Raw genomic sequence first — 57671 nt, forward strand, 5'->3', positions numbered from 1 at the left:
CTCGCAGCTGTTCATTGCCCAAGGGCATTTTGTCCCGGTAGGTCATCCCTATGCGCGGCCCAATGTGGTGGCCGAAGAGACCTTTGCCGCCGCCGTACAGGTTTTTCCGCTGGTACGGCGCGCCGAGCAGCCGCTTGGGCTGGAGCAGGCACTGGAGCAGGCTATCAACCACCAGGCTGATTACCTGCTGTACACCCGCTTTGCCCGCGCCGAAGACGGCGTCAGTACCCGTGAGGAGTGGGAGGAGTCGGGCGAACTGGCTGATGTCGGGCGTGACCGCGCGGTGTTACAGTTGATTCTGATGGAAACCGGTAACCGCTACATGGTCGACTATGCGGTCATTCAGGCGCGCGGCGGCTTCCTGCAGTTTTACAAGGCCAAGCCCGAAGACCTGTTGCGGCGGCCGCTCGAGGACTATACCCGGCGTCTGCTCGGTCGTTGACAGGAGAGACTCATGGACAATCGCCCACCCCCTCCGCAATCGCTGCTCGACAGCATTCCCCAGACGGGCAGTCTGCATCGCCGTGAACCGGCTCCGGTTCACCTCTGGAACCCACCGCTATCCGGCGAGCTGGACATGCGAATCACCCGCGATGGCACCTGGTACTATCAGGGCGGGCCGATTGAACGCAAGGCGCTGGCGCAGTTGTTCTCCGGCATTCTGCGGCTGGATGAGGACGGCCGCTACTATCTGGTTACGCCGGTCGAACGCTGGGCCATTCAGGTCGATGACGCGCCTTTCGTCGCGACCAACCTGAATATCGAGGGTGAAGGACAGTTGCAACGCTTGCGCTTTACCACCAGCCTGGGTGATGAGTTCGAAGCCGGCACTGAGCATCCGATAACCCTCAAGTGTGATCCTGATAGTGGCGAGCCGGCACCCTATATACTGGTGCGCGCCAATCTGCAGGCGCTGATTCATCGCAACGTGTTCTATCAGTTGGTTGATCTGGCAGTAGCCCATGAGCAGAACGGGCACAGTGCTCTGGGAGTTTGGAGCAACGGTCAGTTTTTTCCGATGGACGGTGGCGCCGAGGCGCGCTGAAGGTCATCCCGCGTCAATTGCGGGCTGGCCGTCAGGGCTGGCCGGCCATTCCCCGAAGTGCTTTCCAAGTCAAGCCCGCCAGGGCAAGAAATCAAAATTTTTTGCAGTTGATATTCACCATATCTAGGTCTAGCATTTCCTCCAACGCACAATACATAGTGTTTTTGCCCTGATGCGCTGGGCGTAGGCCAAAAGCCCGCGACAGACGCTTTCAGTGGCGATGCAGTAGACCTTTCAGGAGAATATGATGAGTCAAACAGCCAAGGTGCAACGTCTGCATAACGTGGTTAACAGCATTCCCATGCAGCCGGCCTCAGAAGACATCTGGGATACCAAATACCGACTCAAGACCAAGGATGGGGCCGCCATCGACAAGACTGTCGATGAAAGCTACCAGCGTGTGGCTCGCGCCCTGGCCGAAGTCGAAGCTCCCGAAGTGCGTGAAGAGTGGTACGAGAAATTCCTCTGGGCTCTGCGCCATGGCGCGATTCCGGCTGGGCGGATTACCTCCAATGCCGGTGCGCTCGAGCACAAGCCGGCAACCTCGACCATCAACTGCACGGTATCGGCGACCATCGGCGACTCGATGGACGACATTCTCTCGAAACTGCATGAGGCAGGCCTGACCCTCAAGGCCGGCTGCGGCATTGGCTATGAATTCTCCACCCTGCGGCCCAAGGGTGCCTATGTCTCCGGCGCGGGGGCCTACACTTCGGGCCCGCTGTCGTTCATGGATATCTACGACAAGATGTGCTTCACCGTGTCTTCGGCTGGTGGCCGGCGCGGTGCCCAGATGGCGACCTTCGATGTTGGTCATCCCGATGTGCTGGATTTCATTCGCGCCAAGCGCGAGAACGGTCGGTTGCGTCAGTTCAATCTGTCGCTGCTGATCACCGAAGAATTCATGCAGGCAGTCGAGGCCGATGCCGATTGGAAGCTGGCCTTTCCGCTGAATCAGGCCGAAGCCGAGGCCGACCGGGTTGATCTGAACGATTCTGAACAGGTGATCTGGCGCGAGTGGCCGAGCAATGAACGTTACATCACCCGTGATGACGGGCTGGTGGCCTGCCGCATCTTCCGCACCATGAAGGCGCGCCGGGTGTGGGACATGATCATGGCCAGCACCTATGACTTCGCCGAGCCGGGTTTCATCCTGATCGATCGGGTTAACCAGATGAACAACAACTGGTTCTGCGAAGAAATCCGCGCCACCAACCCCTGTGGTGAGCAGCCGCTGCCGCCCTATGGCGCCTGCCTGCTGGGCTCGATCAACCTGACCCTGTTCGTGCGTGAACCGTTTACCGACAAGGCACGCTTCGACTGGGACGAGTATCGTCGGGTGGTCGATATCTTCACTCGCATGCTCGACAACGTCGTCGAGATCAACGGCCTGCCGCTGGAGCAACAGCGGGGCGAGATTTTCCGCAAGCGTCGGCACGGCATGGGCTTTTTGGGCCTGGGCTCGACCATGACCATGTTGCGGATGAAGTACGGCTCGCCTGAGTCTCTCCAGTTTACCGAGGAAGTCTCGCGCGAGATGGCCATGCAAGGCTGGCGCACTGGCCTGCAACTGGCCGAGGAGAAAGGCCCGGCGCCGATCATGGACGAGGAGTTCGTGGTAACCGAGGCCATGCTGGCCAAGCGCCCGGAAATGCGCAAGGACGGCATCAAGGCTGGCGACAAGCTCAAGGGCAAGGTGCTCTGGGCCAAATACAGCCGCTACATGCAGCAGGTAGCGGGTGAGGACAAGAAACTGGTCGAGGCACTGGCCAAAAAAGGCTCGCGCTTCACCCACCACAGCTCGATTGCGCCAACCGGCACCATCTCGCTGTCATTGGCCAACAATGCCTCCAACGGCATCGAGCCGAGCTTCGCCCATCACTATTTCCGCAATGTGATTCGTGAAGGCAAGAAGTCCAAGGAAAAGGTCGACGTGTTCAGCTTCGAGCTGTTGGCCTATCGTCACTTCATCGACCCGCAGGCCTTGCCGAGCATGGAAGCTGACAAGCGCAATCTGCCGGACTACTTCATTGCCGCCGATGACGTGAGTCCGATGCAGCATGTTGATGTTCAGGCCGCCGCGCAAAAGTGGATCGATTCGTCGATCTCCAAGACCGCCAACGTGCCGACCGACTACCCCTACGAGGACTTCAAGGACATTTACCTGTATGCCTTCCACAAGGGCCTGAAGGGTTGCACCACCTTCCGCTTCAATCCCGAGGCGTTCCAGGGCGTGCTGGTCAAGGAGCAGGATCTGGCCAATACCACCTACCGCTTCAAGCTTGAAGATGGCAGCGAGGTTGAAGTCAAGGGCAATGAAGAGATCGAGTACGACGGTGAACTGCACAGCGCCGCCAACCTCTATGACGCCCTGAAAGAAGGCTATTACGGCAAGTTCTGAAGCCGTCAGAATCGTACATTTTCAGATTGAAAAGCCCCGTGAGTGCGGGGCGAGGACCGAAAATCATGGCATTGAAGATCAGCAGCAAAATTGTCGACTATGCTGTCGTTAAACCCGACGAGCAGGTCAAGGCGCCGGAGGTCAACAGCCCGGCCATTGAAGAGATGCACGAGAAGCTCAAACGCCCTCAGCACCTGGAGGGCAGCACCTACAAGATCAAGACCCCGGTCTCCGAGCACGCGCTGTATGTGACCATCAACGATGTGGTGCTCAACCCGGGAAGTGATCATGAGCTGCGTCGACCCTTCGAGATCTTCATCAACTCCAAGAACATGGAGCACTACCAGTGGATTTCGGCGCTGACCCTAATTATCTCCGCCGTGTTCCGCAAGGGCGGCGACTGCACCTTCCTGGTTGAAGAGCTGCACAGCGTGTTCGACCCCAAGGGTGGCTACATGAAGCGTGGCGGGCGCTGGATGCCCTCGCTGGTAGCTGAGATTGGCGACGTCATTGAGCAGCACCTGAAGAAAATCGGCCTGATCAAGGATGAGGTCGACGAGCACCAGAAAGCCTATCTGGAGCAAAAGCGTGCCGAGTACGTCGGCCTCAAGCCGCAGGATCAGACCGCTGCCGACTGTGATGACAGTACCGAGTCCTATCCGCCGGGGGCGCAGATGTGCGGCAAGTGCCATACCCAGGCCGTGGTCCAGATGGATGGCTGTATGACCTGTCTCAACTGTGGTGATAGCAAGTGCGGTTAACCGTGTAATCAAACCGTGTGAGGCAGTTTGGCGAAGAGCTCCGTGAGGGGCTCTTCGCGTTTTTGCCGCCAATCCCGGTGGTGGCGCTGACAAACCCCTGTCCGGGCAGGGATAATACCGGCAGATTCAAGGAGAGCCTCATGCCCGTCACTGATACCACCGTACTGCTTGCCGCGATCTGTCTGGCTTTGTTGCTGGGCTGGGCCCTGACCGCCGTGTTGCTGGTGCGCCGAGTCAGGCGGCTGGAGCAGGATTGCTCAGCGTTGACAGGACAACTGGATCAGCAGCGTCAGCAGGCTCAACAGGCGCTGCTGGACAACCACCAGTTGCAATCGCGCTTGGCCACCCTGGAAACCCGCAATGAACACCTGCAGGAATCCCGCGAGCAATTGACGCAGCAGCTGGAGCAGGGTGGGCGGCGGCTGGAACTCAGTGAGCGTGAGCGTCAGGCGGCCCAGGTCGAGGCCCAGCGAAATCAGACCCTGGGGCAGGAACTGCAGCGTCAGCTGGAGGAGCTGCGTGCTGAGCGCACGGCGATGCAACAGCGCCATCAGGCTTTGCAGGACGAACATGAACGGCTCAAGGTCGAGCACTCCACCCTGCAGACCACCCTGGAACAGCGCCAGCGCCATTTTGTCGAGCAGCAGCAACTGCTCAAGGACAGTCGCGAGCAGCTCAAGCTGGAGTTTGAACAGTTGGCCGGCAAGATTTTCGAGACCAAGGGCCAGGCCTTTTCCCAGCACAGCCAGCAGTCGCTCGACAGTCTGCTCAAGCCATTCCGCGAGCAGATCGAGCAGTTCCGCGCCAAGGTCGAAGATATCCATCACAAGGATACCCAGCAGCAGGCGGCACTGGCCCAGGAGCTGCAGCATCTCAAGGAACTGAACCGGCAGATCACCCAGGAAGCCCATGACCTGAGTACCGCGCTGCGGGGGCAGAAAAAGACGCAGGGCAACTGGGGCGAGCTGATTCTTGAGAATGTGTTGGAGCGCTCGGGGCTGCGTGCAGGCAAGGACTTCCAGCGTGAGGTCAGCATCAACACCAGTGAAGGCAAGCGCATGCGCCCCGACGTGCTGGTTTACCTGCCCCAGGACAAGCACCTGATCATCGACGCCAAGGTCTCGCTCAACGCTTACACCCGCTATATCAATAGTGAAGACGAGCAGGAGCGGGCAGTGGCCCTGGCTGAGCACGTGCAGGCGGTGGGCCAACGCATCCGCGAGTTGTCGGACAAGAGCTACTTTGACCTGCCGGGTCTGAATGCGCCGGAAATGGTGTTCATGTTCGTGCCCATCGAGTCGGCGTTTGTTGAGGCACTCAAGGCCGATGAAAGCCTGTTCCAGAAAGCCATTGAGCAGAACGTGCTGGTAGCCACGCCGACCACGCTGTTGACCAGCCTGAATATCGTTCGCCAGCTCTGGCGTTTCGAGGATCAGAACCGGCACACCGCCGAATTGGCTGAGCGGGCGGCCAAGGTTCATGACAAACTACGGACCTTCCTGGTCAGCATGGACGGGGTCGAAAAAGGCCTGGAACGGGCGACCGATGCTTACAAGAAAGCCCGCGAACAACTCGTTACCGGACGCGGAAATCTCGTTAAGCAAGTCAATGATTTCAAAGAGTTAGGCGTTTCAGTTAAAGCAGAACTTGGAGAGGCGTGGACCGAGCATGCAACCCTGGAGCTGGGGGCGCCGGAGGAGTCCTGAGACTCACCCCGGCAATAGCGGCTACAGATGATAGTCGCCGTTGGCTTCGGGCTGATAAAGGATGTCGATGATCTTCAGTTTCAGCGGCCGGCCACTGGGGCCGCGCCAGTCAATACTCTGGCCGACCTTGAGCCCGAGCAGGGCGATGCCTACCGGCGCCAGTACCGAGATAGTGCCGGGCTTGCCGGCTTGTTCCGGATACACCAGAGTCAGAACGAATTCACGGCCGCTGGCTTCATCAATGAAGCGCACGGTCGAATTCATGGTCACCACATCCGCCGCAACGTGGTCATGACTGACAACCTTGGCGCGAAGAATCTCACCTTCCAGGGCTTCGAGCAGGTTGATTGGGGCGTCCAGGCTGGCCAGCACTTTATCGAGGCGCTGAATGTCCAGACGGGTCATGGTGATCTCAGGTGATTTGTTCATGGCGAACGGCACTACTCCTTGACGGACGAAAATGAAAAAGAATCAAAAAATTAAATAAAGACAAAACAGGAAAGAACGTGAAACCGGCAGGGCGCCGACAACTAAGACCATACCAGAACCGCGGTTACTTGCAAGCCTGGCCGATAGTCGAATCGCCAAGTGGCTGTTTTTGCGGTTCGCCGTTTGCTGCTGGGCCGTTTAGACTGTGGGATGGGCAGGCATAGGGAGTCGTTGCATGCAGGTGCTGAAACAGGCCGCGCTTTTCGTTCGTACCAATCTCTGGATCATCCCCCTGGGGCTGTTGCTGGGCTGGGCTCTGATCCGCTATCTCGATCCGGCTCCGCCGCGTGTTCTGGTGATGAGTACCGGCAGTGAAACCGGTGGCTACCACCGCTTTGGTCTGGCCCTGCAGGAGCGTCTGGCCGAGCAGGGTCTGACTCTTGAACTACGCTCAAGCCGGGGATCGCTGGACAATCTGCAGCACTTGCTCGACCCGGACTCGTCAGTCTCTATTGCCCTGGTGCAAAGCGGTACCAGCCTGTTGCTCACGCCGGCCGAGCAGCGCCGCCTGGTTGGGCTGGCAGCGCTTTATCACGAGCCGTTATGGCTATTTCAGCGCAAAGGGCTGGAAATCACCCACCTGGATGATTTGCGCTCGCTGAAGGTGTCGGTCGGCAGTGAAGGCAGTGGGACCTGGGCTGTGGTGCGCAGTCTGTTCCAGGCCCGTGACGATGAGTCGCGATTGCTGGAGCTGAATGGCGGGGCCTGGCAGGCCCTGGCTGGCCGGGCTTCGCTCGACGCTCTGCGTGAAGGGACTCTGGATGCCGCCTTTTTCGTTTTGCCGGCCAGCAATGCGCTGATTGCCGAAATGGTCGCCAATCCCGAGCTGGAGCTGGTCAGCTTGCGCCAGACTGAAGCCTTCAGCGCCCGCCTGCCATTTCTCGATACCCTGCAACTGCCTGAGGGGTTGCTGGATATCGGGGCCAATGTGCCTGCCGAGCCGATCAGCCTGTTGTCACCGGTGGCGACGCTGGTCGCCAATGAGCGCTTTCATCCGGCCCTGACATCCCTGGTACTGGAGGCGGCCCGAGAGGTGCTGCGCGAAGGCAACCTGCTCGACAAGCCCGGCGCCTTCCCGGCGGCCCAGCCTTTGGAACTGACGCTTAGCCCCGAGGCAGACTTCTATCATCGCCAGGGCGTACCGTTCCTGCAGCGCTACCTGCCGTTCTGGGTGGCTTCGATCGTCGACCGCTATGTGGTGCTGGTGATTCCGTTCATCGCCATCATGCTGCCGCTGCTGCGCAGCATGGGGCCGCTATACCGTTGGCGAATCCGTTCCCGGGTCTATCGCTGGTATGAGCAATTGCGACGGATTGACCGCTTGCTGCACAGTGGAGCCATTGCCGGCGAGCTGGAGCGGGAGATCCAGGCATTGCACCAGCTTGAAGATGAGCTGAGCCGGGTGGATGTGCCGCTGTCCTACGCCCATGAGCTGTACAGCCTGCATCTGCACGTACGCTACATGATCAAGCGGCTGGAAGGCTTGAGAACACAGGCCGGCTGAACCATTGGGGCGGAGTCCAAGCTGTTACAAGCCATTGCCTGCGACTTTGCACATAGTGCCAGGGCCCCTAACATGCGGTCTTGGACAGACAACGAGGTGAACATGAGGGATGCTCTGGACCGGGCGCTGGCATCGGTCGATGAAGTACTGCTGGGCAAACAGCAGGCGGTGAAGCTGGCGCTAGCCTGTATTCTGGCCAAAGGGCATCTGCTGATCGAAGACCTGCCGGGCATGGGCAAGACCACCCTGTCGCAAGCTCTGGCTCGGGTACTAGGCATGAGCTACCAGCGGATTCAGTTCACCAGTGACCTGCTGCCCGGGGATATTCTCGGTACCTCGGTCTTCGACCGCAACAGCGCCCAGTTCGTATTCCACCCGGGGCCGATTTTCTCTGAACTGATTCTGGCCGATGAGATCAACCGGGCCACGCCGAAAAGCCAGAGCGCCCTGCTCGAAGCCATGGAAGAGGGGCAGGTGACTGTCGATGGAGCGACCCGGCCATTGCCGGATCCGTTCTTCGTAATTGCCACCCAGAACCCGGTAACCCAGGGCGGCACCTTTCCCTTGCCCGAATCTCAGCTGGATCGTTTTCTGATGCGCCTGTCCTTGGGCTATCCCTCGCAGGCGGCTGAGCGTTCATTGCTGCAGGGGGCTGAGCGGCGGGTAAGGCTGGAGCGGATGGAGCCAACCCTGGGGCGTGAGCAGTTACGTCAGTTGCAGGCGGCGGTGCCTGGAGTCAAGGCCAGTGAGGCGATCATCGACTATATCCTGCGTCTGGTGGCCCAGACCCGGGAAAGCCCGGTCTGTGCCTGGGGGTTGTCACCGCGCGCCAGTCTGGGCCTGTTGGCGGCCTCACGAGCCTGGGCAATGCTCGAACACCGTGATTATGTAATTCCCGAGGATGTGCAGGCGGTCCTGCCGTCGGTTGTCAGTCACCGCCTGCGGGCCAATGATGATCCAGCCGGCCATGGCGGCGGCGGGCTGGCGCAATGGTTGCTGAACGAGGTCAACGCGGTGTGATTGCCCGGCTCAGCGGTCAAACCAGCCGCCTGTTCCAGCGCTGGATCGGTAAGCGCATTCCGGCGGCTCGGGAGATCCGGCTCAATCATCGGCGCATCTTCATCGTGCCGACCCGGGCAGGACTGGCGCTGCTGGTATTGCTGGTGATCATGCTGTTGGGAGCGATCAATTATCAGAATAGCCTGGTCTATGCGCTGACCTTCCTGCTGGTAAGCCTGTTCTGGGTTGGGCTACATCATACTTACCGCAACCTGGCCGGGCTGGAGCTACGGGCGACCGGCAGTCGACCGGTATTTGTTGGCGAGTCGGCGCCGCTGTCGCTGACCCTGGCTGCTGTGCAGCACGAACATCAGGCACTGACCCTGTACTGGCCACGCACTCAACCTCAACGTCTGGATGTGGAAGCCGGGCAGGAGACGACGGTTACCCTGTATCACCCGGTGCATCAGCGTGGCTGGTTTCGCCCCGGGCGCTTGCGGGTTGAAACGCGCTATCCGTTGGGCTGGTTTGTTGCCTGGAGCCTGGTCGATCTGAACTGGCAGGTGCTGGTGTACCCCAAACCTTTGGTCGCTGCGTTGCCGCGCCAGGGCGCTGGTGGCGATGGCGATGGCGCTCTGCTCAATGCTGAAGGGGTCGACGACTTTCAAGGGCTGCGGGCCTATCAACCCGGCGATTCACGCAGGCGCCTCGACTGGCGGGCCTGGTCACGAGGGCAGGGGCTGCACAGCAAGGTGTTTGCCGAACCCAGCCAGAACAGTCTATGGCTGGTACTCGACAGCGCGCCGGGCCAGGATCTTGAACAGCGCCTGGGTTATCTGACCGGCTGGGTACTGGAGCTGGAACGGCGTGGCCAGCCCTATGGCCTGCAACTTGGCAGCCAGCGTCTGGGCCCAGCGTTGGGCGAAGCACACCGCGATGCCTGCCTGAAGACCCTGGCGTTGTATGGGGTGGCAGCATGACGGCAGCATTGATTCCCCGCAACAGTCTGGCCTGGCTGCTGACGGCCCAGGTTGTTGTGCTGTTGCCGCACCTGCCACGTCTGCCGTTCTGGGTGGCGGTACTCTGGATGGCCTGCGCCTTATGGCGAGTACAGATCCAGCGCATGCGCTGGCGTTATCCCGGCAGTGTGGTCAAGGTGCTGGCGCTGGGGCTGATTGCGCTAGGGGTATTCACCACCCAGGGCAGCCTGCTGGGCCTGGATGCTGCGGTGATGCTGCTGCTCTTGCTGTTCATGCTCAAGCTGCTGGAGATGCGCAATCCGCGTGATGCCCTAGTGGTGATCTACCTGGGCTTCTTCATCATCGCTACGGCGTTTCTGTTCGATCAGGGCATCCTGCTGACGCTGTATCAGTGCCTGAGCCTGCTGGTACTGGTGGCTGCGCTGGTCGGGCTACAACAGACACCAGGGCGCAATGATCCGATCCGGGCTCTGCGCAGCTCGGGGTTGCTGCTGCTGCAGGCGTTGCCGTTGATGCTGGTGCTGTTTGTGCTGTTTCCCCGGCTCGGGCCGCTGTGGGCGGTCAATACCCCGGGCAAGAGCGCCACCATCGGGCTGGCCGAGAGCATGGCGCCGGCTGATATCGCCAATCTGGCTCGCTCGCCCGAGCTGGCTTTTCGCGCCAGTTTCGAGGCTGACATTCCCGCGCACAGCGAGCTTTACTGGCGAGCCCTGACTCTCAGCCATTTCGATGGCCGGCGCTGGAGCCATTCCAGTTTTGCCTCGATTGGCATGCCGCGACCCTGGGAGCCACGGGGGGAGGCGGTGCGTTATCAGGTGGTGACCCGCGCCAGTCAACAGCCCTGGGTATTCAGCCTGCGCGGCGCCTCATCCGATGATGACAGCCTGGTGCTGACCCGCGACTTCATGCTCCAGGCCAAACGCCCAATCACCCAGACCCTGGCCTATCAGGCTACTTCGTGGCCGGAAAGCCGGCTTGATCCGCATGATCTTGATCCCTTGCAGCAGCGGATCTACACCGCCTTGCCGGAACAGGGTGATCCGCGCAGCCGGGCCTGGGCCGAAGAGTTGCGTACGCGTTATCCACGCGATGCTGAGCTGGTTCAGGCGTTGTTGCAGCACTTCAATCGTGAACCCTTCCATTACACCCTGCGACCGCCGACGCTGGGCCGGCACAGCAACGATGAGTTTTTGTTCGACAGCCGGCGCGGGTTTTGCGCCCACTATGCCGGAGCCATGACCTTTGTCCTGCGGGCAGCCGGCATTCCGGCCAGAGTGGTAGCCGGCTATCAGGGTGGTGAAATCAATCCGCGTGGCAACTATGTGCTGGTGCATCAGTTCGATGCCCATGCCTGGGTTGAGGTCTGGCTGGACGGGGAAGGCTGGGTCTCGGTCGATCCGACCTTCCAGGTTGCACCAGAGCGCATCGAACGTGGGCTGCAGGATGCCTTGCAGGGTGAGGGCAGCTTTCTTGAAGGCAGCCTGATGGCCCCAGCCCGTTACCGCAACATCGGCTGGATCAACAACCTGCGTCTGGCCTGGGACGACCTCAACTATCAATGGCAACTGCGGGTGCTGGGTTATCAGGCCGAGCGGCAACTGGAGTTCCTGCAACGTTGGCTGGGTACCACAGACTGGCAACGGGTCGGCCTGGTCCTGCTGATTGCTGCCGCACTGGTCATGTTGCCGTTGGTGGTATGGAGCCTGCGTCCGCGGCGCAGGCACCCTGACCCGCGTCGGCAAGCCTGGGAGCAGCTTGATCGCAAGCTGCGGCGCCTGGGGTTGCAGGCGGTGCGTGGCGAGGGGCCGCGAGCCTGGCAGCAACGCCTGGAGCTGCACCTGCCGGCGCAGCGAGAGCCATTGGCAGCCTTTTTCGATGAATATGTTCGGCTGACCTATGCCGAGGACGGCATACCTGACCGTGACACCTGTGCGGGGTTACGCCGGCATCTGGCTGTACTGACGCGCGCGTTACCGCTCAGAGCGGGAAAAATTTCGAGACCGGCGCAGCACTTGCCCGGTCAGTCCACCCACTTATAATGAGCAAGTGCCCGCAGCAGCGGGCTGAACTCTGGCGGAGACTGCATGCATCCTTTCAACGCGATTCGTCCCCCGCGTCTGGCGGTTGGCTTGGGCATGGTCGGCATGATTCCCTTTGTCACCGGAGCACTGGGGCTGTGGGTAACCCCAGAAGTCTGGCGTGAGCGAGTCATGGAGGAACTGCTGGGCTATGCCGCAGTGATTCTTGCCTTCATGGGAGCGATTCACTGGGGGCTGGCCATGCGCGCCGAGGAATCCAGCGAGAAGGCGCCATTTCAGCTGGGCTTGTCGGTCATCCCACCGTTGCTGGGTTGGGTGGCGTTGAGTTTGCCGATCGGCCTGGCCATCCCGGTATTCTTTTTCGCCTATGCGGCGCTGTACTACGCCGATATCTGGGCGGTGAATCATGGCCTTGCGCCGGTCTGGTATCCAGCCCTGCGCAAGCCATTGAGTATTGTGGTGATTCTGTCGTTGCTGGTGGCCTGGGCGGCCACCCTGATAACCCATTGACAGGGTTTGTCTGGCGCTCAGCTTTTCTTGACGAATTCGGACTTCAGCTTCATCGCGCCGATGCCGTCGATGCGGCAGTCGATGTCGTGATCGCCTTCAACCAGTCGGATATTCTTGACCTTGGTGCCGACCTTGACCACCAGGGAAGAGCCTTTCACCTTCAGATCCTTGATCACGGTGACGCTGTCGCCGTCCTGTAGCGGATTGCCATTGGCGTCGGTAATGACCCGGGCCTGCTCTGCGGCAGCGGACTCGGCAGCGGTCCACTCATGGGCGCATTCGGGGCAAACAAATTGAATGCCGTCTTCGTAGGTATATTCCGAGCCGCAGGATGGGCAAGGAGGAAGCTGACTCATCGGGTGTCCTTGGTCTGATCCATTGGGCCGGGGATGATGCCCGATTAGCTGGGGGGTGTCCATGCGGCCATTTTACGCAGCCACGGGCACAATCGCTGCTCGCGGCTGGCTTAAATCACCGCCCCAGGGCTCAGTGCCAGGCGTCAACCAATGGGCTGACATTGGCGTCGCTGACTTCCGCGCGGGCCTTGAACCAGTCGGCCACGGCTTCACGATCGGCATCGGTGGCCGAGCCGCGTCCGGCCTTGCAGATAAAGCCGCCATTGATCCAGCCGCCGAACTCCAGTCCGCGTGGGATGACCACTTCATCAAGGAAGGCGTCAACCAGCGCATCGGCCTGACTCTCGTCCAGCGGCTGTTTGAGCTCAACACTGAAATCGAACCCCATTTCCTGGAATTCATCGACGCGCAGTTTCTTTCTGAGGCGGCGGCTACGTTGGGTAGTCATGGAAACCTGTTGCTCCGTTGCTGATTAAGGGGACACTTTAGCCGGATCGCCCAGGATTGGCATGCAATTTCGTGTCTGCGCGATCTGCGGGCGCTGGCTTGACAGTCTGTCAAGCCGGTGCTTTGTTGATGTCAGTAGTCGGGGTTGATTCCGGAGCGCCAAGGAGGCCTTTATGCTGAAGCCGGATCGTGCGTCTTTGCTGTTTGTCTGTCTGTTTGCCTGCCTTCTCCCGCTCCCCAGTGCCGCTGCCAAAGCACCAGCGGTGTTGATCGAAAACGTCTACCTGTTCGATGGCAAGTCGGACCGTCGTTCGGCGCAGCCGGTCCATGTACTTGTACGTGATGGTCAGATCGCAACGATCGCCACTCGCCCGATCACCCCCGAAGAGGGTGTTCAGGTTGTTGACGGGGAACAGCGCACACTGATGCCCGGTCTTATCGATGCCCATTGGCACTCGGTACTGGTCAGCCCGACAACCGTTGAAGCGCTGACGGCAGATATCGCCTATATCCATCTATTGGCCGGCCAGGTAGCCGAAGCTACGCTGATGCGTGGTTTCACCTCGGTGCGAGATATGGGCGGGCCGTCCTTTGGTCTGCGCCGGGCCATTGAGGAAGGGCTGATCAGCGGCCCACGAATTTTTCCTTCTGGTGCTATGGTGTCGCAAACTGGCGGGCATGGAGATTTCCGCCTGCCCTACGAGGTGCCGCGCGCAGGCAACTCGCCGCTGAATTATTCGGATCAGGTACGGGTTACAGCTATTGCCGACGGCAGTGACGAGGTACTGCGCAAGGTGCGCGAGCAACTGATGATGGGTGCAACCCAGATCAAACTGATGGCTGGCGGCGGAGTTAGCTCGTTATATGATCCAATCGATGTGACCCAGTACACCCCGGACGAGTTGCGTGCAGCGGTGCTGGCGGCAGAAAACTGGGGCACCTATGTTGCCGTGCATGCCTACACTTCGCGGGCCGTGCAGATGGCTCTTGAGGCCGGGGTGAAAAGTATCGAACACGGCCAGTTGCTGGATGAGGAAACGGTGCGGATGATCGCCAGCAAGAACGCCTGGTGGAGTTTGCAGCCGTTTCTCGACAACGAGCTGGCCAACCCTCAGACCGGCGCCTCCCGGGTCAAGCAGTTGATGGTCAGTACCGGCACCGAGCGAGCCTTTGATCTAGCGAAGAAACACAAGGTCAAGGTAGCGTTCGGCACTGACATTCTCGCCAGCGGTGATACCGGAGATAAACAGAACCGGCTGCTGGTCACACTGGAGCGTTGGTACAACCCAGGCGAGGTCCTGCAGATTGCCACCGGCAATAATGGTCAGTTGATTGGCATGGCTGGCGAGCGTTATGGCCTGGCGGGACCGCTTGGCGTGCTGGAAGAAGGGGCCATGGCCGACATGCTATTGGTTGATGGTGACCCGACAGCAGATCTGTCCTTGATCGCCGATCCAGACAAGAACTTTGTGCTGATCATGAAAAACGGCGTGATTTACAAGAACCTGTTGCCATAGTGGGTTGTGACTGGGGCTTGGCTACGCACTGACTCTGGCAGTCAGAAACGATAGTCCAGCCCCAGGCCAAGTCCGTGAATGCGGGCATCGAACTCGAAACCACCGTCCGTGTAGTCCAGCCACATGTGCCTGTAACCACTAGCAAAGCCGTTTGTTCGTTGATTGAGTAGCCGGCACTGACCAGAATATCGGTCATGGAATCCGAGCCAACCCCGAAACCGCCGGTCATTAGCCAGCCCATCAGATAAGCCCGCGAGTCCAGGCGATAGAGCCCCTTGGCACCGATTACCGGGTCATGGAAGCGTTCGGTGCCCGAGCGCTGGCGTTCGATGGCGCTGGCTGGCAAGCTCAGCAGGGCGCCAAGCAGTGCCGTAACGATGGAGTAGCGTTGGCGGTAGCTGGGCATGGGGGCTCCCTGTTGGTCGCTGCTGATGAGCTACTGGTTTTCCTTACCGATAAAACGATAGATCACAGCACCCAGAGCCGCACCAACAATTGGGGCCAGCCAGAACAGCCACAACTGCGCGATGGCCCAGTCGCCAACATAAATGGCGACACCGGTACTGCGCGCCGGGTTGACCGAGGTATTGGTGACTGGAATGCTGATCAGGTGAATCAGGGTCAGGCATAACCCGATCGCAATCGGCGCAAAGCCCTGCGGGGCGCGTTTGTCGGTGGCGCCGAGAATCACCACCAGGAACATCATGGTCATCACTACCTCGGTGATCAGCGCCGAGCCCAGACCGTAACCATCGGGAGAGTGGGCGCCATAGCCGTTGGAGGCAAAGCCTGCAGAAACATCAAAGCCGGCCTTGCCGCTGGCAATCAGGTAAAGAACCCCGCCGGCAACGATACCGCCAACCACCTGGGCGATGATGTAGGGAATCAGTTCTTTTGCCGGGAAGCGGCCGCCAGCCCAGAGGCCAATGGAAACCGCCGGGTTGAGGTGGCAGCCGGATATGTGACCGATGGCATAGGCCATGGTCAGTACGGTGAGACCAAAGGCCAGTGCAACCCCGGCCAGACCGATACCCAACTCGGGAAAGGCCGCGGCCAGAACCGCGCTTCCGCATCCACCCAGTACCAGCCAGAACGTGCCAAAAAACTCCGCGACATACTTGTTCATAAGCGTCTCCTTTGCTTATCAGGAACCCTTCAGTCGCGTGATACATGGACGCCGTCCCCGACAGCATCACATGGTCCTCTATCCAGATATCACTCTGGACTGAAAGCACACATTGAGCATAGTCAGCGGTTATGAAATCAGGTAGTGGCGGGGCAGGGGAAATGCGCTGCCGGGGCAGGCAGATCGCGCCAGCATCAGACTGGCGCGCGATGGGGATCGGGGGGAGTGCTTAGCGCACGCGTTGCCCGGTAGCGATCTCGCTGAGTCGCCCGGCTTCAAACTCCAGGGTGGTCATCAGTCTTCCGCTTCCGGGGTTGTAGGTCCATTCCTCAATCTCGACACAGGTTTGCACATTGACGCTGGTCGCATCCGTGGTGGCGCTGGTGGTCAGAGCCCGGCAATGACTATGCCGTGATTCGGGTTCTCCGCATTTTTGCAGAACGCTGGAACGGTTGTCGCCAAGACTGACCAGACCGCTATTACAGCGGTAGGTGGATTGGGCAAATGATGCGTTGGACCAGAACAGAAAGCCGACGCAGGCCAATACGGAAATACGGTGAGAGAGGTGCATGTCGCTATCCTTTTCGACTGAGGGGCATGGGAGAGTCTAACCCGCAGCAGGCTGCGCCGGAAGAGCATAAAGCAAGGCCGAGCAGTGCTCGGCCTTGTCGATGTTCAGGCCAGTTGGGCCCAGAGGTCGTATTCGTCGGCGTCGGTGACGGTGACCATGACGATATCGCCGGGGCTGAGGGCTTGTTCGGTATCGATATAGACGTTACCGTCGATTTCCGGGGCATCGGCCATGCTGCGACCGATCGGGCCTTCTTCGTCCACCTCGTCGATGATCACCGGGATGATCTTGCCGATCTTCTGTTGCAGTCGCGCGGCGCTGATAGCCTGCTGGTGAGCCATGAACCGCTCCCAACGCTCCTGCTTGATATCGTCCGGCACTGGCTCCAGGCCCAGTTCGTTGGCCGGGGCACCTTCGACCGGCGAATACTGGAAGCAGCCAACCCGGTCGAGCTGGGCTTCGGTCAGCCAGTCGAGCAGGTACTGGAAGTCTTCCTCGGTTTCGCCGGGGAAGCCGACGATGAAGGTCGAGCGAATGGTCAGTTCGGGGCAGATTTCCCGCCAGGACTTGATCCGGGCCAGGGTCTTGTCCTCGAAAGCCGGGCGTTTCATGGCCTTGAGTACCTTGGGGCTGGCGTGCTGGAAGGGGATATCCAGGTAGGGCAGGATCTTGCCTTCGGCCATCAGCGGAATCAGTTCGTCAACGTGCGGGTAGGGATACACATAATGCAGGCGTACCCAGGCGCCAAGTTCACTCAGTGCTTCGCACATTTCGGTCATGCGCGACTTGACCGGGCGGCCATTCCAGAAGCCGGTGCGATACTTGATATCGACCCCGTAGGCGCTGGTGTCCTGGGAAATGACCAGCAGCTCCTTGACCCCGGCCTTGACCAGACGCTCGGCTTCGCCCAGCACTTCGCCAACCGGGCGGCTGACCAGTTTGCCGCGCATCGAGGGGATGATGCAGAAGCTGCAGCTATGGTTGCAGCCTTCGGAAATCTTCAGGTAGGCGTAGTGGCGCGGAGTCAGCTTGACGCCCTGCGGCGGTACCAGATCGATCAGCGGGTTGTGATCGGCCTTGGGCGGGACAACCTCATGAACGGCGTTGACCACCTGTTCGTACTGTTGCGGGCCAGTGACCGCGAGCACGCTGGGGTGAACATCACGAATGGCGTTTTCTTCCACACCCATGCAGCCAGTCACGATCACCCGGCCGTTTTCGGCGATGGCTTCACCGATGGCATCAAGCGATTCGGCCTTGGCGCTGTCGATGAAGCCGCAGGTATTAACCACCACGACATCAGCGTCCTCATAGGTGGGGACCACCTCGTAGCCTTCGGTGCGCAATTGCGTGAGGATGCGCTCGGAGTCTACCAGGGCCTTGGGGCAGCCAAGGGAAACGAACCCGACTTTGGGATTGGACATGCTTTACCTCATGGGGCGGCGGACGGCCAAGGATGAAAAACGGCGTATTCTAGCCGTGCAACGCCCAGCGTTCCAGCCTTCTGGTCTGCCACTCGTCCTGTGCGTCTGCTGCATCAGCCATATGGGTGATGCTATGGTTACCAGACTAATCGGCAGGAGGCTTGAGAATGCGGGTGTGGGGTCAGGGACTACTAGCCGGGCTGGGGGTGTGGAGTAGCATGGCATTGGCGCAGGTGCCCGCAGAGTTGCTGCTGGCTGACGAAGAACGCTTCATCAGCGCCAACGCCGAATTCACGCTATTGCATGAGATGGGGCACCTGCTGATCCACGAGTTGCAGTTGCCTGTGCTCGGGCGCGAAGAGGATGCCGCCGATCACCTGGGGCTGATGGGGTTGTTTCTCTTGCACGGCGAGCACCGGCGCGAGGATTTGTACCTGCAGTTGATCGATGTGGCCGACTACTGGTCTCTGGAATCGAGCTACGCCAAGGAACGGGATCAGGCCATCCAGGCCTGGGACAGCCATGCCATGGATGATCAACGTTTCTACAATATCGCCTGCCTGATCTATGGCAGTGATCCGCAAAACCTGGACTGGGTGCTGGAGGTCACGGGATTGCCGGATGAGCGCTCATTTTACTGCGATGAGGAGTACCGTCAGGTCGAGCATGCGGTGACCTGGCTGAGTGAACACTTTCGGGCCCGTTCAGCGGAGCAGGGGCATCGTATCCAGGTTGAATATGGGCCATTGCCGGTGCAGTTGGAGGGTGGCGAAGCCTTGCTGGCGCGGATTCAGGCCTCGGGAGTGATTGAGCAGGTGGCCAACCGGGCCAGCGACAGTTTTCCACTGCCGCGTCCGGTCAGCTTGCGGCTGGTCACCTGCGGTGCTCCTGATGCTTGGTACAACCGCCTGCAGGGCGAGCTGAATCTGTGTTACGAGCTGATCGAGCACTTCAGGGTGTTGGCGGCTGAGCTGCCAGCGCTGCGTGCCCGTCGGCTCCAGGCGCACGGGCAGTAATCTCAGCGGCCCTGGGGAACGGAGCTTGCGGTTTCGGCAGCCCAATGACTGATCGGCGCCGGGCGGCCGAACAGATAGCCCTGGAACAGCCGGCAGCCAAGCTGTTTCAGGCGCGCCAATTGGGCTTCATTTTCCACGCCCTCGGCAATGATCTCGATTTCCAGGCTTTCGCCCAGGGCGACGATGGTACGGATGATGGCCTCGTCGCTTTTATCGGTCAGCAGATCGCGCACGAATGACTGATCGATCTTGATCTGATCCAGAGGCAGGCGCTTGAGATAGCTCAGCGAGGCGTAACCGGTGCCGAAGTCATCCAGCGAAAAGCGCAACCCCAGATCCTTGAGCCCCTTCATTTTCTTGATGATGCTTTCCAGATCCTCAATCAGCAGGCTTTCGGTTATTTCCAATTTCAAGTGCGCGGGGTTGATGCCGCTGACGCGCAGACTGTTGAGCACATGATTGACGAACTTGGGGTGGCGAAACTGGCGCGGGCTGATGTTGATGGCCAGGGTCAGGTGCCTGAGCCGAGGGTGTGAACTCCATTGCGCCAGCATCTGACAGGCCTGGCTGACCAGCCATTCGCCCAACGGAATGATCAGCCCGCTGGACTCGGCAACCGGGATGAAATCGCTGGGCGCAATGATGCCATCCTGAGGGTGCTCCCAGCGCACCAGAGCCTCCATACCCACCTGGCTGCCATGCTGGTCAACCTGGGGCTGGATGTGCAGGCGTAATTGCTGCTGGCTCAGGGCGTAGCGTAGATCAGCTTCCAGGCGGGCACGCCGGCTGACTTCAGCCTGCATGGTCGGGTTGAAGAAACGCATGGTGTTGCGCCCGCTGCTCTTGGCCTCGTTTACCGCCAGATCGGCGCGCTTGAGCAGTTCATCGGCACTGCCGCTGGCTTCCGATAGCATCACGATACCAAGGCTGGCGCTGGTGACATGGTGGCTATCGTTCAGAGCGAAGGGTTGTGACAGCCGCTCAAGCAGCTTTTGGCCCAGGCGCCGCAGCTGATGGCTGGCTTCGGCGTCATCCGGCAGGCTTTCAACCAGCAACGCGAACTCATCGGCACTCAGGCGGGCCAGAGTGTCGGTGGCGCGTACATGCTGGTTCAGCCGTTCAGAAACCTGACATAGCAGCAGATCACCGTAATCCATGCCCAGCGAGTCATTGAGTACCTTGAAGTTATCCATGTCGATAAAGATCAATGCCCCTTCCAGGCCGGTACGCTTGTGATTTGCCAGGGCATGGCTCAGCCGGTCGATCAGCAAGCGACGGTTGGGCAGGCTGGTCAGCGGGTCGTAATAGGCCAGTTGGTGCATCTGCTCCTGGATCTGGCGCAATTCGGTGATGTCGGTCGAAATGCCGCACAGGGCGTAGATGCGGTCATCCGGGCCATACAGCGGCAGCTTGGCCGAGAGGAACGTGTGTGGCGTTCCCAATGTGGTGAAGGTGGTGACTTCTTCGTCGACCAGTTTGATACCGTCCTTGATCACCTTATGGTCATTGTCGCGGATGTGTTCGGTAGCCTTGGCGTCGAAAAAATCCGCATCGGTCCGGCCAATAATATCTTCCCTTGAAAGGCCAAGCAGGTTGCACAGCTTCTGGTTGGCGTACTGATAGCGCAGTTTTCGATCCTTGATATAAATGCAGGCTTCTACGCTGTCGAGAATGGTGTTCAGGCGCTCTTCGCTGGCCTTGATGTGGCGGGTCTTTTCCTCGACCTGGCGGCGCAACAGAAAATTCAGGCTCAGAGCCAACAGCAGCAGTAGCGCCAGGATGCCAACGGTCCACCAGAACTGTGGAGAAACGGCCAATGCGTGCGCGTCCACTGCAGGAATGGCGCCCCACTCGCGCATGATCTCAAAGAAGGGGGATGGGTCGTTGGCCTTCCATTCGCGCAGATACTGATCAATGCGACTCAGTACCTCGTCTTGACGGCCACCAGTGCTGGCGAAAAACAACTGGGCTGGCTGGAACATGATGGGCGTGGCACGCAAGCCGGCGCGCAGGGCATGCTTATCGCCATAGAAGTGATTGGCCGCAACTACATCGGCATGCTCCTGGGCTACCAGCTCAAAACCCTGCTCAAGGCTACTGGTCGGCAGCCAGATAGGATTGATGCCGAAGTTTTCCGCTTTCTGGATCAGGTGATGGTGCTGAATCGAGCCTTCAAGAACCGCTACACGCTTGCCGTCCAGGTCAAGAAAGGCGTTGATGTCATGTCTGCCGGACTGATAGAGCTGAGACCAGCTGTAAAGGGTTGGAACCTGGTGGAAGTCCATCGTCTGCGCCCGATCTTCGCTGAAGGCAACATCCGGCATGATGTCGAGTTCGCCGTTGCCGAGCAGGTTCAGGCAGTGTTGCCAGGTACAAGGCACCGGGACCAGCGTCCACTGTTCCTGTGCGGCGATTGCGCGCAGCAGATCGCCAAAAATTCCGGATAACTGCTGCTGTTCGTCAAGCAGTAGCTTGGGTGGGTTGTGATAGACCCCTACACGCAGCTCACGGGCTTGCAGCCCGGTAGAGAGTGTCAGGCACAGGCCGAGGATGAGCGCACCAAGCAAAGGTTGGCGGGTCATCTGGGAGGGTTTCCATTCAACAGGTCCATTGTCGCGGCGCGTCCGTTCAGGTCGGCGATGATGACTAGTTATATAGTAGTGATAGCAGAAAAATACTAATCGCGGATTTTATTCCCCTTGCACTGGCGGCAGGAGGGAGAGGGAAACTTGCGGCGGGCCATGCCCGCCGCAGTGCTGCTGATCAGCGTTCCTTGATTTCACGCACTTCGGACTGGGGGATCTGGTTGACCCGACCTTCGTAGTCCTTGTATTCGATCATGCCGGTATCGTCATCGATCTTCGGCTTGTTGTCAGTCTCGATCAGCCGGCCATCATGGGTGGCGATCAGGTGATCCTTGGCGCAACCGGCCAGAACCAGAAAGGCGGCGGCACAGATCAGGGCAACAAGAGACTGTTTCATAGGAATACACCTCCAAAATGTGTATGGATAAAAACTACACACTTGTGACAGGCTGTGTCTTCAAAAGGTTCCCTTTTGATCATGCCGGAGTATGAATGCCAGGCAGTGTTGTGGCTGAGTCAGTGGCAACATATGGCCGCCATCAATCAGCTCCAGAGTGGTCTGTGGCAGGCATTCCAGCACGGTTTGAGTCTGTTCTGCCGGGTCGAGAATCCGGTCTTGCCGGCCGTAAAGAATGGCCAGCGGTACGCTCAGCCCGGCATAAGCCGCTTGTAGCTGTGGCATGCGACTGGCCAGGGCGCCGAGATCTTCGGCCGCCGCCAGAAAGTGACTGGGACGCAAGCTGAGAGTGCCACCGCCACGCTGGGCATAGTCGGCGGGCACCGGTTCCGGGTCGAATACCATTTTCAGAACCTTTTCGCGCTGCAACAGCATTAGCGGGACCGCCACAGTATTGGCGATCAGCCGACGTAGCCAGGGCTGACTGATGTTCAGTGCGGCGAAGACTTTTGGCGTGGATTGCGGCATACAGATCAGCGGGGCAATCAGTGCCAGGCCTCGCGTCAATTGCGGATGGCGCAACGCAGTGGCCAGGGCCACAGCGCCACCTAGCGAATGACCAACCAGCAGCGGTTTGTCGAGCGACAGGGCCTGGCAGAACGCAGCGACTACATCAGCCTGTACATCCAGACCTGCAAACGAGCGCGGGTTGCGTCTGGAATAACCGCTACCCGGGCGGTCCAGGGCGATGACCCGGTGAGTACGAGCCAACTCGTCAAGCAGACTGTAAGTGAAGTGCCGGGACACCCCGCTCAGACCGTGAATCAGTACGATGGCCGGCCCCTGACCGGCTTCGACATAATGCAGTTGATGCCCCATGACCCGAACGAAACGCCCCTCTGGCGGGGAGGCCAGCTGTGCCCGCCAGGCTATGAAGCGGCTGAACAGCCACAGACTGAGCAGTAACAGCAGTAGTGCGAGCAACATCCCCTGCATAATCGACATTCGGGCCACCTTCAGGGCTGGCGTTCTGGCTCGCGAGCGAGCCCCGGCAGCAGACGCCAGTAGTTGGTTGGCATCAGCCGCTCCAGCCAGGCCAGCAGGCGCGCATCATTACCAACCAGTACCCGGGCCTTGTCACGCTCAATACCGCGCAGGATGATCGCGGCAGCCTTGGACGGCGGCATGCGCAGCAGGCGCTGGGCACGTTCCAGATTGCGTGCGGCGTCTTGCTTGGAGATATCATCGGCCAGCCGGGCACTGGTGGCGATAGATGTCGCCACGCCGCCCGGATGCACCACGGTAACCCCCACCGGGCTGCCGCGCAGCTCCAGGCGCAGGGCGTTGGAAAAGCCGCGCACAGCGAACTTGCTGGCGCAATAGGCACTCTGGCCGGCCGGCGTGATCAGCCCGAACAGGCTGGAAATGTTCACCAGCCGCGCCACCGGACGCTGTTTGAGCAGCGGCAGAAAAGCTCGGGTCATGCACACCACGGCATCGAAGTTGATTGCCATCAGCCAGTCAAAATCAGCCTCGCTGACCTGATGAAAGTCACCACCCAGCGCAACCCCGGCATTGTTGATCAACAGATCGATCTGACCATGCTCGGCCATGACCGCCTGGGGCAGGGCAGCGATCTGCTCGCGCTTGGCAACGTCCAGTACATGTTCACTGGCCCGGACCCCGACAGCGCGAGCCTGTTGAGCGGTTTCTGCCAGTGCGGCGGCGTTGATGTCGGCCAGCGCCAGATGGCAGCCGCGCTCGGCCAACGCCAGAGCCAGGGCGCGGCCAATCCCGCTGCCCGCGCCGGTCAGTACCGCAACCTTGTCATTCAATCGCATGAAACGTTTCCTTCTTAATGAAAGTCCAGGGTGCCGTCGTCGATGCGCCCGTATTGAATGGTCAGCTTGTCTTTCAGGTAATTCTGGTAGACCTGCCAGGGCTTGCGGTCACCCTGTTTGGGCAGCAGCCCAGCGGCACGCTGAACATAACCGGAGGTAAAGTCGAGGAATGGGGTTTCCTGCACCTCGGGCGCGCGCCTGGGTACGGCAACGCTAAGGCCCTTGCGGTCCATATAGCGCAGCAGCCGGCAGGTGTAGTTGGCGGTCAGCTCGGCCTTCAGGGTCCAGGACGAATTGGTGTAGCCGAAGGTCAGAATCATGTTCGGCACATCGCTGAGCATCATGCCCTTGTAGGCCATGCATTCCCCGGGCGTGACCGGCTTGCCGTCGACATTCAGTTGCATGTCGCCAAGCATGTTGAGCTTGAGCCCGGTGGCAGTGACGACGATATCGGCAGGCAGCTCCTCACCGCTTTCAAGGCGCACGCCATGCTCGCTGAAGCCGGCGACGGTATCGGTGACTACCGACACCCGGCCGGCGCGCAGATCATGGAACAGATCGCCATCGGGCACCGCGCAAATGCGCTGATCCCAAGGCTTGTAGCTGGGGCTGAAGTGCTTCGGGTCGATATCCGGCCCCATCTGGTCGCGGGCCATGTCCAGCAGCCGGCGCTTGAACATGTCCGGGTGCTTGCGGGCCATATTGAAAAAGAAAATGCCGACCAGCACGTTCTTCCAGCGGGTCAAGGCATGTGCCACCGGCAGCGGCAGCCAGCGCTGCAGGCGCTGGGCGATGCCATCCACCAGCGGGCGTGACACCACATAGCTGGGTGAGCGTTGCAGCATGGTCACATGCGCGGCCTTGTCGGCCAGCGCCGGCACCAGAGTCACGGCGGTAGCGCCACTGCCGATCACCACAATGCGTTTGCCGCTGTAGTCCAGATCCTCTGGCCAGAACTGCGGATGCACGAACTGCCCGGCAAAGCGCTGTTCCTCGGGAAAGCTCGGGCGGTAACCCTCGGCATAACTGTAATAACCGGCGCACACCGCCAGCATGCGTGCCTGCAACTGCTCCTGGCGCACACTGCCATCCGCCGCGCTGATCTCAACCTCCAGCGTCCAGCAGGCGCTGGGGCTGTCCCAGTTGGCGCTGATAACCCGGTGGCCGAAGCGGATAAACCGAGTGATCCCGGCTTCTTCGGCGGTTTCTTCGATATAGCAGCGAATGTCCGGGCCATCGGCAATAGCCTTGCGTTCGGTCCAGGGCTTGAAGCTGTAGCTCAGGGTGTACATATCCGAATCGGAGCGGATACCGGGGTAGCGGAACAGATCCCAGGTGCCGCCAATGGCCTGGCGGGCTTCAAGAATGGCAAAGCGCTTGTCCGGGCACTGATCGGTCAAGGCCCGGGCCGTGCCAATGCCGGACAGGCCGGCACCGATAATCAATACATCGAGTGGTTCCGGGGCGAACTGTACTTGTTGTTGTGTGCTCATGATCCACGTCCGTAGCGATGGGTCTGGTGACAATCTAGATTGTCACTTACACTTTGGCAATCCTGATTGTCAGAATAACCCGGGTGAATATGCAGACTACCAGTCAACGCCGCTATCGTGGCTCCGCCGCCGAAGAGCGCAAAGCCCAGCGCCGCCAGCAACTGATCGACGCCGCGGTAGAGGTCTATGGACGCCTGGGTTACCGGCATGCCGGGGTCAAGCAGGTGTGTGATGCCGCCGGGCTGACCCAACGCTACTTTTATGAATCCTTCAGCCACAGCGACGACCTGCTGATAGCCTGCTACGAACAGACCGCCACCCGCCTGCGCGAACAAATCACCGCCGCCGCCCAGGCCGCCGGCATCAACCAACTGGAACGCGGCCGGCAACTGCTGCGCAGTTACTTCGCCGCGCTCAAAGCCGAACCTTTGACCGCCAACCTGCTGCTGGTGGAAATTCGCGGCATCAGCCCCGCCGTAGATGACGCCATTACCCGCTCACTGCAAGCCATGAGCGACGACATCACCCGGGTCATTGCCCGTCATGACTACATCCCCGACCCGCTGCTGCACGCCGGCGTCATGGGCGGGGTGATCCATATCGCCCTGCACTGGATGGCCAGCGGCTACCGACAGCCGGTGGAGGAGGTGGCGGAAACAGCATTGAAGTTGGGGGCGGTGTTGTTGCCCAGCTAACCGGCAAAGCCTGGCCAACCTCAAAATGGCACTTGGCCTCTACGTGATAAGGGTTTATCTTCAAACCATCATCGACAAGGAGGTCGGCATGGCCCAGCAAGGATACGCAATCGGCAGCAGAACAGCCCACAGCCTGCTATACCCCCTTGATATCGCCTGCGAAACCTCGCACCCGGTGTGCGTTGGGGCATGATTGTGTGCATGAAACAGAGAAGCCAATGAAAGCTGTCGATCCACTTCGCTGTTAGGTTTTAGGAGAAAAAGATGGAAATTTTAACGCTCATCGTTGTTGGTGGCATCTTGGTGTTCTTTGTGCTGATCGTTCTGGGTCATGCGAAAGGTGCTCCTAAGCCTGAATCAATGAGTATCGAGGCTATCCTTGGACGCATACAGTCTGAAGAAGCATGGATAAGAAGGTACAAATCACTACCTTTCAGTAATCAGCAAGGCAGTGGTATCAAAAAACAATACGAGGGGAAAAAGCTATACATCATGGAGCTGCAACTTGAATTCATGAGGCGTGGATTGGTCGCACAGGGAAAGGACATTGAGAAGGAAACAATGGTTCCAATTATGAGGAGAGCGATTGAACTGATGCGGTCTGGGATGGACGAAGATGCGGCGCAAAGTCAAGCATCTGCAGAGTACATCGAGAAAAGAGATGCAGGAAAGTCTCAGCAGGAACCGGAATAACCGTTATGAAGATATACCGCAGCGGATCGACAGCCGACCATGGGGAAACCCATGTTGAGCTGTCTTCACCAATATTTTCGTGGAACAAGAGCGAATCTTGCCTTGTTGTTAAAAAGCCCGGGGTTAAAGATTTTACTGGAAAATCTCGGCATAACTATAAAGTGCTCATTGATATTAATGATCTAAATAAGATCATGAGTTTATTGGCTGAAACTGCTTTGGAAAGCCCAGGACCCATGGAAAAATATCTTGAGCCGTCATTAAAGTCTATTCTGCAATTGAAAGCTGTGGTCAGTGGTGTCAAAACCTAACAATCGCAGTCACAGGGACAATGAACTTCCCGCTGCGCTACAAATTTGCCTGTGCTGCGGGTGTTAGGAGCTACATGGATACTCAACCATCGAATGAAAGTAAAGCCGAGCCCGAGAGCGGGTGTCTTCCCCCCGCTTCTTTGCTGGGGGGGCGTTTTCGCGCTCTTTGGCATCTCGAAGGTCATCGCCGAAGACGACAAGACTCTTGCCTCCTGGGTGTTTGGTATTGGCATAGTCGCATGGTTCTTATCGCCTTTTCTCATCTGGCGCTTAGCGAGAATGTCGCTCAGCATCCTGAGCCTCCACGCTAGGCCTCCGAGCCACCTAAAAATAGGGCTTTTCACAGAGGGTTGAGTTATGAAAAATCTTGTATTTATATCATTTGTTATTAGCTCGATAATCTCCGCTAATGTGTATGCGTGGGGTGCGCTACAATCACAAGAAGTTGATGGGTTTAGTCGCTACTGCACCTATAGTGACGGAAGCGTACTCACAGTGGGTAGTGCAGGCCTATGTCCGATTAGTAATTCAGGTGTTAAGAGTTATGGTTCGCCAACTATTAACATTGAAAAAAGAAGTGTTGGGTTTGGCTCGTTAACACGTCAAAGAGTGAATGGTTTTAGTCGATACTGTACATACTCCAATGGTGCAGTATTAACGGTAGGTAGCACCGACTTATGTCCAATTTCAGATAAATGACTTTAATTGTCTAATCCTGAGGATTAAAGTCCTAACAGATCCACCAAGAACGCAGGTTGTCTTCACTTGCTGCCGGTGGTCTACAGCAAGAAAGGAGGGCGGATACATGTCATTAAAAATATTTCTTGTGGCTTGTGTCGCGGTTCTGATGCCGGGTTTGGCATCCGCTCAAACTTGTTTTGAGTCGTCGATCATTAGTCCGATTCCGTTCATGGGTAACCACGGTGAGATCTTCAAGCTGACCGATGGCTCTCTGTGGGAGGTGCAGTACGAGTATGCATACATGTACGAGTACTACCCCATGGTAATCGTGTGCTCAACGCGAGGGAGAATGATGGTTGGCGGGAAGACATTCAACGTCCGGCAGATCGCAACCGGAGGGCCACCAACTCAATCCCCATCGGCTCCCTCTACTGATGTCATTGAATCGAGAATCGACGGGGAGTTCTCAGGCTGGGAAGGAGAGACCATCTTTAAGTTGGAGAATGGTCAGGTCTGGCAACAGGCGTCTTATGCGTACATGTACTCTTACAAATACCGACCGAAGGTGCTAATTTTCCGCACGCGAGGCGGGTACGAAATGCAGGTTGATGGTGTTAGTAATAGGGTTCGGGTGACACGCCTTAGATAACTGAGGCAGCCTAGGTTTGCCTTGCAGCGGGCGTTGGACTCCCTGGACTTCTCACCGATGCAGTGGACACTCCTAGCCTATGATTAGAGCATAGGAGGAATGCTATGAGTAGCCAACGTTATGTATAACTGGCCCAAGGAGAAATGATGCTTCTTTATATGCTCAGTGTAAGTGTCTCTATATGGGTGATTTTTTTTGGCGGAGCGAAGAGTATCAGTAATACGCTTCTTGGCTATTTTGAATTCGGGCCTGCTGCGAGCAGTTCCAGCTATATCTACATGCTCGCTTGGGTCAATCTTTTTTTCTTTGGTGGGTTATTGATTTCAAAGGTTGTCTAGGATTTTTGGGGCAATGTCCCGTTGATTTGCCATAAAAAATCCGACACCAGTCGCCCGGTATCGGATTTTTCAGAACCCCGCCCGAAGGCGGGGTTGCTTATCGGGTCTGACCCTTACAGCTGAGCGACCGGGATGGACGCTGCAGCTTTCTGGTAGGACTCGATTTCGTTGAAGTTCATGTAGCGATAGATATCGCCAGCCATGCTGTCGATTTCGGCAGCGTAGCTCATGTATTCCTCAACGCTTGGCAGGCGGCCCAGGATGGACGCTACCGAGGCCAGTTCGGCGGAGGCCAGGTACACGTCGGCGCCATCGCCCAGGCGGTTCGGGAAGTTCCGCGTGGAGGTGGAGACAACGGTGGACTTGGCAGCTACGCGGGCCTGGTTACCCATGCACAGCGAGCAGCCCGGCATTTCCATACGAGCGCCGGCCTTGCCGTAGATGCCGTAGTAGCCTTCTTCGGTCAGCTGGTACTGATCCATCTTGGTCGGCGGAGCCAGCCACAGACGGGTCGGGATGGCACCCTTGTTCTTCTCCAGCAGTTTACCGGCGGCGCGGAAGTGACCGATGTTGGTCATGCACGAGCCGATGAAGACTTCGTCGATCTTGTCACCAGCTACCTGCGACAGCAGGCGGGCGTCGTCTGGATCGTTCGGGGCGCACAGTACCGGCTCCTTGACGTCGGCCAGATCGATTTCGATCACGGCGGCGTATTCGGCGTCGGCGTCGGCCTGCATCAGGCTCGGGTTGGCCAGCCAGGCTTCCATGGCTTGGGCGCGACGCTCCAGGGTGCGGGCGTCCTGGTAGCCGTTGGCGATCATCCAGCGCAGCAGGACGATGTTCGACTTCAGGTACTCGGCAACCGACTCTTCGCTCAGCTTGATGGTACAGCCGGCAGCGGAACGCTCGGCGGAGGCGTCAGACAGCTCGAACGCTTGCTCGGCGGTCAGGTGCTCCAGGCCTTCGATCTCGAGGATGCGGCCAGAGAAGATGTTCTTCTTGCCTTTCTTCTCGACGGTCAGCAGGCCTTGCTGGATGGCGTAGTAGGGGATGGCATGAACCAGGTCACGCAGGGTGATGCCGGGTTGCATTTTGCCCTTGAAGCGCACCAGTACCGATTCGGGCATGTCCAGCGGCATAACGCCGGTGGCAGCAGCGAAGGCGACCAGACCGGAACCAGCCGGGAACGAGATGCCCAGCGGGAAGCGGGTGTGCGAGTCACCACCGGTACCGACGGTGTCAGGCAGCAGCATGCGGTTCAGCCAGCTGTGGATGATGCCGTCACCCGGACGCAGCGCGACACCACCACGGGTGTGGATGAAGTCGGGCAGGGTGTGGTGGGTGGTGACGTCGATCGGCTTCGGATAGGCCGCAGTGTGGCAGAAAGACTGCATGACCAGATCGGCGGAGAAGCCCAGGCAGGCCAGGTCTTTCAGCTCGTCACGGGTCATCGGGCCAGTGGTGTCCTGGGAACCGACGGTGGTCATCTTCGGCTCGCAGTAGGTGCCGGGGCGGATGCCTTCGACGCCACAAGCCTTGCCGACCATCTTCTGCGCCAGGGTGAAGCCCTTGGTGCTGGCGGCCGGTACGTCAGGCTTGCGGAACAGGTCAGAGTGACCCAGACCCAGTTCGGCACGGGCCTTCTCGGTCAGACCGCGGCCGATGATCAGCGGAATACGGCCACCGGCGCGTACTTCGTCGAGCAGCACCTGGGTCTTCAGTTCGAAGGTGGTGATGACTTCATCGGTGCCGTGTTTGCAGACCTTGCCTTCGTAGGGGTAGACGTCGATGGCGTCGCCCATGTTCAGGTTGCTGCAATCGAATTCGATCGGCAGAGCGCCGGCATCTTCCATGGTGTTGTAGAAGATCGGGGCGATCTTGGTGCCGAAGCAGAAACCACCGGCACGCTTGTTCGGAACGTAGGGGATGTCGTCGCCGAAGAACCACAGCACCGAGTTGGTGGCGGACTTGCGCGAGGAACCGGTACCAACCACGTCACCTACGTAGGCAACCGGCAGGCCCTTGGCTTTCATGGCTTCGATCTGGTTCAGCGGGCCAATGACGCCAGGCTCGACCGGCTCGATGCCGTCACGGGCCATTTTCAGCATGGCCAGGGCGTGCAGCGGGATGTCCGGGCGCGACCAGGCGTCAGGGGCCGGCGACAGGTCGTCGGTGTTGGTTTCGCCAGGAACCTTGAACACGGTCAGGGAGATCTTTTCGGCGACAGCCGGGCGCTTGGTGAACCACTCGCCATCAGCCCAGGACTGCAGCACGGCTTTGGCGTTGGCGTTGCCAGCCTTGGCCTTGCCGGCTACGTCGTGGAAGGCATCAAACATCAGCAGGGTGTGCTTGAGCTGTTCGGCGGCGACAGCGGCCAGTTCGGCGTTGTCGAGCAGTTCGACCATGGTGGCGATGTTGTAGCCGCCCTGCATGGTGCCCAGCAGTTCAACGGCACGCTCTTTGGTCAGCAGCGGGGAGGTGGCTTCACCCTTGGCGACTGCAGACAGGAAACCAGCCTTGACGTAGGCGGCTTCGTCAACCCCCGGGGGGACGCGGTTGGTCAGCAGATCAAGCAGGAATTCTTCTTCACCGGCCGGCGGGTTTTTCAATAGTTCTATGAGACCGGCGGTTTGTTCGGCGTTCAGCGGCTGAGGCACAACGCCTTGGGCGGCGCGTTCTTCAACGTGTTTGCGATAGGCTTCAAGCACAGTAATTACCCTCATCAGTCTGTTCCGCTTGTGACGGAACGGTCATCCTCACGGACCAGGGAAGCACTGAATAATCGCCTTCAGCCTAAGTAAACTATTCAGTGCTCCCCAACATGCCGGGAAGGCTGGGGTACAAACGCAAGCCCGTTTCTGAGTGGACAACCTGGGTAACTGGGTTGGCAGATACGAATCGGGTTGCGGGCAAACGCCTGACACACAGCCCTAACGGCGGGCCGATTCTACAGTAGTTGCCGGGTAAAGTTAAGTTGCAGAGCTGTTTGACCTTCGTATGAGACAATACCGGCGGTCCGATTGCCGGACCGGGTCACTTTTGCGGGAAACCCTGAGAAATGGGCGGGATATCACTTCATGGTTGCTAGTTATACCGACAAGACGCCGTGCGTAGGGCGTTGTTCGACGGTGTTCGGGGACACGGTCTGCCGTGGTTGCAAACGTTTCAGTCATGAAATCATCGACTGGAACCGCTATAGCGCCGAGCAGCGGGCGGCGATCTGGCGGCGGCTGGAGCAGTTGCTTGGGCAGGTGCTGACGGCGCGCCTGGCTTTGGACTCGGTGTTGGCGCTGGAGCAGGCGCTGGAGCGCTGGCGGGTGGTTTGTGACCCAGGTCAGCCGTGGACCAGCAAGGCCTACCAGTTGCTGGTGCGCGCTGGCGACGAGGCGCTGAGTGGATGTGGTTTGAAAGTGTTGCCGAGCAGGCTGGGACTAAGTGCGCGGCAGTTGCGCGATGAAATCGATCATGACTTTCAGGCTTTGTCGCAAGCCTATTACGAGCGACACACAATTTTGCCGGGGATGCCTGGCGCGCCCTTGGGCGGTCAGTGACTCATGGCATGGGGAGGCGGGAGCTGGGCTCCCGCTTCCGGTTCCTTGGTTATTTTTCCAGCAGTTCTTCCAGGTGGGCGATCATGTCATCTGGCTTGAGCACCAGCACGTCGCTTTCCAGTTGGTCGAGAATCACCTCGGCAGTGTTGCCGATCAGGGCGCCGGAGATCCCCTTGCGCGCGACGGTGCCGATGACCGTGACACTGGCGCCGACCTGCTTGGCGACTTTGGGAATCAGGGTGTCGGCTGGGCCTTCGTCGATATGCAGGCGTTCGTTGTCCAGTTCGTACTGGTCGATGTACTTGCGTGCTTCTTCGACATAACGGGCGGCAATGTTTTCGCGCAACTGATAGACCGGGTCGGCAGCCGACAGCATGGGTGCCGGGTGGGCGCTGACCAGATGAAGCTCGCCGTTGATCATCTCGACGATATCGGCTGCGTGGCTGACGATGGTGTCATGCAGTACGTGGTGTTGATCATCATGGTTGCCGAGATCTACGGCAGCCAGTACTGCGCCGCGCATCCAGGACTCGGTGGTCTTGACCATCAGCACCGGGGCAGGGCAGTAGCGCAGGATTTTCCAGTCATCCGGGGTCAGCAGTGCTTTTTTCAGCGGGTTGTCTGGTAGATGTTGCTTGATCACCAGGCCGCAGCCTTGTGCACTGGTGGCTTGAACGATGGTATCGGTCAGGTTGCCGTGCCAGGATTGCGAGGCGGAGGCTTTGAAACCAGCTGCTTCCAGTTCGGTGCAGAACTTGTCGAGCAGCGGCTTGTGATCCTGGCGGTTTTCGCAAACCAGCAGATGCAGCTCCGATTCGATGACTCCGGCAATCAGCTTGGCACGATTCAAAGCCAGTTGTTCGGTCTGGCTTGGGTCGATGATAACCAGAATACGTTTGATGGCCTGCATGGCGTTCTCCCTATGGCGGTTTTGCTGTTCTACTTTCAATGTAGCTGGTTTTTTGGGGCCTGCTGTTGATATGGGTCAAGGTGCTAGAGCGCTGATATATCCGTATAATTTGCGCTCATTGATTGCCAACGCCACGTGACTCCATGACCTTGCCGCAAGAATTGCTCGATTTTCTCCGCTGCTCAACGCCTGATGCCTGGGTTGCCCAAGCGCTGGAGCACCCTGAAGAGCTGCTGATCGATCACGCCAACTGTGAAAAGAAAGCCGCCTCGACAGCACTTAATCTGATGTTTCGTTATACCGACAAGCCCGATTTGCTGCAGAAAATGTCGCGTTTGGCCCGTGAGGAGTTGCGTCATTTCGAGCAGGTGACTGCACTGATGCAGCGACGCGGGGTTGTTTATCGTGGCTTGTCCGCCAGCCAATATGCTCAGCGTTTGCGTCAACATGTGCGTACTACCGAGCCTGGGCGGTTGATTGACACTCTGATTGTCGGGGCGTTTATCGAGGCGCGCTCGTGTGAGCGCTTCGCCAAGCTGGCACCGCATCTGGATGCTGAACTGGGTGATTTTTACCGTTCGCTGCTCAAGTCCGAGGCCCGGCATTACCAGGATTACCTGAAGCTGGCGGGCAAGTATGCCCAAGGTCCGATTGATGAGCGGGTAGCGTTCTTTGCCGAGGTAGAGGCCGAGGCCGTGATGGCCGACGATTCCGAATTTCGCTTCCACAGCGGCGTTGCCGCCCAGGCTTGCTGAGTCCGGGTGTAAGATCGAGACAGTTGTCTATAATGAGTCACTGTTGTGGTGTTTCGAGGCTAGGGAGGGGATGCATGAGGTTTGTCCGAACAGGTTGCCGCGCGTCGCTTGCTGGTTTGTTATTGGCGGCCTTGCTGAGCTCTACCCCAGCCTGGGCAACAGGTACTTGCGAACGAGTGGTCGTTGCCGGCAACCCTCAGTATCCACCGTTGTTATGGGTTGATCCGCAGGATGACAAGCGGCTGATTGGCGCTGGTGTTGAGTTGTTGGAGATGGCCCTGGCCGATGCCGGGGTAAAGGTCGAGGTGCTGAATGTCGGCCCTTGGGCGCGGGCCCAGGATGAGGTGCGCAGTGGGCGGGTGGACATGCTGGCTGGGGCCTTTCTGACTCATGAGCGGTTGGGCTATATGGATTATGTGTATCCGGCCTATATAGAGGTACCCAGCGTGGTTTTTGTCAGACGCGGCAGCGCCTTTCCTTACTCCGGCTGGGACGATCTGCGAGACAAGCGCGGCAGTACTTTGGTCAATAACAGTTATGGCCAGGCTTTCGATACCTACGCCAGGGACCATTTGCGGATCGAAAAGGTGTCTTCGATTGAGCAGTCATTTCGCACTCTGCTGCTGGGGCGGGTCGATTACGTGGTCTATGAGCGCTACCAGGGGCTGGCAGTGGCCGAACAGTTGGGCATTGCCGATCAGCTCGACATCATCGATGGCTCGCTGATCAGCGAGCAGTTGTATTACACCATTTCCCATCGCAGTGCCTGTAACTCTCCGGCGTTGCGCTCGGCCCTGGCCCTGGCCATGCAGGATCTGGTCGGCAGGGGCGAGCCGAGGCGCTTGCTGGAGAAGTATCAGGCTATCTGGTCTGCGCAGTTTGGAGTGTCTTCAGGTCTTGCTGAGGAGCCGGCGGTTTTTGACTGATTAATTGCCTCAGGTGTTTCAAAACAGTTACATCTGAAATTCTTTGGACCGCAACAGTCCTTGCTCTGCTAATCTGTATTGGTGTTTTTCCCGATAACTGTACGGTGTTCTGCTGCCCTGTGCTGGATTAGGGTGTTAGGCCATACGGAGGGAGCGGTTATGAGCAATCTGTTGTACCAGCAAATTGCCCAGCAGTTGGCTGAGGACATTCAAAAGGGTTTCTATCAGCCTGGCGAACGGGTGCCATCGGTGCGCAAGCTCAGCACCCAGAAAGGTGTGAGCCATGCCACGGTACTGCAGGCCTATGCCACCCTTGAGGATCAGGGTCTGATCCGAGCCCGCCCGCAGTCCGGTTATTATGTGCATCAGACTCCGGCACTGACCGCGCCTACGCCACAGATTGCCCGGGTTGAGCATCCCTACGCGGTGACCCGCAGCAGCATCATCAGCGAGATTCTGCGTCAGGCCCGGCGCGATGGCGTCATGCCGTTGGGCGCGGCGGTACCCTCCAGCGACTTTCTGCCATTGCGGGCGCTGCATCAGCAGATGAGCAAGGTCACCCGCTTTCACAGTCAGAAAGCCTTCAGCTATACCTTTAGCCCGGGTTATGAGCCCCTGCGCCGGCAGGTTGCGATTCGGATGCGCGATGCCGGAGCGATGGTCGACCCCGAGGGCGTGGTGATCACCAATGGCTGTGTCGAAGCATTGCAGTTGTGCCTGCGGGCGATTACCAACCCCGGCGACCTGATCGCCACTGAATCACCCAGCTACTATGGCTTGCTGCAGTTGTGCGAGTTGCTTGGGCTCAAGGTGATTGAGATTCCCACCGACCCGGAAACCGGCTTGAGTCTGGAAACGCTGCAGAAAGCCACTGAGAAGTGGCCGATCAAGGCTCTGGTGGTGACCTCGCGGGCCGGTAACCCGATGGGTGCGACCATGCCGGAAAACCGCCAGCGCAAGCTGGTGGCGATGATGGCTCAGTTGAGCATTCCGATCATCGAAGATGATATCTATGGCGAGTTGATGTTTGACCACGGTCGCTCGCGGGCGCTCAAGGCCTTCGACTGTTCGGATACGGTGATGTATTGCTCAAGCTTTTCCAAGACTATTTCGCCGGGCGTGCGCACTGGTTGGGTGGTGGCCGGCAAGCATCAGGACACTATTGAAAAGCTGCAAACCTTTACCACGCTGTCGGCCTGCAGCGTTAGCCAGATGGCGGTTGCTGCCTATCTGGAGAACGGGGGCTATGACCGGCATCTGCGGCATATCCGTCAGGAGTATCGCAAGAACCTGAGCAGCTTCCAGTTGGCGGTTCAGCAGTACTTTCCCGAAGGGACCCAGATTACCCGGCCCAAGGGCGGCTTCATTCTCTGGGTCAGTCTGCCGGGCGGGGTGGATACCCAGGTGCTGTTTACCCGGGCGCTGGAGCAGGGGATCAGTATTGCGCCGGGGGTTGTGTTCAGTAACTCGGACCAGTTCAACCACTGCTTGCGCCTGAACTGCGGTATACCCTGGAATCGCAATGCCGAGCGGGCGGTGATGACCTTGGGAGTGCTGGCTCAGCAGTTGCTGATCGAGCGCCAGACGCTGGAGCCGGCGCTGGCGGGCTAGTGCTCGCGCGCTTGCGGAGCGCTCCTACGGGGTGTGTTTCGGTAGGAGCGGCCTGCGGCCGCGAAGCGGATGGGCGGTGACGGCAAGGCCCTTTCGCGCTCGCAGAGCGCTCCTACGGGCTCAGACTACTGCGGTGGCCTTTTCCTTGTGTTCCTGGCGCTGAATCTGTTGTGACAGCTCAATGATCTGCTCACGCATCCAACGGTTGGCCGGATCCTGATCGGTGCTTTCATGCCAGAAAATGTGGGTTTCGATGGCTGGTACGTCATCGATCGGCAACTGGGCGAAATGCAAGTGGTGGCGTTTGGCGAAACGCTCATGCACGGTCATCACCAGATCGGTGTTGTCCAGCACCAGCGGTGCCATCTGATAATGCTGTGAACGCAGTACCACATTGCGCTGAATACCCATCTTGCCCAGAGCCAGATCGACATGCCCGAGGCCGTTGCGGCGGCTGGAAATGTGGATATGCGACTGGGCCAGGTAATCATCCAGGCTGAGCCGCTCCTTGCTGGCCAGCGGATGGCCCTGACGCATCACGCAGACATAGCGGTCTTCGAACAGTTTGACGTGACGAACCTGGGTATCAGTGTTGAGCGGCGCGTCAATCGCGAAGTCCAGGCGGCCGGCGGCCAGTTCCTTGGTGGTTTCCCGGCGCTTGGCCAGGAAGCTGTCAATCTTGATGCCGGGAGCCAGGCGGCGAATGCGCGCGGCCAGCTGGGGCAGAATGACTGCCTCGTTGGCGTCGGTCATGCTGATGCGATAGGTCTTGGTTGCCTGTTCGGGATTGAAGCTGCGGCTTTCCTGAACCGAAACGCGCAACAGCTGCAACGCCTGACGCACCGGCGTAATGATGTTCTGGGCCATGGGAGTGGGGACCATGCCCTGGGCGGTCCGCACGAACAGCGGGTCATTGAAGGTCTCGCGCAGGCGGGCGAGGGCGTTGCTCACTGCAGGTTGGGTGATGCCGACAATCTGCCCGGCACGGGTCAGGTTGGCCTCGGTATAGATGGCATCAAATACAATGAACAGGTTCAGATCAACTTTGCTGAGGTTCATCGCAACATCCTTCGGTTGATTGGCTCAAGGTCGAGACATGTGCTTTATACTTTTGGCCAAGTATATATCGCTTATGAATGTTTATACACACCAAAAATAGGTTAGATAAATCCCTCAGCCTCAACTAGCATTTTTCTGGTCGCAATCTTCGTTTGATAACCAGAAAAGGCAGGCAATCATGGATTTTGGATATTCTCCCAAGGTGAAAGAGCTGCGCGAGCGCGTCGATGCGTTCATGCAGGAGCATGTGTTCCCGGCTGAGCCGATTTTTCACCAGCAAGTGGCTGAAGGTGATCGCTGGCAGCCTACCGCCATTGTTGAAGAGCTCAAGGTCAAGGCCAAGGCTGAGGGGCTGTGGAACCTGTTCCTGCCTGAGTCGGAACTGGGCGCCGGCCTGACCAACCTCGAATATGCGCCGCTGGCTGAGCTGATGGGTCGTTCGGGCCTGGCTTCGGAAGCCTTCAACTGCAGCGCGCCGGATACCGGCAACATGGAAACTATCGTTCGCTACGGCAGCGAAGAGCACAAGGAAAAATGGCTCAAGCCGCTGCTGGCTGGTGAAATCCGCTCCTGCTTCGGTATGACCGAGCCGGGCGTAGCCTCTTCCGACGCTACCAACATGCAGGCCAATGCCCGCCGCGAAGGTGATGAGTGGGTAATCAACGGTCGCAAGTGGTGGACTTCCGGTGCCTGTGATCCGCGTTGCAAGATCATGATCTTCATGGGTCTGACCAATCCCGATGCGCCGCGTCACCAGCAGCACTCGATGATTCTGGTGCCGATGGATACCCCCGGCGTCAAGGTAATCCGCCCGCTGCCGGTCTTCGGTTACGACGATGCCCCGCATGGTCATGCTGAAGTTGTGCTGGAAAATGTCCGGGTCCCCTACAGCAACGTGCTGCTGGGTGAGGGTCGTGGCTTTGAAATCGCTCAGGGTCGCCTCGGGCCGGGTCGTATTCACCACTGCATGCGTTCGATCGGTGCTGCCGAGCGTGCTCTGGAGCTGATGTGCCGCCGTTCGGTCGAGCGTGAGGCCTTCGGTAAGCGTCTGGCGCAACTGGGTGGCAACATTGACCTGATTGCCGAGTCGCGCATCGAAATCAACCAGGCGCGCCTGCTGACCCTGCAAGCGGCTTATATGATGGATACCGTAGGCAACAAGGTAGCCAAGAGCGAGATCGCTCAGATCAAGGTTGTGGCTCCGAATGTGGCTCTGCGCGTCATCGATCGTGCGATCCAGATGCACGGTGGTGCCGGGGTCTCGGAAGACTTCCCGCTGGCCCACATGTATGCCATGCAGCGTACCCTGCGCCTGGCTGACGGCCCGGATGAGGTGCACCGCGCGGCCATCGGCAAGCATGAGCTGGGCAAGTACATGGCTCGTTAAGCCGGTACCGCTAACAAAAAACGCCTTGTTTGCAAGTCGTTAACAAAAAGCGAGTAACCGGTCTGTCAGGTTCGGACGGCAGACATGAAAAATGGTCCCCAAAATATTGGGGGCCATTTTTTCGTCGAGTCTTCGACTACAGTATCGACTTCAACTCACGGCAAGAGCTCCCCTGTCGTTGCACCTTAATGACCCGAATTCGACGGGGCCTCTGCCCTGAGATATCCAATAGGGCCTCGTCGCCCGGAGCAAGTCCGAGCAGGGCTTGGGCGAGCGGCGCGTTCTCGTTGACGAGTCCCATCTTCACATTGCTTTCGCTGTCGACAATCAGGATGCTGTGGCGGTCTGCTGGGTCGTCGGCGGGGCAATACGTGACGCGGTCTCCGACCTCCACGAACAGGTCATCGCTTCCAGCAGACTCGGCAATCTCCGCCACCAGTTCAGCGACGGCGGCCTGCACGGGTTCGGCGGGAGTCTCCTCACCGAACTCATCTTCCTCCTCCCAATCCGCCGGCTCCTCCATTGCCATGATTTGGCGGCGCTCCTCAAGAAATCCTCTGAGCCGCTCGATTTCCCGACGGGGGTTGTAGAACCAATCCGTCGACCAGATACGATGGATCCGACCCCGCCAGCCGAGCGACTCCAGAATCTCCTGGCGAATTCGGTCTCTATCGCGGACGGAAAAGCCGCTGTGATAGGTCGCTCCGTCGCATTCGATGCCGGCCAGAAACTCTCCCGGCCTATCGGGATTTCGAACCGCCATGTCTATGAAGAACCCGGCCACGCCCAACTGGGGCTTCACCTCGTAGCCCATCGACGTGATCACGTTGGCGACCGATACCTCGAAATCGCTGTCAGGATCTCTCGCTCCCTCGTCGGTCGTGACGAGCACGCCTCGCTTGGCGAAATCCAGATAGTCGCGGAGAGCTTTAGTCCCAAGCGGAGTCTTCTCGTCGACGATGATGTCTTCCGGGCTCAGGGAGGTGAACAGCTCGATTCTGCGTTTCGAGCGGGTGAAAAGCACGTTGAGTCGCCGCCATCCGTCGGGCCGGCTGATCGGCCCGAAGTTCTGCCTGACCTTATCCGTGCCGATCACTTTGCCGAAAGTGGTCGAGATGAAGATCACGTCGCGCTCGTCGCCTTGAACGTTTTCCAAATTCTTGACGAAGAAGGGCCAACCCTCGGCCTCCCAGCGTCTCATGAACTCCGCGCCTTCAGCGAAGGTTTTCAGCTTCTTGTCCAGAAGCTCCTCGATCAGCTCGCGTTGCGTCTGGTTTAGAGTAACCACGCCGAGCGACTCGTCCGGACGTTTAAGCATGTGCTCTAAGACTGCATCGACCAGACGCTGGGCCTCCGAAAGATTCTGCCTGTCCTTGTATATGCCTCCGCGAATGTAGCGGTATTTGACTCCGAGTCCCGGATTCTTCGCGTAGGGTGACGGGAAAACGATCAGGTTCTTGTAGAAATGGTGATTCGAAAAGGCTATTAGGGACTCGTGCTGCGACCGATAGTGCCAGCGGAGATTCCTTACAGGGGTGAAGAGCTGCTGGCAGATGTCCAGAATGCTCTCCATGCCGCTGATCGCGGCCGGGGCCTCGTCGTCCTCGTCACCGGAGTCGACCATGCGGTCGAAGAAGTTGGTCGGAGGAAGCTGCTTCGGATCTCCCACGACGACAAGCTGAGAGCCTCGCGCGATAGCTCCGAGAGCTTCTTCGGGGCGAAGCTGGGACGCCTCGTCCATTACTACCAGGTCGAACTTCAGGGCTCCCTGCTCGAGATACTGGGCGACAGATAGAGGCCCCATCATGAAGCATGGTTTCAGTTCCAAAAGGGCCTTGCCTGCTCGTTTGATTAACTGGCGAATCGGAATATGACGCCGCTGCTTGTTAATTTCTCGACGCAGGAGGTGCATTTCGGTGTAGTCGCCGACCGTCGATCCGCGTTGTCCTTCCGGCACGCGCGTGCGGCGCTCTATCTGGCTGCCGAAGTCCTTCCCGGTCAGCGAGACAATCTCCGCATCCAGTGCTCGGTAATCCGCTCGGATTTTCTCGTGTGCGGATCCGTCGAAGCGAGTCAGCTCGGGGAAAGCTTGATAGACGGATCGACCTATCGACTGAAACACGGCCAGCTCGAAGGCTGACGCCAGCGCGGCCGACGGCAGCCTTTCGGATTCGAGGGCAGAGACAAAGTCGTCCAGACCTTCCACTCGTGCCTGAGTTCTCAGCGTGAGGTATTTCGACCAAGGGAGGATAGAGTCGGGACTTTCCGCCGGCTCCTGCAGCTTAGAGACGATCTCGGAAGGAAGGTCCCGTCCGACAGCGCTGCGGGCCGCTTTCTGCCATTCGTCCCAGGAGAACGAGCCGAAACGCGACAGTTCCTCGAGCGCGACTCTGGCCTGTCTGCAGCCGTCGTCTATGTCACCGTTGAAACGCCGCGCCTGCTCCAGAGAGGAGTGGGCTTCCTCTGAAAGGAGGCTTTTTCTTACCTCCTTTGGTAGTTCCAACGCGCATATGGCTGACCCCCAATCGTGAGTGATGGAGAGACTATTCAGATCGGTTTTCGCGCCTTCGAAGACGTCTCCCAGCATCCGACGCACATCCTCCGACGCGGAGAAGCGATCCAGAATTTCCCTGGCCTCGCTCTCCATTTCCATCGCGGCGAACACTGCGGAGGCTGAGACGCCAGGTCTAGCAACAGAGGAGAAACGCTCCAGCATCTGCTTGGTTGCGGAGGCGTCCGAGCGAGCCGCCTCTGCCAAACCAAGCCAGTTCTCGAATCGATTCCATGCGGGAGGGGCGGATACGAGAGACCAAGCCTCGTCGAGCTCCCGTTTGGCCTTGGCGAAGGCTTCTGCCATTGACAAGGGGGCGTCGAGGACGGCGAAGGAAGAGGCCTGCGAGGCAATCTCGATGGCAAACTCGGCTCGCTCAGAGACGCGAGTCAGAGCGGCATTCCAGGGCCCTCCGGTCATATCCGCCAGCGCGCCGAGTTCGTCTCCTCCGGCAGCCTTCAGCGCCTTTGTCGCTTCCATCAGAGACGTAAGCTCGGGAGCCGCCGCGTCCAGGTCGGCCCTGGCCTCCATCAGACGCAGAGCATCCTTCGGGGACAGAGTCTTCTCGGCACGCTCTCCGAAGAATCCGATGACTTTTTCCATGCTGGCCGATGCCTGAGCGAGCACTTCGAGAGCATGGCCATATCCTTTCGAGAGCGCCTCTCGGAGACCGGAAACATCGGCACCGAATATTTCACGAACGGTCGTTCCAAGATTATCCAGAAGCCGGACGTCGGTTTCGCACGCTTCGGCTTTCGCGGCCAACTCCGCCAGTCGCTCGGCGGGAGCCGTGGTCAAATCGACCCGCTCCGACAATCCCGGGCATCCGGCAAGCATAGTCTTTGAGGATTGATACCAGTCATAGAGCCGAGCGATTTTCGCCGGGTCCGTTTCCAGTCCCCTGAACAATCCGTCGAAGGTCTCGATCAACTCCCGGTTCGACAGAAATGCGTCTCGCTCCTCGATCCAGGAGGCAAGCAGCGCCAACTCCTCCGACCGGTCACGACCGGTCAGCTTTCGCTTTTCCCTCGAGAGGCTCGCGTGAAGCTTTTTAGCTTTACGCCAATCCCCGTCGAAGAAAGCGAGGAATCCGTCTTTTGCGCGAAGGGAGGCTATGGCGGTTTTAATCTCCCCGACGGAGGGGAGGGCATCCAGGTAGAAGCGCGCTTCGAACGACTCCCGTCCGGCTGTCTCCGCAGAGAGCGCGGCTCGGATTTCGCTGATCAGCTCCGCTGTGGCGGGATGCCCGAACGAGGGCCTGCGATATTCGAGCAGTTCCGCTGGTGCCGAGGCGGCGATTTTCGCCAGAATCCCGACCTCCGCCACGGCCTTGGCCGAGGTGTCGAACGGAACTCCGAGACGTTCGGCGGCCTGAGAGCAGCGTTCCAGAGCCAAGGCGCAGGAGGACAGGTTGGCGTCGAGGCGGTTCCTGAGCGCGACGATTTCGTCAACGGGTTTGTGCGCGAGGCTGAACGAGGACAGACGTCTGGCTACCGCCAGAGTCGCCTCGTCGCAACGGATGCCCTTTGCGAGACCGGCAATCCCGTCAGGATCAGCGAGACGGGCGACCGAGTCCGGCGTGGCGTCGAAAGGCAGTCCTCTCCGCGTGGCAATAGTCTCCACGCGGGAGAGCGCGTCGGAGATGGAGGCGGATACCTCCATGACGGCGGCCGCTCTCTCCGCTACGGATCGGATAGGGAACGGCCCAAGTCCGGATGCTGTTTCGTCGGCCATTCCCGCTAGAAACGTCTCCAAAGCAGCCATTCCCGCGGAGCCATATTCCGGCCCCGAGGCCTTGGCTGCTGCTTCGAACGCGACGACGGCTTTCTCCAGTCTTACGGCTGCCTCGCGAGCCAAGTCGATACCAGCCGATAGAAGCGAGGGCGTCAGGCGGTGGTTTTCTACAATGTTGCGAGCCTCGATCGCCTCCTCGGCGGATAGCCTGCAGCCGTCCGCAAGCGATTCTGCAGCCGACTCGAAGAGCTCTCTGGTTTTGCCTACCCCGGCGGCGACGTCGGAGAGAAGTCGCGAGCTGCTCAGGCCGTTCGGGTCAGATTCGGGATCGAAGAGTTTGGGTAGCAACGAAGGATTCAACCTGTCTGGAACGGACGGCGCCGAATCGAGAGCGATCCTGACTTTCTCCGCTTCGGTGGCCGACGGTTGCTCTGCCAGTCCGAAAAGGGCCGCGACCTTGTCGGCGGCGACATCCGCTACGCGGGCATGTTCGAGCGCTTGATGAATCGTCCGCGCGATGGTCTCGTCGTCGGATGGAGACAGAGGTTCGGGCAGGAACCCCCACCAAGGATGCTCCGAAGTGTATCCTCCGATGGCGTTGTGCGCTTCCGCCAGCGCCGCGAGCCTGGATCGGCGGGCCGCGACGTCGTCATGGGTCCATTTGGATGCGTCGGGAACCCCGATGGCGTTCACCTCCGCCGACAGAGTTCCGAGCTCCTGTCTGCGCCGCTCAGCAGCCCAGAATACCTCGTTGATCGTCAGCCCCATTGCGTTGCCAATGCGGCTCCCCATTAGTTCGGCATAACGAGCGAGTTCGGCCTTCTGTCGCCGGAGCGTGGCCAATTTCGCCTGGAACTGGGCAGGGGGAGGAAAACTCTCCTCGATGCGCGCGTTTATATCCTCAAGGAACTTTTTTTTCTGCGTCTTGTGCGAATGGAGCTCAAGACAGAAATGACCGAGGCCGGCATGGTTGAGCCTGTGTCGAACCACCTCAAGGGCCGCCAGCTTCTCCGAGACGAACAAGACCTTCTTTCCGTTCGAGAGGGCGGCCGCGACGATATTGGTGATCGTCTGTGATTTGCCGGTGCCGGGCGGGCCGTTGATGACCAGATTCTTGCCGGCGAGCACGTCGATAATCGCGCTGTGCTGCGACGAGTCTGCGTCGTATATGAGAGGCTTTGACGCCTCGGGGAGGTCGTCGATTCTATAGTCCTTGGCATGCAGACCTCCGTCTCCGCTTCCTCCGCCCGACCCGCCGGAGAACACCGAGCGGATTAGCTTGTGTTCCGTCAGGGCCGGGTTCTTCTTACCGTCCAGATCAGACCAGATGGCCAACTTGCCAAAGGAGAGCATGCCGAGGGTGATCTGGCGACGCACCTTCCAGCGACGATTATTCTTCACCGCATCCTCAATGTTTCTGAAATAGGCCTCAGGCTCATCCTCCTCCCCGAACTCGGGAATGGACAGCATGAAGTCCCGTCGCAGTTTTTCCCGCAGCGTATGGTTCTCCGCCAAATCCTCGCCGTTGTGCTGAACCGTGTACTGATAGGTGCGTGTCTCTCGGTCTATGTCGCCGCGAACCAGGATTACGGGCAAGGAGAGGAGCGGGGCCAGCATCGGACGCTCGGAGTCCTCGCTGTCGTAGAATTCCAGAAAGCCGAACACGAGGAACAGCATGTTGGACCCTGTTTCCTCGACTGCCGTCTTGGCCTCGCTGGAGATTTTTCGCAGTTGCCGCTCCAGATCCGCCGGATACAGCAGGGTTTGTATCCCGTGCAGTCGGCGGCCGGACGAACCCTCGGGATTAGGAGGAAACTCGAATGACGTCGATATGCCCGCTCGGGGAGCGTAAAGCCGGGCCTCCGGTCTCTTTCCCTCATAGGAGTCGGGCGACGGCTCGGGCACGTATTTGAATGGAACACCCTTGCCATCTACGTAGAGGCGATCGAACACGAGGTTGATGTTTGGCTCGTTGACAATCTGTATGCACCGCCCCTTCGGGTGCCGATAGTTGAGTAGGCGGTTCCGCCCGGACAAATCCAACAGACGCGTTCTGAGCCGTTCTATCGCCTCGCTGACGGTAATACCTCCGGAAAACAACTCCCCGACGAGGGCGTCCGCATCGTTGGCCTGGTATGTGCCTGACTGTTGCTCGTGTTCCATGATCCGACCTGTTTTTTCTTATGCCATTCGAAGGTTTTCGAATCTTAACCCGCTCGGCATTTTCGGACCATCGAGAGCTTGGAGATAAACCCAGCGGACGGGCTTGAGTAATTGGCCGGTGCAGGTCGGTATGGATTGTATGACGGAGATGCAAAGCCCTATTAGCGGCTTAGGTGTGGAAAATTCGATGGATCATTACATTGGAGGCCTCCGGGCCTGTTGTCACCGTCCCGGGAATAGGAACACATCGGGTTTCTGCAGAAGTTCACGTCGATTCCGTCGATAGGCGGGGCGCTCTCGGAGCGGCCGGTCCTGCCGGAGTTTGTGGGTTTGGCTGCTCATATGGCTCGAAGAGTGCTATATGAAAGCCGAAATAGAGTAAGCCACGGGAAAGTTTTCCGCGGCTTTTTATCGAAGGTCTTCGTGAGTTGTGGCCTCGGTGGCCGCTCTACTCGCTTTTGTTAACGGCTTGGTCTTGTCTGGCTGGTTTTTGTTTCTGGGAGCCTGGTCGAGACAGGCTGAAAGCGTAGGTAGCTTTCAGCGGGCGCGATAGGTGATGCGACCCTTGGTCAGGTCATAGGGGGTCAGTTCAACCCGCACCTTGTCACCGGTCAGGATGCGGATGTAGTTCTTGCGCATCTTGCCTGAAATATGGGCAGTCACGACGTGGCCGTTCTCCAGCTCCACACGGAACATGGTGTTCGGCAAGGTGTCGATGATGGTGCCTTCCATTTCAATACTGTCTTCTTTCGCCATTCAGCAAGGGCCTCTCAGGTATCTGTTTGCAGGCGGGCAAATAGAGGTGCCCGCAAAAAAGGTGAGCAATTGTGCCTTAAAAGCAGCAAAGAGCCAAGTTTAGCCGGGTTTATTTTGCAGGTTGATGGCCTGGCGGCTGTTCAGTTGATCAGGATCCAGCGTTGGTTGACCAGCATTTCCAGCGGCCGATACTCGGTCTTGTAGTTCATTTTCCTGCAGCTCTTGATCCAGTAGCCCAGATACAGTGCTTCCAGTTGGCAGCGTTTGGCCTCTTCGATCTGCCAGAGAATTGCATAGCGTCCCAGGCTGCGTTTGGGCAGTTCGGGGGCGTAGAAGGTGTAGACCGCCGACAGGCCGTTGTTCATGCGGTCGGTGACAGCTACCGCGACGAGGTGGCCATCCAGGCGAAACTCGTAGAACATGCTGAACGACCAGTCACGGACCAGGAACGAGCTGAACTGCTCACGGCTGGGTGGGTACATGTCACCATCGGCATGTCGCGCTTCGATATAGCGCGCGTACAGGTGATAGGCTTCATCGCTGAGATGCGGGCGACAGGACGTGACGGTGATGTCGCGGTTGCGCTTGATGATGCGGCGCTGCTGGCTGCTGGGTTTGAAAGCTGTGACCGGGATTCTGGCAGCGATGCAGGCGTTACAGTGCCGGCAATGCGGACGATAAAGGTGATCGCCGCTGCGGCGAAAGCCCAGTTCGGACAGTTGGCTGTAGGTGATCAGGTCAATGGGTTGTTGGGGGTCGAGAAACAGGGTGGTCGCCTGCTCGTCTGGCAGGTAACTGCAGGTATGCGGTTGAGTCGCATAGAACTTGAGCTGGGCCAGGTCAGTCATGGGAGTGTGTCGCGCTTCAGGCTACTCCGCCAAGTATAGAGCGGCGCCTGCGGGGCTTCAAAGGCCACCTGTCCATGGCCAGTGATTATCTGCCTTTTCAGGGCAGAACTGGCGCAGGAGCTGGAGAAAGTCGGATCGTTCGATCGATTCGGCGCCCAGGCTGAACAGGTGATCGGTAGGCATCTGACAATCGATCAGGGCAAACCCGGCGCGCTGCAACTCACTGGTCATATGAATGAAGCCGGTCTTTGAGGCGTTGCTGCGCAGGCTGAACATCGACTCGCCGAAAAAGACCCGGCCCAGCGCGAGGCCGTAAAGTCCGCCAACCAGTTCATCTTGATCCCAGACTTCGACGGAGTGGGCAATACCCATCCGGTGCAGTTGCCGATAGGCCTGCTGCATCTCGTCGGTGATCCAGGTGCCCTCCGAGTAGGGGCGGGGGGCCGCGCACTGCCTCAATACCTGGTCGAAGCAGCGGTCATAGCTGGTGCTGAAGGTGGTGTGTCGGAGGAACTTGTTCATGCTGCGGGAAATGTGCAGCTTATCGGGAAACAGCACGGTACGCGGGTTGGGGCACCACCAGAGCAAGGGTTGACCATCCTGGTACCAGGGGAAAATACCCAGTCGATAAGCGCGGATCAGCCGTTGTGGCGAGAGGTCGCCGCCCAGCGCCAATAGGCCATTAGGGTCATCCAGCGCCATGTCGGCGGGTGGAAACTCCAGTGTGTGCGGATTAAGCCAGGTCAGGTGGCCCATGTGTGCAATGTCCGGCCTTTCAAACGGTTTATCAAGAAGCGTGTATAAGCTATTGTCCCTTATCAAGATAGTGTCAATGCGTGATGGAACGCAAACGCGCGTGGGTGGTCAATCGTTATAATCCTGACTCCCACTGTTACAATAGCCGATTGAATTGATACGGAAGACTGCGTTTTGAAGGATACCCAAGCACAGAAAGCCCCGATTGCCTGGCGTGAGCAGTTGAGTCTGCGCCTGCGTGAGGGCGCCCTGTTGGCGATGATTGCACTGTGTCTGTACTTGTTCATGGCGCTGTCCACTTACCATACAGCTGACCCGGGCTGGACCCGCAGCGGTGATGTTGTGGATGTGCACAACGCCGGTGGGCGGATGGGCGCCTGGATCGCCGATGTGCTGCTGCTGGTACTCGGGTACCTGGCTTATCTGTTTCCGGTGATTGTCGCGGTCAAGGTCTGGCAGATGTTCCGTCGCCGCCATCAGCCGCTGGTCTGGAATGGCTGGCTGTTTTCCTGGAGGCTGATCGGTTTTGTGCTGACGCTGCTGGCCGGTACGGCCCTGGCGGCTCTGCATGGTGGTGTGCCTGCCGGTTTTCCAGAAGGTGCCGGGGCGGGCGGGGTGCTGGGTCAACTGCTGCGCGAGATCAGTTATCCGGTGCTGAACATGCAAGGCAGCACCTTGCTGTTTCTGACGTTGTTCCTGTTCGGCATCACGGTTTTCACCAATCTGTCCTGGTTCAAGGTTATGGACCTGACCGGGCGCATTACCCTGGATCTGCTCGATCTGCTCAAGCGTGCCTGGCTCAACTGGCGGGCGCGCAAGGCTGACCAGCGTCTGGCTGAAGGCGAGCCGGTGCGTAGTGCGCCGCGCCGTGAGCCGGCGGTGTCGGCTGAGGAGCAAAAGCGCGCCGAACAGGCTCGTTCGCAGCGTCAGGAAGCGTTGGCCAAGCATGTGGCCGCCCAGGAGCATCGCCAGCCGCCGCAGATCGTGCCGCCGGACCCGAAACCGGCCCAGGCCAGTGTGCGGCTGCAGAAGGAGAAGCAGTCCAAGCTTTTCGATGCGGTTGAGCCCGGCTCGTTGCCGCCGATCTCGTTGCTGGACCCGGCCAGCAAAAAGACCAAGGGCTTTTCCCCTGAGTCGCTGGAAGGCATGTCGCGGCTGCTGGAACTCAAACTCAAGGATTTCGGGGTCGAAGCCGAGGTCGAAAAGGTTCAGCCCGGTCCGGTGATCACCCGTTTTGAAATTCAGCCGGCGCCTGGGGTCAAGGTCAGCAAAATTTCCAACCTGGCTAAGGATCTGGCGCGCTCGCTGGCGGTCATAAGTGTGCGGGTGGTTGAAGTGATTCCCGGCAAGACCACGGTAGGTATCGAGATTCCCAACGAAGACCGTGAAATTGTGCGGTTGTCCGAGGTGTTGGAGACCCGCGAGTTCGATGAGGCGCAGTCGCCGGTTACCCTGGCGCTGGGCCACGATATTGGCGGCCACCCGGTGATGGCTGACCTGGCCAAGATGCCGCACCTGCTAGTGGCCGGTACCACGGGTTCAGGTAAGTCGGTTGGGGTCAACGCCATGCTGCTGTCGATCCTGTTCAAGGCCGGCCCGGATGAAGTGCGGCTGATCATGATCGACCCGAAGATGCTCGAACTGTCGATCTACGAAGGTATCCCGCATCTGTTGGCGCCGGTGGTGACCGACATGAAAGAAGCGGCCAATGCGCTGCGTTGGTGCGTGGCCGAGATGGAGCGCCGCTACAAGCTGATGGCGGCCATGGGGGTGCGTAACCTGGCTGGCTTCAACCGCAAGGTCAAGGATGCCCAGAAGGCCGGCACGCCGCTGACCGACCCGCTGTACCGGCGCGAGTCGATGGAAGATGAGCCGCCCTTGCTGGAAAGCCTGCCGATCATCGTGGTGGTGATCGACGAGTTCGCTGACATGATGATGATCGTCGGCAAGAAGGTCGAAGAGCTGATCGCGCGGATCGCCCAGAAGGCCCGGGCTGCCGGTATCCACCTGATTCTGGCGACCCAGCGGCCATCGGTGGACGTGATCACCGGTCTGATCAAGGCCAATATCCCGACCCGGATGGCGTTCCAGGTGTCGAGCAAGATCGATTCGCGCACCATTCTCGATCAGGGTGGTGCCGAGCAGTTGCTGGGGCATGGTGACATGCTGTTCATGCCGCCGGGCACCAGCCTGCCGGTGCGTGTGCATGGCGCCTTTGTTTCCGACGATGAAGTGCACCGGCTGGTGGATGAGTGGAAGCAGCGCGGCGAGCCTGACTACATACAGGATATCGTCGATGGTGTGGATGACGGCGGTGGCGGCAGCTACGAGAGTGGCGGCTCCGGTGGTGGCGGTGATGACCTGGAAGACGATCCGCTTTACGACCAGGCCGTGCAGTTCGTCACCGAGAGTCGCCGGGCTTCGATTTCGGCCGTGCAGCGCAAGCTGAAAATCGGTTATAACCGCGCCGCGAGGATGATCGAGGCCATGGAAATGGCTGGCGTGGTGACACCCATGAATACCAACGGCTCGCGCGAGGTGATCGCGCCAGCCCCCTTACGTGATTAACGGAGAACCCTCCTATCATGCTGAAAACACTGTTGCGTCCGCTGCTTGCCGGTGTCTGTCTGGCTGCCATGCCGTTGCTGGCCCAGGCTGACGATCAGGCCAAGGCGGCTGAGCGCCTCAATCAGCTGCTGTCCCAGGCTCAAACCCTGACTGCCAACTTCTCCCAGATGACCCTCAGTAGCAATGGCGCCAGCCTGCAGGAAACTACGGGCAGCATGACGCTCAAGCGTCCGGGGAAGTTTCGCTGGCACACTGATCCGCCGCTGGAGCAGTTGCTGGTGTCCGATGGCCGGCAGGTCTGGCTGTATGACCCGGACCTGATGCAGGTTACCGTTCAGGAAATGGATCAGCGCCTGACCCATACCCCGGCGCTGCTGCTGTCCGGTGATGTCAGCACCCTGCAGGACAATTTCGAGATTGCCTGGACCGAAGGCGGCAGCGTGGTCGATTTCACCCTGACGCCCAAGGCGGCCGACACGCTGTTTGAAACCTTGCGGCTGTCGTTCCGTGATGGGCTGATCAACGATATGCAGATGAGCGATCCCATTGGTCAGCGGACCAATATCCTGTTCACCAATGTCCAGCTCAACCCAGCCATGGATGAAGCCCAGTTCACCTTCGAGATTCCGGAAGGTGTCGATGTGATCAGCGAGTAAGTCGTGGCCGGCCTGTTTCCTGATACGCCGGCTCATCAGCCGTTGGCAGCGCGGATGCGTCCGCGCAGTCTGGATGAGTACGCTGGCCAGAGCCATCTGCTGGGCCCGGGGCGGCCATTGCGGGTGGCATTGGAGCAGGGCGCCCTGCATTCGATGATTTTCTGGGGGCCGCCAGGGGTAGGCAAGACCACCTTGGCCAAACTCCTGGCGACCCTGGCTGATGCCCATTTCGTAACCCTGTCGGCGGTGCTGGCAGGGGTCAAGGATATTCGCGCGGCGGTCGATGAAGCCCGCCAGCATGCGGCCCAGAGTGGACGTCAGACCATTCTGTTCGTCGATGAAGTGCATCGCTTCAACAAGGCTCAGCAGGATGCCTTTCTGCCCTATGTCGAAGACGGCACCGTGCTGTTCATTGGTGCTACTACCGAAAACCCGTCGTTTGAGCTGAACAACGCCTTGCTGTCGCGTGCCAGGGTCTATGTGCTCAAGTCGCTGGATGAGCAGGCGTTGGCTGATTTGCTCAAGCGTGCGCTAAGCGATGCCGAGCGCGGGCTGGGTCAGCACCAGCTGTCGATCAGCGACGAAGCGCAGCAGATTTTGTTGGGAGCCGCCGATGGCGATGCCCGCCGGCTGCTCAACCTGCTGGAGATCGCCGCCGATCTGGTCGAGGATGGCGGCACGATTGGTACCGAGCTGGTCGCTGATCTGCTCAATGACACTCGTCGACGTTTCGACAAGGGTGGCGAGGCTTTTTACGATCAGATTTCCGCACTACACAAATCGGTGCGCGGCTCCAACCCTGACGCGACTCTGTACTGGTTCGCCCGGATGCTCGATGGTGGCTGCGATCCGCTCTATATCGCTCGCCGGGTAGTGCGTATGGCCAGTGAGGATATCGGCAATGCCGACCCACGGGCCCTGACCCTGGCGCTTAATGCTTGGGATGTGCAGGAGCGCCTTGGCAGCCCGGAAGGCGAGCTGGCGGTGGCTCAGGCGCTGGTGTATCTGGCCTGCGCGCCCAAGAGCAATGCGGTGTACAAGGCCTTCAACAACGCTATGAAGGATGTGTCTGAGCAGCCTTCGCATGAGCCACCGCTGCACCTGCGTAATGCGCCGACCAAATTGATGAAGGAGCTGGGTTACAGCGAAGGCTATCGCTACGCCCATGACGAGCCGGAGGCCTATGCCGCCGGTGAAGACTACTTCCCCGAGGCGCTGGAGCCTCGTCAGTACTACCATCCGGTGCCGCGTGGGCTGGAAAGCAAGATCGCCCAGAAGCTTGAGCACCTGCGCAGCCTGGACAAGGCTAGCAGCAGGCAACGCCGTTAAGCCGGCCCCACCGTCGCCCTTAAGCTGCACCCGCCGTCATTGCGAGAAGCGTAGCGCCGAAGCAATCCATTCACAGGCCATGGACCACCACGCAGCTGCGCCGCTGGTGATGACGAAAGAGAACAAACGCCGACTCTCTGTACTGCGTATGCGGTTCGCAGCCTGGGCGGATCGGTATACACTAGCCAGCCTATTCACCCGTAACTGAAAAGATGATGCCTCATGCTTGATCCGAAACTGGTCCGCAGCCAAACGCAACAGATCGCTGAACGCCTTGCCACCCGCGGTTATGCCCTTGATGTCAGTCTGCTGGAGTCGCTGGAATCACGGCGCAAGACCGTCCAGACTCGCACCGAGAGCCTGCAGGCTGAGCGTAACAGTCGTTCCAAGGCGATTGGCCAGGCCAAGGCGCGCGGTGAGGATATCCAGCCGCTGCTGGCGGATGTCGATCGCATGGGGCAGGAGCTGAGCGATGCCAAGCATGAGCTGGATCAGATCCAGGCCGAGCTGGATGCGCTGCTGTTGACCATTCCCAACCTGCCGGACGACAGCGTGCCGGTGGGTGAGGACGAAGAGGCCAACGTTGAAATACGACGCTGGGGCACTCCGCGCGAGTTCGATTTCGAGGTGAGTGATCATGTCGCCATTGGTGAGCGGCATGGCTATCTGGACTTTGAAACAGCGGCAAAGCTGTCCGGCGCCCGGTTCGCCCTGATGCGCGGGCCGATTGCCCGTCTGCATCGGGCTCTGGCCCAGTTCATGCTGGACTTGCATGTCAACGAGCACGGCTATGAAGAAGTCTATACGCCTTATCTGGTACAGGCTGAAGCCTTGCAGGGCACGGGCCAGTTGCCCAAGTTCGAAGAGGATCTGTTCAAGGTGCCGCGTGGTGAAGACCAGCGCGATCTGTACCTGATCCCCACCGCCGAGGTGTCGCTGACCAATATGGTCAGCGGTGAAATCCTCGACGCTGCCAAGCTGCCGCTGCGCCTGACTGCGCATACACCGTGTTTTCGCAGTGAAGCCGGCTCGGCAGGCCGTGATACCCGCGGGATGATTCGCCAGCACCAGTTCGACAAGGTCGAGATGGTGCAGATTGTTCAGCCGGAAACCTCAGCCCAGGCGCTGGAGGAGCTGACCGGCCATGCCGAAGATGTGCTCAAGCGGCTGGAGCTGCCATTCCGGACCCTGGCGCTGTGTACCGGCGACATGGGCTTTGGCGCGACCAAGACCTACGATCTGGAAGTCTGGATTCCCAGCCAGGGCAAATACCGGGAAATTTCTTCCTGCTCCAATTGTGGCGACTTCCAGGCCCGGCGCATGCAGGCGCGCTGGCGTAACCCTGAAACCGGCAAGCCGGAACTGGTCCATACCCTCAATGGCTCTGGGCTGGCGGTTGGGCGGACGCTGGTGGCGATTCTGGAAAACTACCAGCAGGCCGATGGCAGCGTGACCGTTCCCGAGGCGCTGCGTGGTTACATGGGCGGGCTTGAGCGGATTGGTTAGGAAACACTGATGGAATATCTCCCGCTGTTTCACAATCTGCAGGGCCGCCTGGTCCTGGTGGTTGGTGGTGGAGAAATTGCCCTGCGCAAGGCTCGACTGCTGAGCGAGGCCGGCGCACGTTTGCGCGTGGTGGCGCCGCAGATTGAGCCGCAGCTCGAGACCCTGGTTGAGCAGGGCGGTGGCGAGTGTCTGGTGCGGGGGTATCAATCGGCTGATCTGAATGATACCCAACTGGTGATAGCCGCCACTGATGATCAGGCACTGAACGCTCAGGTTTCGGCAGATGCCCAGGCGCGCCAGCTACCGGTCAACGCGGTGGATGCGCCGCAACTGTGTACGGTGATCTTTCCCGCGATTGTCGACCGTTCCCCCTTGATGATCGCGGTGTCCAGCGGCAGTCATGCGCCAGTGCTGGCGCGCCTGACCCGGGCCCGGATCGAAACCCTGTTTCCGCACAGCTACGGCAGGCTGGCGCAATTGGCCAAGCGTTTTCGTGACAAGGTCAAGGCTGCCTTCCCGCAGATCAATCAGCGCCGGGTATTCTGGGAGAACGTATTCCAGGGCGATATTGCTGAGCGGATTTTTGCCGGTCAGGATGAGGCGGCCGAACGTTTGCTGGAGCGTCGCCTGGCCGAGCAGGCCGGGCAGGGCTATCAGGGCGAGGTTTATCTGGTTGGTGCTGGCCCCGGTGATCCCGATTTGCTGACGTTCCGGGCGCTGCGTCTGATGCAGCAGGCGGATGTGGTGCTCTACGACCGCCTGGTGGCTCCGGCGATCATCGACCTGTGCCGGCGTGACGCCGAGCGCATTTATGTCGGCAAGGCCCGGGCCGAGCATGCGGTGCCGCAGGAGCAGATCAACCAGTTGCTGGTCGATCTGGCCAGGCAGGGCAAGCGTGTATTGCGCCTGAAGGGCGGTGACCCGTTCATTTTCGGTCGTGGTGGTGAAGAAATCGAAGAACTGGCGGCCAATGGCGTAGCCTTTCAGGTTGTGCCGGGGATTACCGCCGCCAATGGCTGTTCGGCCTATGCTGGTATTCCGCTGACCCACCGCGACCATGCCCAATCGGTGCGCTTTGTCACCGGCCATCGCAAGGATGGCAGTACCGATTTGCCCTGGAACGATCTGGTTGCCCCGGGACAGACGCTGGTATTTTACATGGGGCTGGTTGGCCTGGCTGATATCTGTGCCGGTCTGATAAGCCATGGGCGTGATGAAAATACCCCGATGGCGCTGGTTCAGCAGGGTACGACCAGCAACCAGAAAGTCTTGATAGGAACACTCAAGACTATGCCTCAACTGGTTGAAAATACAGAAATCAAGCCACCTACATTACTTATCGTTGGTGAAGTGGTGCAACTGCATGACAAGCTCAAGTGGTTCAAGCCGGAGCAGGTGGAATCCGGGGCTGGTGGGGTTCTGTAACCCTGCCGTGCTGTCTGGTTATTGCTGCTAGGCTGCAAGTGACGCTCAGGGACAAGGAATAATCGATGGCACGCAAGCTGGTAGCCAAACGCAGTCGCAAAGCCGGCAAGGCCCCCGGCACCTTGATGCATATCGGCCAGCCCCGTGATGATCTGGCGGCGATCAGGGTGATTGAGTATGACGCCGAAGGGCTCGATGACCGGCGCATCCATGATGCCGGTCAGTACCATGAGCCCAATGGAGGCCGGGTCGCCTGGCTCAATGTCGATGGTGTGCATCAGGCCGACGTGATCGAGGCCCTGGGCAAGGGCTTCAAGCTGCATCCACTGGTCATGGAAGATATCCTCAATACTGACCAGCGACCCAAGGTCGAAGATTACGACGGCTATCTCTACCTGGTGTTGCGAATGCTGCGTTTCGATGAGCAGGAACAGCAGATTCACTCCGAGCAACTCAGCCTGATCCTGGGCCAGCACTTTGTTCTGTCACTCCAGGAGCATCCGGGCGATGTGTTTGATGGGGTCAGGGAGCGTTTGCGCAACGGCCGGCGGATTCGCTTCATGCAAGCCGACTACCTGGGTTATGCCTTGCTTGATGCGGTGGTCGATCACTACTTCGTAGTTCTGGAACAGCTCAGCGAGCATATCGAGCGGCTCGAGGATGAGCTGATCGACAACCCGACCCCGACGACACTGGGTCGTATCCATCACTTCAAGCGGGAAATGCTGCTGCTGCGCAAGTCGATCTGGCCGCTGCGCGAGGTGCTGAGTCGACTGTCACGTGATGAGAGTCCGCTGATCAGCGCCGAAACCCGGTTGTTCCTGCGTGATGTTTACGACCACACCATCCATGTGCTCGATACCATCGACACCCTGCGTGAGCTGCTGGTTGGCATGCTTGATCTCTATCTGTCCAGCACCAGCAACCGGATGAACCAGGTGATGAAGGTGCTGACCATCATCGCCACGCTGTTCATGCCGCTGACGTTTCTGGCAGGTGTCTATGGCATGAATTTCGAGCATATGCCGGAATTGGCCTGGCCATGGGCCTATCCGGCAGTGCTGGTGTTGATGCTGATGATCGCGATTGGTCTGCTGATTGCGTTCCGACGCAGGCACTGGCTCTGATCAGCGCCGCCGACGGCGCCAGCGGGCATGCAGACGCCAGCCGAAAAACAGCAGCACAATGATGGCGCCCAGCAGTAACTTGTCTGCATGGCGGGCGAGCAATTGTTCCCGGGCGTTGCGATTCAATTGATCCCAGGCGTTGTAGTCATCCGGCACCTCAACCAGCCCGTGCTCGGCCACGAAACTGCGATAGGCCTGCATCAGTGCCGCCACCCGCTCAGGTTGCTGCTCTGACAGGTCATGGCGCTCCAGTGGGTCATCACGCAGGTTGAACAGCAGGGTGCCGGGGCGGGCGGCAATGGCGCTTGAACGCGATGTCACTAGTTTGTAGTCACCCTGCCAGATGGCGATGCCACCCGCCAGCTCATAGACAATGACCTCCTCGGGGGCATGGATACGCTCACTCTCACCGCGCAGCAGCGGAACCATGCTGGTGCCCATGATGCGATGCACTGGGCGGCCCTGGTACTCGCCGTCCGGCGCTGGGGTGTTGGTCAGCTCCAACAGGGTTGGGGCGATATCGGTCACATAGCCGAAAGCACCGGTGCGTGAGCCAGGCTCGATGACGCCGGGGTAACGCATGATCATAGGTACCCGCAAGCCGCCGTTGAACGGTGATCCCTTGTAGGAGTAGAACGGCGAGTTGGAGGCGTAGGCCCAGCCAGGGCCGTACTCGCTCCAGCTACCGGGGCGCCCCAGGTCTGTGTAGTCGTGGTCGTAACGCAGGCGATAGAACAGCGGTGCTATCTCGGTCAGCACCGTAGATTCGCCGCCGTTGTCGCTCATGAAGATGACCAGGGTGTTGTCATATTCGCCGCTGGCCTTGAGGTGCTCAATGACCCGGCCGATGCTTTCATCCATGGCTTCGGCCATGGCGGCGAATACTGCCATCTGGCGAGCACGATAGGCGCGCTCGTCATCACTGAGGCTGTCCCAGTCGATGGACGGCGTGTCATAGAAGGTCCCCCAGTCACTGGTGACTACCGATTCTGCGGTGCGGGGCAGTACTCCCATGGCAGTCAGCCGCTCATAGCGGCGCTGGCGAATGACGTCCCAGCCGTCCTGGTAGGTCTCGGCGTATTTTTCTACATAGGCTTCCGGAGCATGATGCGGCGCATGCACGGCCTGGAAGGCAAGATAGGCGAAGAACGGCTTGTCGCTGTCCGCTTCGCTGCTCAGGTATTCGATCAGCTTGTCGGCATAGTAGAACGAGGAATAGAAGTCATCCGGCAGGTTGATCGGTTGGCCATCCTCGAGCCAGGTTGCGGTTCCGGCAGGCAGATAGTGTTTGGCTTCCCAGTTGTCGGCGCCGCTTTCGAGCAGGGCGACCGAGCGCTGGAAACCTCTGGCGCTGGGCAGGCTTTGCGCCCGTTCGCCCAGATGCCATTTCCCGGCCATGTAGGTGCGGTAGCCAGCGTCGCTTAGCAAGGTTGGTAGGGTAACGGCCTGATCGTTGAGCCAGGTTTCGTAGCCGGGCTG

Annotated in this window: 46 protein-coding genes (2 of these 46 cut by a window edge); 26 read left to right on the forward strand and 20 right to left on the reverse strand. The window is 59.2% G+C overall.

Features of this window, described 5'->3' with window-relative positions; all coding sequences use genetic code 11:
• The 5 genes from C2846_RS03025 to C2846_RS03045 all read left to right on the forward strand — a co-directional run.
• Nucleotides 1-442: the 3' portion of a DUF4823 domain-containing protein gene (locus C2846_RS03025; RefSeq protein WP_080050517.1), read on the forward strand. Its footprint begins 155 nt before the window's first position; only the last 442 of its 597 coding nucleotides appear in the window; the start codon falls outside the window, past its left edge; its stop codon occupies nucleotides 440-442.
• A gap of 12 nt (nucleotides 443-454) precedes the next feature.
• Nucleotides 455-1045: a DUF1285 domain-containing protein gene (locus C2846_RS03030; protein ID WP_080050518.1), complete on the forward strand. Its 591-nt coding sequence runs from the start codon at nucleotides 455-457 to the stop codon at nucleotides 1043-1045.
• A 247-nt stretch (nucleotides 1046-1292) separates the two neighbouring features.
• Complete coding sequence (locus C2846_RS03035; RefSeq protein ID WP_080050519.1) at nucleotides 1293-3446, forward strand: adenosylcobalamin-dependent ribonucleoside-diphosphate reductase; 2154 nt, start codon at nucleotides 1293-1295, stop codon at nucleotides 3444-3446.
• Between the two features lie 65 nt (nucleotides 3447-3511).
• Nucleotides 3512-4207, forward strand: coding sequence for a TSCPD domain-containing protein (locus tag C2846_RS03040; RefSeq protein WP_080050520.1), 696 nt, complete (start codon nucleotides 3512-3514; stop codon nucleotides 4205-4207).
• 140 nt (nucleotides 4208-4347) lie between these two features.
• Entirely contained in the window at nucleotides 4348-5913 is a 1566-nt protein-coding gene (locus tag C2846_RS03045) for a DNA recombination protein RmuC (protein WP_119700633.1), read from the forward strand.
• A 21-nt stretch (nucleotides 5914-5934) separates the two neighbouring features.
• On the opposite strand, the gene rnk is transcribed toward C2846_RS03045, so the two are convergent.
• Nucleotides 5935-6342 carry a nucleoside diphosphate kinase regulator gene (gene rnk, locus C2846_RS03050; RefSeq protein WP_080050522.1) on the reverse strand — a complete coding sequence of 136 codons (408 nt, stop codon included), beginning with the start codon at nucleotides 6340-6342 and terminating at the stop codon, nucleotides 5935-5937.
• A gap of 235 nt (nucleotides 6343-6577) precedes the next feature.
• On the opposite strand from rnk, the gene C2846_RS03055 reads away from it, so the two are divergent.
• From C2846_RS03055 to C2846_RS03075, 5 genes are all read left to right on the forward strand, one after another.
• Nucleotides 6578-7906: a TAXI family TRAP transporter solute-binding subunit gene (locus tag C2846_RS03055; RefSeq protein ID WP_119700634.1), complete on the forward strand. Its 1329-nt coding sequence runs from the start codon at nucleotides 6578-6580 to the stop codon at nucleotides 7904-7906.
• Between the two features lie 102 nt (nucleotides 7907-8008).
• On the forward strand, nucleotides 8009-8926 hold the full coding sequence (locus C2846_RS03060) for an AAA family ATPase (protein ID WP_095625516.1): 918 nt from the start codon (nucleotides 8009-8011) through the stop codon (nucleotides 8924-8926).
• Nucleotides 8896-9885, forward strand: a complete 990-nt coding sequence (locus tag C2846_RS03065; protein WP_119700691.1) for a DUF58 domain-containing protein — start codon at nucleotides 8896-8898, stop codon at nucleotides 9883-9885. Before C2846_RS03060 ends, C2846_RS03065 begins: the two co-directional genes overlap by 31 nt.
• Nucleotides 9882-11924, forward strand: coding sequence for a transglutaminase TgpA family protein (locus tag C2846_RS03070; protein ID WP_080050524.1), 2043 nt, complete (start codon nucleotides 9882-9884; stop codon nucleotides 11922-11924). Before C2846_RS03065 ends, C2846_RS03070 begins: the two co-directional genes overlap by 4 nt.
• Nucleotides 11925-11969: 45 nt before the next feature.
• Nucleotides 11970-12434 (forward strand): DUF3429 domain-containing protein, encoded by a 465-nt coding sequence (locus C2846_RS03075; protein ID WP_080050525.1) that lies wholly within the window; start codon nucleotides 11970-11972, stop codon nucleotides 12432-12434.
• Nucleotides 12435-12451: 17 nt separating this feature from the next.
• Here the strand turns inward: C2846_RS03075 and C2846_RS03080 are convergent, their stop codons facing one another.
• The gene (locus C2846_RS03080) at nucleotides 12452-12790 is read right to left on the reverse strand and encodes a zinc ribbon domain-containing protein YjdM (protein ID WP_080050526.1); all 339 of its coding nucleotides are present in this window, start codon (nucleotides 12788-12790) and stop codon (nucleotides 12452-12454) included.
• 130 nt (nucleotides 12791-12920) lie between these two features.
• Entirely contained in the window at nucleotides 12921-13238 is a 318-nt protein-coding gene (locus C2846_RS03085; RefSeq protein WP_080050527.1) for a YggL 50S ribosome-binding family protein, read from the reverse strand.
• Nucleotides 13239-13410: 172 nt separating this feature from the next.
• Between C2846_RS03085 and C2846_RS03090 the strand changes: the two genes are divergently transcribed.
• Nucleotides 13411-14754 (forward strand): metal-dependent hydrolase family protein, encoded by a 1344-nt coding sequence (locus C2846_RS03090; RefSeq protein ID WP_080050528.1) that lies wholly within the window; start codon nucleotides 13411-13413, stop codon nucleotides 14752-14754.
• Here C2846_RS03090 and C2846_RS18540 read toward each other — a convergent pair.
• From C2846_RS18540 to rimO, 4 genes are all read right to left on the reverse strand, one after another.
• The gene (locus C2846_RS18540; RefSeq protein WP_131038199.1) at nucleotides 14714-15160 is read right to left on the reverse strand and encodes a hypothetical protein; all 447 of its coding nucleotides are present in this window, start codon (nucleotides 15158-15160) and stop codon (nucleotides 14714-14716) included. The two genes, C2846_RS03090 and C2846_RS18540, sit on opposite strands and share 41 nt — an antisense overlap.
• A gap of 30 nt (nucleotides 15161-15190) precedes the next feature.
• Nucleotides 15191-15880, reverse strand: coding sequence for an aquaporin Z (gene aqpZ / locus C2846_RS03095; RefSeq protein ID WP_080050529.1), 690 nt, complete (start codon nucleotides 15878-15880; stop codon nucleotides 15191-15193).
• A gap of 229 nt (nucleotides 15881-16109) precedes the next feature.
• The gene (locus tag C2846_RS03100) at nucleotides 16110-16451 is read right to left on the reverse strand and encodes a DUF2845 domain-containing protein (RefSeq protein WP_080050530.1); all 342 of its coding nucleotides are present in this window, start codon (nucleotides 16449-16451) and stop codon (nucleotides 16110-16112) included.
• 104 nt (nucleotides 16452-16555) lie between these two features.
• A complete protein-coding gene (rimO, locus tag C2846_RS03105; protein ID WP_080050531.1) occupies nucleotides 16556-17875 on the reverse strand; it encodes a 30S ribosomal protein S12 methylthiotransferase RimO in 1320 nt (439 codons plus the stop codon).
• 218 nt (nucleotides 17876-18093) lie between these two features.
• Here rimO and C2846_RS03110 point away from each other — a divergent pair, with 218 nt between their 5' ends.
• Nucleotides 18094-18891: a DUF4344 domain-containing metallopeptidase gene (locus C2846_RS03110; RefSeq protein WP_205890086.1), complete on the forward strand. Its 798-nt coding sequence runs from the start codon at nucleotides 18094-18096 to the stop codon at nucleotides 18889-18891.
• A gap of 2 nt (nucleotides 18892-18893) precedes the next feature.
• On the opposite strand, the gene C2846_RS03115 is transcribed toward C2846_RS03110, so the two are convergent.
• The 5 genes from C2846_RS03115 to C2846_RS03135 form a co-directional block, all read right to left on the reverse strand.
• On the reverse strand, nucleotides 18894-21473 hold the full coding sequence (locus tag C2846_RS03115) for an EAL domain-containing protein (RefSeq protein WP_119700636.1): 2580 nt from the start codon (nucleotides 21471-21473) through the stop codon (nucleotides 18894-18896).
• Between the two features lie 181 nt (nucleotides 21474-21654).
• Nucleotides 21655-21873, reverse strand: coding sequence for a YgdI/YgdR family lipoprotein (locus tag C2846_RS03120; RefSeq protein ID WP_080050534.1), 219 nt, complete (start codon nucleotides 21871-21873; stop codon nucleotides 21655-21657).
• Nucleotides 21874-21933: 60 nt separating this feature from the next.
• A complete protein-coding gene (locus C2846_RS03125) occupies nucleotides 21934-22878 on the reverse strand; it encodes an alpha/beta fold hydrolase (protein ID WP_119700637.1) in 945 nt (314 codons plus the stop codon).
• Between the two features lie 11 nt (nucleotides 22879-22889).
• Nucleotides 22890-23714 (reverse strand): SDR family NAD(P)-dependent oxidoreductase, encoded by an 825-nt coding sequence (locus tag C2846_RS03130; RefSeq protein ID WP_119700638.1) that lies wholly within the window; start codon nucleotides 23712-23714, stop codon nucleotides 22890-22892.
• 14 nt (nucleotides 23715-23728) lie between these two features.
• On the reverse strand, nucleotides 23729-25207 hold the full coding sequence (locus tag C2846_RS03135; protein WP_119700639.1) for a flavin-containing monooxygenase: 1479 nt from the start codon (nucleotides 25205-25207) through the stop codon (nucleotides 23729-23731).
• Between the two features lie 89 nt (nucleotides 25208-25296).
• On the opposite strand from C2846_RS03135, the gene C2846_RS03140 reads away from it, so the two are divergent.
• From C2846_RS03140 to C2846_RS18545, 3 genes are all read left to right on the forward strand, one after another.
• On the forward strand, nucleotides 25297-25902 hold the full coding sequence (locus tag C2846_RS03140) for a TetR/AcrR family transcriptional regulator (protein WP_119700640.1): 606 nt from the start codon (nucleotides 25297-25299) through the stop codon (nucleotides 25900-25902).
• A 264-nt stretch (nucleotides 25903-26166) separates the two neighbouring features.
• On the forward strand, nucleotides 26167-26595 hold the full coding sequence (locus C2846_RS03145) for a hypothetical protein (protein ID WP_119700641.1): 429 nt from the start codon (nucleotides 26167-26169) through the stop codon (nucleotides 26593-26595).
• Nucleotides 26596-26600: 5 nt separating this feature from the next.
• Nucleotides 26601-26906, forward strand: a complete 306-nt coding sequence (locus tag C2846_RS18545; protein WP_131038200.1) for a hypothetical protein — start codon at nucleotides 26601-26603, stop codon at nucleotides 26904-26906.
• Between the two features lie 1781 nt (nucleotides 26907-28687).
• Here C2846_RS18545 and acnB read toward each other — a convergent pair.
• The gene (gene acnB, locus C2846_RS03165; protein WP_119700693.1) at nucleotides 28688-31282 is read right to left on the reverse strand and encodes a bifunctional aconitate hydratase 2/2-methylisocitrate dehydratase; all 2595 of its coding nucleotides are present in this window, start codon (nucleotides 31280-31282) and stop codon (nucleotides 28688-28690) included.
• Between the two features lie 369 nt (nucleotides 31283-31651).
• On the opposite strand from acnB, the gene C2846_RS03170 reads away from it, so the two are divergent.
• Nucleotides 31652-32125, forward strand: a complete 474-nt coding sequence (locus C2846_RS03170; RefSeq protein WP_119700644.1) for a DUF1289 domain-containing protein — start codon at nucleotides 31652-31654, stop codon at nucleotides 32123-32125.
• Nucleotides 32126-32174: 49 nt separating this feature from the next.
• On the opposite strand, the gene C2846_RS03175 is transcribed toward C2846_RS03170, so the two are convergent.
• Complete coding sequence (locus tag C2846_RS03175; RefSeq protein ID WP_119700645.1) at nucleotides 32175-33035, reverse strand: universal stress protein; 861 nt, start codon at nucleotides 33033-33035, stop codon at nucleotides 32175-32177.
• A gap of 143 nt (nucleotides 33036-33178) precedes the next feature.
• Between C2846_RS03175 and C2846_RS03180 the strand changes: the two genes are divergently transcribed.
• From C2846_RS03180 to C2846_RS03190, 3 genes are all read left to right on the forward strand, one after another.
• A complete protein-coding gene (locus C2846_RS03180) occupies nucleotides 33179-33790 on the forward strand; it encodes a MiaE family protein (protein WP_080050552.1) in 612 nt (203 codons plus the stop codon).
• Between the two features lie 122 nt (nucleotides 33791-33912).
• Nucleotides 33913-34716 carry a substrate-binding periplasmic protein gene (locus C2846_RS03185; protein ID WP_240638137.1) on the forward strand — a complete coding sequence of 268 codons (804 nt, stop codon included), beginning with the start codon at nucleotides 33913-33915 and terminating at the stop codon, nucleotides 34714-34716.
• 159 nt (nucleotides 34717-34875) lie between these two features.
• Nucleotides 34876-36327 carry an aminotransferase-like domain-containing protein gene (locus C2846_RS03190; protein WP_119700646.1) on the forward strand — a complete coding sequence of 484 codons (1452 nt, stop codon included), beginning with the start codon at nucleotides 34876-34878 and terminating at the stop codon, nucleotides 36325-36327.
• A 120-nt stretch (nucleotides 36328-36447) separates the two neighbouring features.
• On the opposite strand, the gene C2846_RS03195 is transcribed toward C2846_RS03190, so the two are convergent.
• Entirely contained in the window at nucleotides 36448-37386 is a 939-nt protein-coding gene (locus C2846_RS03195) for a LysR family transcriptional regulator (protein ID WP_080050555.1), read from the reverse strand.
• A gap of 178 nt (nucleotides 37387-37564) precedes the next feature.
• Between C2846_RS03195 and C2846_RS03200 the strand changes: the two genes are divergently transcribed.
• Nucleotides 37565-38773 carry an acyl-CoA dehydrogenase gene (locus tag C2846_RS03200; RefSeq protein ID WP_080050556.1) on the forward strand — a complete coding sequence of 403 codons (1209 nt, stop codon included), beginning with the start codon at nucleotides 37565-37567 and terminating at the stop codon, nucleotides 38771-38773.
• 136 nt (nucleotides 38774-38909) lie between these two features.
• Here C2846_RS03200 and C2846_RS03205 read toward each other — a convergent pair whose 3' ends face one another.
• The 4 genes from C2846_RS03205 to aat all read right to left on the reverse strand — a co-directional run bounded on the left by C2846_RS03205 (nucleotide 38910) and on the right by aat (nucleotide 47581).
• Nucleotides 38910-45221, reverse strand: coding sequence for a DUF4011 domain-containing protein (locus tag C2846_RS03205; RefSeq protein ID WP_119700647.1), 6312 nt, complete (start codon nucleotides 45219-45221; stop codon nucleotides 38910-38912).
• Nucleotides 45222-45758: 537 nt separating this feature from the next.
• A complete protein-coding gene (gene infA / locus C2846_RS03210; RefSeq protein ID WP_080050557.1) occupies nucleotides 45759-45977 on the reverse strand; it encodes a translation initiation factor IF-1 in 219 nt (72 codons plus the stop codon).
• Between the two features lie 140 nt (nucleotides 45978-46117).
• Nucleotides 46118-46825: an arginyltransferase gene (locus C2846_RS03215; protein WP_119700648.1), complete on the reverse strand. Its 708-nt coding sequence runs from the start codon at nucleotides 46823-46825 to the stop codon at nucleotides 46118-46120.
• Nucleotides 46826-46882: 57 nt separating this feature from the next.
• Nucleotides 46883-47581, reverse strand: a complete 699-nt coding sequence (gene aat, locus C2846_RS03220) for a leucyl/phenylalanyl-tRNA--protein transferase (RefSeq protein ID WP_119700649.1) — start codon at nucleotides 47579-47581, stop codon at nucleotides 46883-46885.
• Nucleotides 47582-47755: 174 nt separating this feature from the next.
• On the opposite strand from aat, the gene C2846_RS03225 reads away from it, so the two are divergent.
• The 6 genes from C2846_RS03225 to corA all read left to right on the forward strand — a co-directional run bounded on the left by C2846_RS03225 (nucleotide 47756) and on the right by corA (nucleotide 56192).
• Nucleotides 47756-50149: a DNA translocase FtsK gene (locus C2846_RS03225; RefSeq protein ID WP_080050560.1), complete on the forward strand. Its 2394-nt coding sequence runs from the start codon at nucleotides 47756-47758 to the stop codon at nucleotides 50147-50149.
• Nucleotides 50150-50166: 17 nt separating this feature from the next.
• Nucleotides 50167-50805 carry an outer membrane lipoprotein periplasmic chaperone LolA gene (gene lolA, locus C2846_RS03230; protein WP_080050561.1) on the forward strand — a complete coding sequence of 213 codons (639 nt, stop codon included), beginning with the start codon at nucleotides 50167-50169 and terminating at the stop codon, nucleotides 50803-50805.
• Nucleotides 50806-50859: 54 nt separating this feature from the next.
• Entirely contained in the window at nucleotides 50860-52134 is a 1275-nt protein-coding gene (locus C2846_RS03235; protein ID WP_119700695.1) for a replication-associated recombination protein A, read from the forward strand.
• Between the two features lie 222 nt (nucleotides 52135-52356).
• On the forward strand, nucleotides 52357-53640 hold the full coding sequence (serS, locus tag C2846_RS03240) for a serine--tRNA ligase (protein ID WP_080050562.1): 1284 nt from the start codon (nucleotides 52357-52359) through the stop codon (nucleotides 53638-53640).
• 9 nt (nucleotides 53641-53649) lie between these two features.
• Nucleotides 53650-55065 (forward strand): siroheme synthase CysG, encoded by a 1416-nt coding sequence (gene cysG / locus C2846_RS03245; protein ID WP_119700650.1) that lies wholly within the window; start codon nucleotides 53650-53652, stop codon nucleotides 55063-55065.
• 65 nt (nucleotides 55066-55130) lie between these two features.
• The gene (gene corA, locus C2846_RS03250) at nucleotides 55131-56192 is read left to right on the forward strand and encodes a magnesium/cobalt transporter CorA (RefSeq protein ID WP_080050564.1); all 1062 of its coding nucleotides are present in this window, start codon (nucleotides 55131-55133) and stop codon (nucleotides 56190-56192) included.
• Here the strand turns inward: corA and C2846_RS03255 are convergent, their stop codons facing one another.
• On the reverse strand, nucleotides 56193-57671 hold the 3' portion of the coding sequence (locus tag C2846_RS03255; protein ID WP_119700651.1) for an arylsulfatase. It continues 315 nt past the right edge of the window; only the last 1479 of its 1794 coding nucleotides appear in the window; its start codon lies off the right edge, out of view; the stop codon is at nucleotides 56193-56195.

Origin of the sequence: Pseudomonas jilinensis, from assembly GCF_003586265.1 — a bacterium.
In the GTDB taxonomy this organism is placed as follows: domain Bacteria; phylum Pseudomonadota; class Gammaproteobacteria; order Pseudomonadales; family Pseudomonadaceae; genus Halopseudomonas; species Halopseudomonas phragmitis.

Bases quoted from the DNA above. Each gene is read 5' to 3' on its own strand.
- C2846_RS03100 (WP_080050530.1), bottom strand. From the start codon at position 16,451: ATGCACCTCTCTCACCGTATTTCCGTATTGGCCTGCGTCGGCTTTCTG.
- C2846_RS03045 (WP_119700633.1), top strand. From the start codon at position 4,348: ATGCCCGTCACTGATACCACCGTACTGCTTGCCGCGATCTGTCTGGCT.
- C2846_RS03120 (WP_080050534.1), bottom strand. From the start codon at position 21,873: ATGAAACAGTCTCTTGTTGCCCTGATCTGTGCCGCCGCCTTTCTGGTT.
- C2846_RS18540 (WP_131038199.1), bottom strand. From the start codon at position 15,160: ATGCCCAGCTACCGCCAACGCTACTCCATCGTTACGGCACTGCTTGGC.
- C2846_RS03055 (WP_119700634.1), top strand. From the start codon at position 6,578: ATGCAGGTGCTGAAACAGGCCGCGCTTTTCGTTCGTACCAATCTCTGG.
- C2846_RS03110 (WP_205890086.1), top strand. From the start codon at position 18,094: ATGGCATTGGCGCAGGTGCCCGCAGAGTTGCTGCTGGCTGACGAAGAA.
- aqpZ (WP_080050529.1), bottom strand. From the start codon at position 15,880: ATGAACAAGTATGTCGCGGAGTTTTTTGGCACGTTCTGGCTGGTACTG.
- C2846_RS03200 (WP_080050556.1), top strand. From the start codon at position 37,565: ATGGATTTTGGATATTCTCCCAAGGTGAAAGAGCTGCGCGAGCGCGTC.
- C2846_RS03080 (WP_080050526.1), bottom strand. From the start codon at position 12,790: ATGAGTCAGCTTCCTCCTTGCCCATCCTGCGGCTCGGAATATACCTAC.
- rnk (WP_080050522.1), bottom strand. From the start codon at position 6,342: ATGAACAAATCACCTGAGATCACCATGACCCGTCTGGACATTCAGCGC.
- C2846_RS03070 (WP_080050524.1), top strand. From the start codon at position 9,882: ATGACGGCAGCATTGATTCCCCGCAACAGTCTGGCCTGGCTGCTGACG.
- infA (WP_080050557.1), bottom strand. From the start codon at position 45,977: ATGGCGAAAGAAGACAGTATTGAAATGGAAGGCACCATCATCGACACC.
- C2846_RS03075 (WP_080050525.1), top strand. From the start codon at position 11,970: ATGCATCCTTTCAACGCGATTCGTCCCCCGCGTCTGGCGGTTGGCTTG.
- C2846_RS03030 (WP_080050518.1), top strand. From the start codon at position 455: ATGGACAATCGCCCACCCCCTCCGCAATCGCTGCTCGACAGCATTCCC.
- C2846_RS03140 (WP_119700640.1), top strand. From the start codon at position 25,297: ATGCAGACTACCAGTCAACGCCGCTATCGTGGCTCCGCCGCCGAAGAG.
- C2846_RS03060 (WP_095625516.1), top strand. From the start codon at position 8,009: ATGAGGGATGCTCTGGACCGGGCGCTGGCATCGGTCGATGAAGTACTG.
- lolA (WP_080050561.1), top strand. From the start codon at position 50,167: ATGCTGAAAACACTGTTGCGTCCGCTGCTTGCCGGTGTCTGTCTGGCT.
- C2846_RS03205 (WP_119700647.1), bottom strand. From the start codon at position 45,221: ATGGAACACGAGCAACAGTCAGGCACATACCAGGCCAACGATGCGGAC.
- C2846_RS03145 (WP_119700641.1), top strand. From the start codon at position 26,167: ATGGAAATTTTAACGCTCATCGTTGTTGGTGGCATCTTGGTGTTCTTT.
- C2846_RS03085 (WP_080050527.1), bottom strand. From the start codon at position 13,238: ATGACTACCCAACGTAGCCGCCGCCTCAGAAAGAAACTGCGCGTCGAT.
- C2846_RS03180 (WP_080050552.1), top strand. From the start codon at position 33,179: ATGACCTTGCCGCAAGAATTGCTCGATTTTCTCCGCTGCTCAACGCCT.
- C2846_RS03170 (WP_119700644.1), top strand. From the start codon at position 31,652: ATGGTTGCTAGTTATACCGACAAGACGCCGTGCGTAGGGCGTTGTTCG.
- rimO (WP_080050531.1), bottom strand. From the start codon at position 17,875: ATGTCCAATCCCAAAGTCGGGTTCGTTTCCCTTGGCTGCCCCAAGGCC.
- C2846_RS03065 (WP_119700691.1), top strand. From the start codon at position 8,896: ATGGTTGCTGAACGAGGTCAACGCGGTGTGATTGCCCGGCTCAGCGGT.
- C2846_RS03035 (WP_080050519.1), top strand. From the start codon at position 1,293: ATGAGTCAAACAGCCAAGGTGCAACGTCTGCATAACGTGGTTAACAGC.
- C2846_RS03040 (WP_080050520.1), top strand. From the start codon at position 3,512: ATGGCATTGAAGATCAGCAGCAAAATTGTCGACTATGCTGTCGTTAAA.
- C2846_RS03115 (WP_119700636.1), bottom strand. From the start codon at position 21,473: ATGACCCGCCAACCTTTGCTTGGTGCGCTCATCCTCGGCCTGTGCCTG.
- C2846_RS03235 (WP_119700695.1), top strand. From the start codon at position 50,860: ATGCGTCCGCGCAGTCTGGATGAGTACGCTGGCCAGAGCCATCTGCTG.
- C2846_RS03090 (WP_080050528.1), top strand. From the start codon at position 13,411: ATGCTGAAGCCGGATCGTGCGTCTTTGCTGTTTGTCTGTCTGTTTGCC.
- C2846_RS03125 (WP_119700637.1), bottom strand. From the start codon at position 22,878: ATGTCGATTATGCAGGGGATGTTGCTCGCACTACTGCTGTTACTGCTC.
- cysG (WP_119700650.1), top strand. From the start codon at position 53,650: ATGGAATATCTCCCGCTGTTTCACAATCTGCAGGGCCGCCTGGTCCTG.
- corA (WP_080050564.1), top strand. From the start codon at position 55,131: ATGGCACGCAAGCTGGTAGCCAAACGCAGTCGCAAAGCCGGCAAGGCC.
- serS (WP_080050562.1), top strand. From the start codon at position 52,357: ATGCTTGATCCGAAACTGGTCCGCAGCCAAACGCAACAGATCGCTGAA.
- C2846_RS03215 (WP_119700648.1), bottom strand. From the start codon at position 46,825: ATGACTGACCTGGCCCAGCTCAAGTTCTATGCGACTCAACCGCATACC.
- C2846_RS03130 (WP_119700638.1), bottom strand. From the start codon at position 23,714: ATGCGATTGAATGACAAGGTTGCGGTACTGACCGGCGCGGGCAGCGGG.
- C2846_RS03135 (WP_119700639.1), bottom strand. From the start codon at position 25,207: ATGAGCACACAACAACAAGTACAGTTCGCCCCGGAACCACTCGATGTA.
- C2846_RS18545 (WP_131038200.1), top strand. From the start codon at position 26,601: ATGAAGATATACCGCAGCGGATCGACAGCCGACCATGGGGAAACCCAT.
- C2846_RS03190 (WP_119700646.1), top strand. From the start codon at position 34,876: ATGAGCAATCTGTTGTACCAGCAAATTGCCCAGCAGTTGGCTGAGGAC.
- aat (WP_119700649.1), bottom strand. From the start codon at position 47,581: ATGGGCCACCTGACCTGGCTTAATCCGCACACACTGGAGTTTCCACCC.
- C2846_RS03175 (WP_119700645.1), bottom strand. From the start codon at position 33,035: ATGCAGGCCATCAAACGTATTCTGGTTATCATCGACCCAAGCCAGACC.
- C2846_RS03195 (WP_080050555.1), bottom strand. From the start codon at position 37,386: ATGAACCTCAGCAAAGTTGATCTGAACCTGTTCATTGTATTTGATGCC.